47 protein-coding genes (2 of these 47 cut by a window edge) are annotated in these 57671 nt (G+C 37.6%); 29 read left to right on the forward strand and 18 right to left on the reverse strand.

Features of this window, described 5'->3' with window-relative positions:
* From EGI26_RS15740 to EGI26_RS15750, 3 genes are all read left to right on the forward strand, one after another.
* Positions 1-975: the 3' portion of an esterase-like activity of phytase family protein gene (locus EGI26_RS15740; RefSeq protein ID WP_255079904.1), read on the forward strand. Its footprint begins 117 nt before the window's first position; only the last 975 of its 1092 coding nucleotides appear in the window; the start codon falls outside the window, past its left edge; it ends in the stop codon at positions 973-975.
* A gap of 15 nt (positions 976-990) precedes the next feature.
* Positions 991-1356 (forward strand): cupin domain-containing protein, encoded by a 366-nt coding sequence (locus EGI26_RS15745; RefSeq protein ID WP_255079906.1) that lies wholly within the window; start codon positions 991-993, stop codon positions 1354-1356.
* Positions 1357-1432: 76 nt separating this feature from the next.
* Positions 1433-2245 carry a metallophosphoesterase gene (locus tag EGI26_RS15750; protein ID WP_255079908.1) on the forward strand — a complete coding sequence of 271 codons (813 nt, stop codon included), beginning with the start codon at positions 1433-1435 and terminating at the stop codon, positions 2243-2245.
* A 338-nt stretch (positions 2246-2583) separates the two neighbouring features.
* On the opposite strand, the gene EGI26_RS15755 is transcribed toward EGI26_RS15750, so the two are convergent.
* The 3 genes from EGI26_RS15755 to EGI26_RS15765 all read right to left on the reverse strand — a co-directional run bounded on the left by EGI26_RS15755 (position 2584) and on the right by EGI26_RS15765 (position 5234).
* The gene (locus EGI26_RS15755; RefSeq protein ID WP_255079909.1) at positions 2584-3378 is read right to left on the reverse strand and encodes a DUF2971 domain-containing protein; all 795 of its coding nucleotides are present in this window, start codon (positions 3376-3378) and stop codon (positions 2584-2586) included.
* Positions 3379-3415: 37 nt separating this feature from the next.
* A complete protein-coding gene (locus EGI26_RS15760) occupies positions 3416-4408 on the reverse strand; it encodes an SDR family oxidoreductase (RefSeq protein ID WP_255079910.1) in 993 nt (330 codons plus the stop codon).
* Positions 4409-4559: 151 nt separating this feature from the next.
* Positions 4560-5234 (reverse strand): DUF1080 domain-containing protein, encoded by a 675-nt coding sequence (locus EGI26_RS15765; RefSeq protein WP_255079911.1) that lies wholly within the window; start codon positions 5232-5234, stop codon positions 4560-4562.
* A gap of 152 nt (positions 5235-5386) precedes the next feature.
* Between EGI26_RS15765 and EGI26_RS15770 the strand changes: the two genes are divergently transcribed.
* Positions 5387-7411, forward strand: a complete 2025-nt coding sequence (locus EGI26_RS15770) for a tetratricopeptide repeat protein (RefSeq protein ID WP_255079914.1) — start codon at positions 5387-5389, stop codon at positions 7409-7411.
* 3 nt (positions 7412-7414) lie between these two features.
* On the opposite strand, the gene EGI26_RS15775 is transcribed toward EGI26_RS15770, so the two are convergent.
* The gene (locus tag EGI26_RS15775; RefSeq protein ID WP_255079915.1) at positions 7415-8161 is read right to left on the reverse strand and encodes a LytTR family DNA-binding domain-containing protein; all 747 of its coding nucleotides are present in this window, start codon (positions 8159-8161) and stop codon (positions 7415-7417) included.
* Positions 8162-8462: 301 nt separating this feature from the next.
* Here EGI26_RS15775 and EGI26_RS15780 point away from each other — a divergent pair, with 301 nt between their 5' ends.
* Entirely contained in the window at positions 8463-8807 is a 345-nt protein-coding gene (locus EGI26_RS15780) for a LytTR family DNA-binding domain-containing protein (protein ID WP_255079916.1), read from the forward strand.
* 65 nt (positions 8808-8872) lie between these two features.
* Here the strand turns inward: EGI26_RS15780 and EGI26_RS15785 are convergent, their stop codons facing one another.
* From EGI26_RS15785 to EGI26_RS15795, 3 genes are read right to left on the reverse strand one after another with little or no spacing between them, the layout of a single operon-like run.
* Positions 8873-9454: a YceI family protein gene (locus tag EGI26_RS15785; protein WP_255079918.1), complete on the reverse strand. Its 582-nt coding sequence runs from the start codon at positions 9452-9454 to the stop codon at positions 8873-8875.
* A 2-nt stretch (positions 9455-9456) separates the two neighbouring features.
* On the reverse strand, positions 9457-9870 hold the full coding sequence (locus tag EGI26_RS15790; protein WP_255079920.1) for a hypothetical protein: 414 nt from the start codon (positions 9868-9870) through the stop codon (positions 9457-9459).
* Between the two features lie 36 nt (positions 9871-9906).
* Positions 9907-10953 carry a two-component regulator propeller domain-containing protein gene (locus tag EGI26_RS15795; protein ID WP_255079921.1) on the reverse strand — a complete coding sequence of 349 codons (1047 nt, stop codon included), beginning with the start codon at positions 10951-10953 and terminating at the stop codon, positions 9907-9909.
* Positions 10954-11135: 182 nt separating this feature from the next.
* Between EGI26_RS15795 and EGI26_RS15800 the strand changes: the two genes are divergently transcribed.
* Positions 11136-11969, forward strand: coding sequence for a winged helix-turn-helix domain-containing protein (locus tag EGI26_RS15800; RefSeq protein ID WP_255079922.1), 834 nt, complete (start codon positions 11136-11138; stop codon positions 11967-11969).
* 65 nt (positions 11970-12034) lie between these two features.
* Here the strand turns inward: EGI26_RS15800 and EGI26_RS15805 are convergent, their stop codons facing one another.
* Both EGI26_RS15805 and EGI26_RS15810 read right to left on the reverse strand, forming a co-directional pair.
* On the reverse strand, positions 12035-12871 hold the full coding sequence (locus EGI26_RS15805) for a hypothetical protein (protein ID WP_255079923.1): 837 nt from the start codon (positions 12869-12871) through the stop codon (positions 12035-12037).
* Positions 12868-13530 carry a DUF2306 domain-containing protein gene (locus tag EGI26_RS15810; RefSeq protein ID WP_255079924.1) on the reverse strand — a complete coding sequence of 221 codons (663 nt, stop codon included), beginning with the start codon at positions 13528-13530 and terminating at the stop codon, positions 12868-12870. Before EGI26_RS15810 ends, EGI26_RS15805 begins: the two co-directional genes overlap by 4 nt.
* Positions 13531-13740: 210 nt before the next feature.
* On the opposite strand from EGI26_RS15810, the gene EGI26_RS15815 reads away from it, so the two are divergent.
* On the forward strand, positions 13741-14712 hold the full coding sequence (locus tag EGI26_RS15815; RefSeq protein WP_255079925.1) for a DUF4382 domain-containing protein: 972 nt from the start codon (positions 13741-13743) through the stop codon (positions 14710-14712).
* 73 nt (positions 14713-14785) lie between these two features.
* On the opposite strand, the gene EGI26_RS15820 is transcribed toward EGI26_RS15815, so the two are convergent.
* Entirely contained in the window at positions 14786-15535 is a 750-nt protein-coding gene (locus tag EGI26_RS15820) for an NIPSNAP family protein (RefSeq protein ID WP_255079926.1), read from the reverse strand.
* A 230-nt stretch (positions 15536-15765) separates the two neighbouring features.
* On the opposite strand from EGI26_RS15820, the gene EGI26_RS15825 reads away from it, so the two are divergent.
* The 4 genes from EGI26_RS15825 (at position 15766) to gldJ (ending at position 22441) form a co-directional block, all read left to right on the forward strand.
* Complete coding sequence (locus EGI26_RS15825; RefSeq protein ID WP_255079927.1) at positions 15766-16650, forward strand: PPK2 family polyphosphate kinase; 885 nt, start codon at positions 15766-15768, stop codon at positions 16648-16650.
* Positions 16651-16762: 112 nt separating this feature from the next.
* Complete coding sequence (locus tag EGI26_RS15830) at positions 16763-17578, forward strand: sugar phosphate isomerase/epimerase (RefSeq protein WP_255079928.1); 816 nt, start codon at positions 16763-16765, stop codon at positions 17576-17578.
* A gap of 172 nt (positions 17579-17750) precedes the next feature.
* Entirely contained in the window at positions 17751-21113 is a 3363-nt protein-coding gene (gene mfd, locus EGI26_RS15835) for a transcription-repair coupling factor (RefSeq protein ID WP_255079933.1), read from the forward strand.
* A 62-nt stretch (positions 21114-21175) separates the two neighbouring features.
* A complete protein-coding gene (gldJ, locus tag EGI26_RS15840; RefSeq protein WP_255079934.1) occupies positions 21176-22441 on the forward strand; it encodes a gliding motility lipoprotein GldJ in 1266 nt (421 codons plus the stop codon).
* A gap of 39 nt (positions 22442-22480) precedes the next feature.
* On the opposite strand, the gene EGI26_RS15845 is transcribed toward gldJ, so the two are convergent.
* The gene (locus tag EGI26_RS15845) at positions 22481-23185 is read right to left on the reverse strand and encodes a ComF family protein (RefSeq protein ID WP_255079936.1); all 705 of its coding nucleotides are present in this window, start codon (positions 23183-23185) and stop codon (positions 22481-22483) included.
* Between the two features lie 6 nt (positions 23186-23191).
* Between EGI26_RS15845 and EGI26_RS15850 the strand changes: the two genes are divergently transcribed.
* From EGI26_RS15850 to EGI26_RS15900, 11 genes are all read left to right on the forward strand, one after another.
* Positions 23192-23551: a hypothetical protein gene (locus tag EGI26_RS15850; RefSeq protein ID WP_255079938.1), complete on the forward strand. Its 360-nt coding sequence runs from the start codon at positions 23192-23194 to the stop codon at positions 23549-23551.
* Positions 23548-24312 carry an exodeoxyribonuclease III gene (locus EGI26_RS15855; protein WP_255079944.1) on the forward strand — a complete coding sequence of 255 codons (765 nt, stop codon included), beginning with the start codon at positions 23548-23550 and terminating at the stop codon, positions 24310-24312. Before EGI26_RS15850 ends, EGI26_RS15855 begins: the two co-directional genes overlap by 4 nt.
* A 35-nt stretch (positions 24313-24347) precedes the next feature.
* Positions 24348-27647 (forward strand): DUF4175 family protein, encoded by a 3300-nt coding sequence (locus EGI26_RS15860; RefSeq protein WP_255079946.1) that lies wholly within the window; start codon positions 24348-24350, stop codon positions 27645-27647.
* A 54-nt stretch (positions 27648-27701) separates the two neighbouring features.
* A complete protein-coding gene (mnmG, locus tag EGI26_RS15865; protein ID WP_255079951.1) occupies positions 27702-29564 on the forward strand; it encodes a tRNA uridine-5-carboxymethylaminomethyl(34) synthesis enzyme MnmG in 1863 nt (620 codons plus the stop codon).
* Positions 29561-31135 (forward strand): Ig-like domain-containing protein, encoded by a 1575-nt coding sequence (locus tag EGI26_RS15870; protein ID WP_255079952.1) that lies wholly within the window; start codon positions 29561-29563, stop codon positions 31133-31135. The genes mnmG and EGI26_RS15870 overlap by 4 nt, the downstream gene beginning before the upstream one ends.
* 374 nt (positions 31136-31509) lie before the next feature.
* Positions 31510-33315, forward strand: coding sequence for a tetratricopeptide repeat protein (locus tag EGI26_RS15875; protein ID WP_255079953.1), 1806 nt, complete (start codon positions 31510-31512; stop codon positions 33313-33315).
* A 135-nt stretch (positions 33316-33450) separates the two neighbouring features.
* Positions 33451-34353: a hypothetical protein gene (locus EGI26_RS15880; RefSeq protein WP_255079954.1), complete on the forward strand. Its 903-nt coding sequence runs from the start codon at positions 33451-33453 to the stop codon at positions 34351-34353.
* 2 nt (positions 34354-34355) lie between these two features.
* Positions 34356-35300, forward strand: coding sequence for a quinolinate synthase NadA (nadA, locus tag EGI26_RS15885; protein WP_255079957.1), 945 nt, complete (start codon positions 34356-34358; stop codon positions 35298-35300).
* A 13-nt stretch (positions 35301-35313) separates the two neighbouring features.
* A complete protein-coding gene (locus tag EGI26_RS15890; protein ID WP_255079959.1) occupies positions 35314-36033 on the forward strand; it encodes a 3'-5' exonuclease in 720 nt (239 codons plus the stop codon).
* A 301-nt stretch (positions 36034-36334) separates the two neighbouring features.
* Positions 36335-37189, forward strand: a complete 855-nt coding sequence (locus EGI26_RS15895; protein WP_255079960.1) for a hypothetical protein — start codon at positions 36335-36337, stop codon at positions 37187-37189.
* 343 nt (positions 37190-37532) lie between these two features.
* On the forward strand, positions 37533-38477 hold the full coding sequence (locus EGI26_RS15900; RefSeq protein ID WP_255079967.1) for a polysaccharide deacetylase family protein: 945 nt from the start codon (positions 37533-37535) through the stop codon (positions 38475-38477).
* Between the two features lie 101 nt (positions 38478-38578).
* Here the strand turns inward: EGI26_RS15900 and EGI26_RS15905 are convergent, their stop codons facing one another.
* A complete protein-coding gene (locus EGI26_RS15905) occupies positions 38579-38974 on the reverse strand; it encodes a helix-turn-helix domain-containing protein (RefSeq protein WP_255079968.1) in 396 nt (131 codons plus the stop codon).
* 117 nt (positions 38975-39091) lie between these two features.
* Here EGI26_RS15905 and EGI26_RS15910 point away from each other — a divergent pair, with 117 nt between their 5' ends.
* Complete coding sequence (locus EGI26_RS15910; protein ID WP_255079969.1) at positions 39092-39955, forward strand: SDR family oxidoreductase; 864 nt, start codon at positions 39092-39094, stop codon at positions 39953-39955.
* Between the two features lie 90 nt (positions 39956-40045).
* Here the strand turns inward: EGI26_RS15910 and EGI26_RS15915 are convergent, their stop codons facing one another.
* Entirely contained in the window at positions 40046-40645 is a 600-nt protein-coding gene (locus EGI26_RS15915; protein WP_255079971.1) for a hypothetical protein, read from the reverse strand.
* Between the two features lie 321 nt (positions 40646-40966).
* On the opposite strand from EGI26_RS15915, the gene EGI26_RS15920 reads away from it, so the two are divergent.
* Positions 40967-42589 (forward strand): S41 family peptidase, encoded by a 1623-nt coding sequence (locus EGI26_RS15920; protein WP_255079972.1) that lies wholly within the window; start codon positions 40967-40969, stop codon positions 42587-42589.
* A 13-nt stretch (positions 42590-42602) separates the two neighbouring features.
* Here EGI26_RS15920 and EGI26_RS15925 read toward each other — a convergent pair whose 3' ends face one another.
* Positions 42603-43067 carry a DUF4190 domain-containing protein gene (locus tag EGI26_RS15925; RefSeq protein WP_255079973.1) on the reverse strand — a complete coding sequence of 155 codons (465 nt, stop codon included), beginning with the start codon at positions 43065-43067 and terminating at the stop codon, positions 42603-42605.
* 93 nt (positions 43068-43160) lie between these two features.
* Positions 43161-45239 (reverse strand): molybdopterin-dependent oxidoreductase, encoded by a 2079-nt coding sequence (locus EGI26_RS15930; protein ID WP_255079974.1) that lies wholly within the window; start codon positions 45237-45239, stop codon positions 43161-43163.
* A gap of 122 nt (positions 45240-45361) precedes the next feature.
* Between EGI26_RS15930 and EGI26_RS15935 the strand changes: the two genes are divergently transcribed.
* Positions 45362-47038, forward strand: coding sequence for a GH39 family glycosyl hydrolase (locus EGI26_RS15935; protein WP_255079976.1), 1677 nt, complete (start codon positions 45362-45364; stop codon positions 47036-47038).
* Positions 47039-47040: 2 nt separating this feature from the next.
* On the opposite strand, the gene EGI26_RS15940 is transcribed toward EGI26_RS15935, so the two are convergent.
* A complete protein-coding gene (locus EGI26_RS15940) occupies positions 47041-48552 on the reverse strand; it encodes a serine hydrolase (RefSeq protein ID WP_255079978.1) in 1512 nt (503 codons plus the stop codon).
* 264 nt (positions 48553-48816) lie between these two features.
* Between EGI26_RS15940 and EGI26_RS15945 the strand changes: the two genes are divergently transcribed.
* The gene (locus EGI26_RS15945; protein WP_255079979.1) at positions 48817-50232 is read left to right on the forward strand and encodes an ATP-binding protein; all 1416 of its coding nucleotides are present in this window, start codon (positions 48817-48819) and stop codon (positions 50230-50232) included.
* Between the two features lie 20 nt (positions 50233-50252).
* Here the strand turns inward: EGI26_RS15945 and EGI26_RS15950 are convergent, their stop codons facing one another.
* The gene (locus EGI26_RS15950; RefSeq protein ID WP_255079981.1) at positions 50253-52484 is read right to left on the reverse strand and encodes a metallophosphoesterase family protein; all 2232 of its coding nucleotides are present in this window, start codon (positions 52482-52484) and stop codon (positions 50253-50255) included.
* 180 nt (positions 52485-52664) lie between these two features.
* Here EGI26_RS15950 and EGI26_RS15955 point away from each other — a divergent pair, with 180 nt between their 5' ends.
* Positions 52665-54755, forward strand: a complete 2091-nt coding sequence (locus tag EGI26_RS15955; protein WP_255079984.1) for a beta-galactosidase — start codon at positions 52665-52667, stop codon at positions 54753-54755.
* 52 nt (positions 54756-54807) lie between these two features.
* On the opposite strand, the gene EGI26_RS15960 is transcribed toward EGI26_RS15955, so the two are convergent.
* Positions 54808-55893: a Gfo/Idh/MocA family protein gene (locus EGI26_RS15960; RefSeq protein ID WP_255079986.1), complete on the reverse strand. Its 1086-nt coding sequence runs from the start codon at positions 55891-55893 to the stop codon at positions 54808-54810.
* Between the two features lie 105 nt (positions 55894-55998).
* Here EGI26_RS15960 and EGI26_RS15965 point away from each other — a divergent pair, with 105 nt between their 5' ends.
* On the forward strand, positions 55999-56550 hold the full coding sequence (locus tag EGI26_RS15965; protein ID WP_255079988.1) for a YqgE/AlgH family protein: 552 nt from the start codon (positions 55999-56001) through the stop codon (positions 56548-56550).
* Between the two features lie 61 nt (positions 56551-56611).
* Positions 56612-57671: the 5' portion of an amidohydrolase gene (locus EGI26_RS15970; protein ID WP_255079989.1), read on the forward strand. It continues 365 nt past the right edge of the window; only the first 1060 of its 1425 coding nucleotides appear in the window; the start codon lies at positions 56612-56614; its stop codon lies beyond the right edge, outside the window.

The raw sequence follows: 57671 nt of genomic DNA on the forward strand, positions 1-57671 counted from the left end.
TTATCGTTTGGGTCATTTTGGATAAATACCAATGCACAAACAACTAAAAACTTTGAATTCATAAAGGTCGATTCCTCGTTTAGTTCACTTGACGGAGTGTTTTCCGCACTCCCGCCTGATGTGAAGTTCGGTGGAATATCAGGCATCGAGTTTTACAACAATGCCTTGTACTTGGTTTCCGACAGAGCCTTTAAAACTGATACTACAGAAAACTCTTATATTTTTAAAATGGACTCGATTGGTCAAATATCAACTGCCTTCAAGTTTTTTGGCGTTAAAAATGTTGAGTCCATCCGGTTTGATAATTTATCACAAAAGATGTTTTTCGCTTTCGAAAGAGAGGATTCTACAGGTGTGGGTTTTATCAACGAAAACAACATACCTATCAATCTTGCGACGTTTTCCATGAAAACCGATTCATTAACTACGGAAAACCGTGGTATAGAAAGTTTATGTTTTGATGAAAAGCACAATCTTTGGTTTGCTTTTGAATCGAGTTTGGGGCCTTCTATTTCGTTTTTCCAATTTCCTTATGATGCCACAAAAAACAGTTACGATTACAACAAAAAGAAGGTTTTTCAATACCCATTTGATGCCAGAATTTGTATAAAACCAGACCAAAAACTGAGCGGAAATGTGGGGAATGGTATAACAGAAATTTTACCTTTTGATGACAACAAACTGTTAGTAATGGAACGCTGCTTCGATGATAGATTTATAACTATGCGGTTATTTGTAGCCAGTATTCCAAGCGAAGGAAATATTATTTCAAAGCAACAAGTGTTTGAATTTACTATTAAAAATGAACTTTTAGGGCAAAATCGCCCCCTCAGACCAGACAATTTCGAGGGGATGACCTGGGGAAAAGAAGAAAACAATCAACGAATATTGTACATAATAAGCGACGATAATTTTAATCCAAAAAGACAGAGAACATTGCTTTTGACGTTGGGGAAAATTGAGATTGAAAAATAAAAAAATAGCGAATTAATGACGCCTGAAAAAGTAACCATTGCAGAAAAACTTTCGCTTTTCCATGACCATTGGAACCCGAGAATTGTCGGAGAACTAAATGGCCAACATGTCAAATTGGTCAAGCTGCTTGGTGAATTTGTTTGGCATAAGCATGATATAGAAGACGAGATGTTTTTTGTAATAAGTGGTACACTCAGAATGGAGTTTAGAGACAAAACCGTTGAGGTACATCCCAATGAATTTATTATAGTTCCAAGGGGCGTAGAACACAGACCTGTAGCTGAAAATGAAGTGGAAATTATGCTCTTTGAACCCGCTTCTACTCTGAATACTGGCGATACAAAAGGAGAGCTAACAAGAGAAGTTTTGGAAAAAATATAGAGACTGATTTAAAAACCGCAAAGAAGTGAGCGAAGCGGAAAACTCTGCGAAAACAATCATTTGAACTAAAAATATCATGAAAAACAGAAGAGATTTTCTAAAAACATTGGGGCTTTCTGGTGCCGTATTTTTGTCTGGTGAAGCTTTTTCTACTGATACTTTTGTGGCATCAAGAAGCAAAGTAAAACTCCGCTTTATAGTCGCTTCTGACGGTCATTATGGCCAACCCAAAACAGAGTTTGATGCTATGCACGAAACCCTAGTAAACCATGTAAACACGTTTGCTGCAAAAGAAAAGGTGGATTTTTGTGTAATAAATGGCGACCTTTTTCACGACGACCCCAATCTTTTGCCACAAGTAAAACAAAAGCTCGATCAACTTAAAACACCTTACTATGTAACCCGTGGTAACCACGACAGAGTGCCAGAAAGCCGCTGGGAAGAAGTATGGAAAATGCCTGTAAACCATAGTTTTACCACAAAAAACCATGCAGTAATATTGGGTAATACTTCCAACATCAAAGGCGAATACTTGATGCCTGACCTCAATTGGATGAAAAGCGAACTCAACAAAGCCAAGGCACAAAAAAACACTTTCATTTTTTTACATGTACCACAAATCCCGTGGGTAGAACACTGTATTGATAGTCCTGATTTGATAAAGCTTTTCGCTGAATACAAAAACATAAAAGCCGTTTTTCACGGTCACATTCATTCGCTTGACGGTCTAAAAATGCACAACGGTCTACCCTACCTTTTTGATGCTCACTTTGGAGGTAACTGGGGTACCGAATACCGAGGTTTCAGGGTGGTTGAAGTTATGAAAGATAATTCCATACTTACTTACATGATGAATCCTACGGTTAGGATTTTGGAGGAGAGGATATAAGGTTTAGAGTGTTTCCTATAAGGCGGTCAGACCCATAGGTCGGACCTGAGATGGGTTTTGTTTTTAGATAAACTCTATTCATTTATCTTGAAACAGAATATTGCAATTACCGCAATTTGACTAAAGTCAAAAAATATCAAATTCAACCATCCACTGGCTAAAGCCAGTGGTAATTAAAATCTCGAAGCGTTAAATTTAGATCGATTTATTTTTGAATTCCCAACAGCTTTAGCTGGTGTTTATCAATTAAATAACCAATTAGGCTTTAGCCAAAATCTTAATGTCAATCTTTTTACACCTCCCCTCACTTATTTTTTCAAAACATTCTTGATTAAAAATCAGGCCCTTATTCTTAATAAGGATTTTTGAATCATTAAAGGTGTGTCCAAATTTTTTAGTATTGTATTTAAATTACTAATTTTCCATTCTTCCATAAATGGGTTTGAAAAAATTTCTATTTTTTCCCATGTTAAAGGATTTAGATCAATTTTGAAAAATTCAGGGGTCTCTAACTTATTTTGCCATTGATTTATTTGAGTAATTACAAATCTAAATTCTTTTTCGTGTTCGTAACTAGAATCTTTAAATAAGGCAAAGTTATTATCGTTTAAATCAATTTCTTTAAAGTTTTGATAATACCTTACTTTTTCAAAGTATGCCATTCTATTGGTATCAGAGATTTTATCAATCCCATTTAAAACATTTTCAATTAATATTTTCGCATCTATTTTAACCGCGACACCATTTTTAGAAGAGTATAGTTTCCACATTGCAAGCGATTCTTTTTCCCCCATAAACCAACACGAAGCAAACTGTGTTTTTTGTAAAAACTTAATCCCATCTTGTGTATCTCGTCTGTTTTTATTGTCTGAGGATATAAAATCTTCTCTATTTTCTTTCGAAATCCATAATGTATTCTCTTTATTAAAAGGCTCATTGTTTTCATGAATTGATTTCATCATTAGTAAAAAACCTCCTATTCCTTCATCGGCATCCTCAAATTTGTCTAATCTGGAAAAATACAACTCTCGATTAATTATAAAATCCAAGAATTTATGAATATCAAAATATCTCCACAAATATTTGCCTTCATAATCCTCAAAATTAAACGTTTCTAGTTTTGTGTAAAGCATTTTTATTGGTCTTTGATAAAATCACTCTTTTCCCTACTCACCCCCACTTCTTCACCAATCCATCCAAAAGCTTGTTAGTTACTGGATTAATAATCATTCGGGCGGGGTCAGCTTCAAACCAAGCGATGGTTTCTTTGATACCTTCGGCGTAAGGAATGGTGGCTACGTAATCTGGTACCAAACGTTTTATTTTAGTGTTATCAAATATCGCACAGTGCGATTTATCGCCCCATAGACCGCCTTCTTCAGACTCAAAACCGTTTTGGTTGGCGTATTCTATAATTTTCTTTGAGGGTACATGCACGATATCGGCCTTTGCTCCTGCTGCCTCAGCCAGTTGGGTGTAAATTTGGTTCCAAGTGAGTACTTCGTCGGAAGTGATGTGATAGGCCTCTCCTATTGCCGCTGGTCTGCCTATCATACCTAAAAATGCTTTTGCAAAATCTCGGGCGTGGGTAACTGTCCAAAGCGAAGTGCCGTCGCCTTGTACCACCACAGGCTGCCCTTTACGCATACGATCTACTGCGTTGAATTCCGTCCAGCCGCCCAATGAAAGTGGAAAAACCGAATAGTAAGTATGCGAAGGCCTGATAATGGTCATCGGAAAATTCTGCTCTCTGAAAGCTTTTACGAGCAAATCTTCACAAGCTATTTTATCTCTGGAGTATTGCCAATGCGGGTTTTTGAGCGGTGTAGACTCAGTGATGATGAAGTTGGTTGGTGGTTTTTCGTAACACGATGCCGAGCTGATAAATACATACTGACGAGTTTTATTTTTGAAAAGATTTATGTCTCGCTGCACCTGCTCGGGCGTGTAGGCTATCCAGTTTACCACTACATCCCACTCGTGGTTTTTCAATACCTTTTCGGTCTCTGCTATGTTTTCAATATCAGCAACCAAGCTCTTAACTCCCTCTATCGGCGATCTGTTGCCACGATTAAGGTGATACAAATGTATGCCACGAGATACGGCCATTTCACTAACTGGCGTACTGATGTTTCCTGTACCGCCTATAAATAATACTTTCATTTTGTGATTCTATATTTTATCAAACTTAAAAAATAATTGAGGGTTTTTCTTGAAAATTAAAGACGTGTTTCTAAAAAAGTGCTACAATCTTTCATAAAAGGCTACTTCTCGATCTCGCTCGAAGTAACGTTTATAGGCCAAAATAAAGCTCTCACAACTCCCTCAACTCCACTTTCCGGAATTCCACTTCTGAGCCTTCGGCCTGTAAAGCTATTTGACCCTTGTTCGCTGTTGCCAAACCTTCGTTTACGAGGTCACCGTTTACCCAGACGGTTATTTTATTTCCATCGCACCTCACTTTCATGGTATTCCACTCTCCTACTGGTCTTTCTGAATTATCCGTAAGGTTTTTTACTCGACGTTCTTTGCCTTCGGTTACGCCCCAATCCTCTTTTTTGCCCCTTCGAGTTTCCATGTTCGGTGTGACAACGTCTTCACCAATACACCAAAAATCACCTGCATTGGTATGCATGAGCTGGCATTCTATGGATTTCGGAAACATTTTGTAGAGAATCCGAGGTGTGGAACAAAACACCAAAACGCCACAGTTACCTGGTTTTCCAGCGAAACGATACTGCACTTCCAGCTCAAAGTTTTCATAAATTTTGTCGGTTATGATATGGCCCTGTGGTTCAGCGAGACTTACCAATTTACCTTCTCTAATAATAAATGGATTTTTGCCGTTGGGGTTTTCGTCGAGTTTGGGCACATCTATGTGCCAGCCAGTGAAATCTTTGCCATTAAAAAGACTAACGGCGGGTTTTTGAGCGGTTACGGAGAATCCTACGCACCACAAAATAAGCAAGAATGCTTTGTTTAAACTCATAATTTTATTTTGGTCGAATTTTGATTTTAAAAGTACTAAATCTCTAGCAAGTATTGTGTTATAATTTGAGTGTTTTGACAAAATCAAGACCAGATTTCTATAAATTTGCTATGTCAAAGTCAGAATGGCTTACCGTACCTTTTACAGGATAAATGTTTAAACTTGTTTTTACTTTTTTGGCCTTAAATATTTCGTTCTTGGCCTTAGCCCAAAAACCAAACCTCAATAGCCTTTTAGCCATTTCAGAAAAAAATTTCACTGATGACTCCGCAAAAACGAAGCATTTTATCAAAGTTTTTGTGGCTTACAACAAAATTCCCAACTTTAATAAAGTAGCGGAATATGGACAAAAAGCATTAGACGCCTCCAAAAATCTTAAAAACTCAAATATTTACCTCAACGTTTACGAAAGGCTCGGTATGTGTTATCACGGACATTCGAGGTTTTTGGAAGCTGAAAAATTATACCTGAAAGGTATAGAACAAGCCTTAGAAAGAAAAAACAAATCTAAGGAAGCAAATTTTTACCTAAACCTAAGTGCCTTATATTCAACCATGTCTGACTATCCCAAAGCTTTGGGATCTGCAGAAAAAGCCATGAATTTGTACAAACAAGAGAACCTCATGGACGACATGTACTCCTGCTACATGAATATCGGTAATATCTATCTCTACCTCAACCAACCGCTAAAAGCCATTGAATACATCAAAAAAGCAAATCAGGCCTTTGTACTTTCAGAAAACGGTATAAACTATGGTGTATATTCTGCCAACTTAAACTTGGCCGAAGCCTACTTGAAGTGCCAACCAAATGAACTAAAACAACTAAAGATAGGTCATAATCAACAGCAACAACTGGCCATTAAGCACCTCAACACAGCTCTAAAAGTAGCCAACGCCATGAAAGACGATGGGCTCATTGGTACAGTATATATGCAAAAAGCCGAGCTGTTTGACCAAATGAATGACAACAAAAACGCTCTGATTCATTATAATTTAGCTCTTGAAATTGCCCTTAAAAAGAATATAGACGAGAATCTGAGTGACCTCTACCTGTCTTTAGGCCTTCACCACTTAAAAAACAAAAACTATAGCGAGAGCAAAGAGTTTCTGACCAAAAGCCTCGGTATTTCCGAAAAGATTACCCTTCTTGAGAACCAAAAACAAGCCCTCGAAAAACTAAGTTTGGTGGCTGAGCAACAAGGCGATTACAAAACGGCATTGGCCAGACATCTACAATTTGTAAAGGTAAAAGACCAAATTATAGACCAAGAAAAGGAAAAGGAAATAACCCGTAAACAGCTAAAACTTGACTTTGAGATAAAGGAGGAAGAGTATAAGAGTAAGCAGGAATTTGATAAAAAGATCCAGTGGATACTCGGAATTTCTGCTTCTATTTTACTGGTACTTGCTGTTTTTGTTTATCGTAACCAACAGAAAACCAAGAAATTAAACGATATAATATCTAAACAAAAAGTAGAACTAGAGCAACTCGGAATGGTGAAAGACAAGATGTTTAGCCTGGTGAGCCACGATATGCGTACGCCCGTGAATGCCCTCATTTCGTTTATCACTTTGCTCGAAAACCGGCAAATATCTCAAGAAAAACTTGGCCTTTACGCAGGCGAACTGAAAAATCAGCTAACCTCCACCACCAACTTGATGGAAAATATGCTTAGTTGGGCCGCCAGCCAAATGCAAGGTTACAAGCCCATTCTTCAACCACAGAACGTCTCTCAGTTAATACATTCGGTGATTGAAAATATGAGAAATCAAGCCAATTTGAAAGGAATTGTGATAAATAACCGAATTTCGGAAACTACCACAGCCTTGATTGATACCGATATGCTGAGCCTAATTGTCAGGAATCTGCTCGCAAATGCCATAAAATTTAACCCTAAAAATGGAAAGATAGAAGTTTCGGCTTTCGAAGAAAATAATGTTATGAAAATCGCCATAAAAGACAACGGAAAGGGAATACCGCTAGAAAAACTTCAACAAATAAACGACCCAAAAAACACCCTGATAGAAAGCAGCGTAGGAACTCAAAACGAAAAAGGCACTGGAATGGGACTGATGCTGTCCAAGACTTTTGCCAAACTAATAAATGGCCGTCTAACCGCACAAAGCACTGAAAATGAAGGAAGTGAATTTGTGATTGAACTCCAGAAAGCTTAACGATTAATTGAATCTTTTCAAGGTTTTTGTGTCTACTTGGCTTTCCATAAATTCCGCCTTGTAACTGGCACTAAAGGGCACCGACTGATTGCCGCTAAGGTTTATTTCGGTAGGAAGAATGGCCACAATATGCCCTAGGTTTACAATGAACTGCTTATGAACTCTTCTAAAGTTCTCCTCTGGAAGTTGACCGATAATATTTTTAAGGCTCACCAAAACCACATACATTTTGTGGTTTTGTGTATAAATTTTCGAAAAATCGCCCATGCTTTCTATATGCGTAACCTCATCATAAGACACTTTTATGTGGGCATGATTGTCTTTTACATAAAAATACGTTGCCGTTGCAGATTTGATGTCCTCCATTTTTGGAGCTTCAATTTGCTTTTTTTTGAGCTCTATGTATTCCATGGCCTTGTTGGCGGCTTTGAAGACACGTTCGAAACTTGCAGGCTTAACTATAAAGTCTATCACATCAAGATTATAGCTCTCTACGGCATAGTCGGCATAGCTGGTTACAAACACAAAAACCGGAGCTTTCTTCAATGCTTTCACCAAACCAATACCCGATAAATCAGGCATGTCAATATCCGAAAACACGATGTCAATGTCCTGATTTTGAATCACATCCATCGCCTCCAATCCATCTGCACATTCGGCTACGATATTTAGACTTTTGATTTTTGAAACATGCAGAGCCATCAAATCTCGTTCTATCAGACTATCATCTACAATTAAGCAATTGTACATTTCTATTGGTTTATTCCTGTCCGTAAAATTAGGTAATAACTCCAAATAGCCTTCTTAATATTTTGTTAATCTACAAACGGCGGTATGAAATCTACTTTTGGGCAGCATTCCTCAAATTTATTTTATCGGAGCATGTAATCCCACCAAATTGTGTGGTTGTAAGTTCTTACTATGTCTTTATGACCTCCGAAAGGTAGTAATAGAAGCCATTATGAAAACAATTATTGCCATGAATTTTGAAAGTAGAGTGGCATAAAAGCCCTCTACTTTATTTTAAAAACAAGTATCTAGTACAAAACCTATGAACCTAAAATACATTTTTGTTGGATGCCAAAAGAATGTTCGATCAACCGAAATTGTTTACGTGCAAGCCAAGGCAAACTATTCGATTGTAAAAATGAAAGATGGGAGAGAGTTTTTGGTCGCCACAACCCTCAAAAGAATGGCAGAAAAGCTCGAAGGCTGTGGCTTCATACGACCTCACAAGTCTTTCTTGATTAATACCGAATACATCTTAAAATATGAATCCGGGATTCTGACCCTCACAAATGGCCTTTCTTGCGGATGTTCTCGAAGAAAAAGACAAGAAATGGACCTGATATTGAGTCCTTCTAAAAGATTTGTAGAGAAAAAGGCATTAAAGTAAACTTGGCCTGGGAGATACCAATCAACAACATAGGATGTCGCATATACTTCTCAACAAAATCAAGCTTATTTCCCAAACACCAAGTTTAGCTTTATCGGCACCTCTTCGGCTATCAAGTCATTTTTAAGCGATGACAAAAAATCCGGGGCTTTATAACTAACACCCCACCAAGACCTAAAAAGCGTTAACTCGCCTGTGACCTTTGTGGAAGTTGGGTTAGGTTGTATTTTAACCATGAAGACAATCTGCTTTTGAACGCCCTTGATGGTGAGGTTGCCTTGGACCGAATAATTGCCCGGCACGGTGGTTTTATCAATCTTAGTTCCTGCAAAATATGCCTTCGGAAATTTTTTCACAGCAAAAAAATCTTCCGACTTCAGATGCTCCGCCAGCCCATCTTTGTCGGGCCTTGCGTCTTTGGTCTTGATCGTGTTCATATCTATTTCAAAATTTGCAGCAGTGATTTTCCCAGATTTATCCATTGTCAAACTGCCTGAGTTAAATCGAATGGTGCCCTCGTGACTGTCGTTAGACATCCACATTTTCCCTTTCCAATGAACATCACTATCAGTGGTATTCAAAATCAGTTTTTGTTGCGTAAAGGCTGGTAAACAGGCAATAAGAAAAAGTAAGACTGTGTTTTTCATTCTCAATAAACTAATATTTCGTTGTGCGGCAAGGCATAAGTATTGTCGGTGGTCATGATGATGATTGTATCTCCTTTCTTACATTTCTCCAAAACCTTTTCTGCTTCAATTTTTTTGAACTCTTTTGATGAAAAAAGAACTATTGTACCCGTATTGGCATCTTTTATGGCTACGCCAAATTCAATTTTTTGGGTAATTTCTGCCTTCTTTTCGCCCTTGGCCACGTCTCCCAAAGTCACGGCTCCTGCCGAAATCCAGCCTTGAGCATCTTTAGAAATTTTTGCCTTGGCATTAGCCGAATATTCTTCCACAATCATTTGATCGTTAAGAAATACGGCCGAGCAGTTTGAAAAAATTTCTTGCCCGTAAGAATTTGACGTTATGGCAAGAGTAAATAGCAAAATCATTTTTTTCATTTCTTATAACTTTTTATGTTTTTTTAATAGAAAACATCAACATCCTACTAGCTTTCCCGCAGGTATATTCTCCACTAAATCACCCGAAACTCTGTATAAGCCTCCCGAAAAACCGAGCCAAAGGTTGCCCCTTTTGTCCTGCCAAATGCTCTGCACATGATTTCTAGTTACACCCTTGGTTTCCTTATATGTTTTAAAGTTTTTTCCATCATATCGACTTGCTCCGCCCCCACCTGTTCCAAACCATAACTGATGCTGTTTGTCCTCATAAATCGTCCAGACATCGTTGCTACTCAAGCCATTTTTGGTGCTAAAATTCGTGAATTTTTTGCCGTCAAATCTACTAACGCCTGAGCCTTGTGTGCCTAACCAAACCGACCCCTTGTCGTCTTCAAAAATGCTTCTGATATTGTTGGAACCAAGGCCGTCTTTCTGTGTATAGGTATAAAATGCTTTACCGTCAAACTTCTTGAGCCCTCCCCCATCTGTACCAAACCAAATGTTACCTTTTCGGTCTTCAATTATACTCCAAGCCACAGACTGGTTGAACCTCGGAGTTCCCGGTTTCTCGAGTTTCGGCAGGTCTATTTTATGAAATTTTCTTCCGTCAAACTTATTTACACCAGCCAATGTTCCTATCCAAATATTTCCTTTCCTGTCCGACAAAATACTCCACAACTGATTATCAGACAGACCATTTTTTGTGGTGTAATTGATGAACTTTTTACCGTCATATCGGCTCAACCCCTCATCTGTTGCCAGCCAGATATTTCCCTTTTTGTCTCCGGTTATTCCATTGATTTGGTTTCCCGCCAGACCCTCTTTTTTAGTAAAATACTGCATTTTCAAGCCATCGTACCTACAAATGCCGTCACCATTGGTGCCAAACCACAGCACACCATTTTTATCTTCGTATATCTCTCTGATGTATTCACTCACTTGCTTCTTTTGAGGATTGTCAAAACAAGAATTTTTGAGTGTATTTAATGTAAAAAAGCCCGGAGTTTGGCTGTTTTTGAATCTATCATTTGACTGTTGTCCAAATGCAACAAAACCTACTAATATCAACACAATGATTTTCATATCCATGTTTATTTCGTTTTTTATAAAATACTTGCCGAAGGATGTTTGACTCTTACTACTTTCGAAGAACTACCCAAAACTATTCCGAAAAGGCTCAAAAAATGTAAATAGAATGTAAATAATTGCAAAACCAAAGCAAAAGATAAGTAAGATGAGCGTTTTTTGAAATATCTTGCAACACAATGCAAAGCAAAACAATCCTATTTCTTTTTTTGTTTTTGGGTCTTTCGTGTAACCAAACACAGGATGATGAAAAACACCGAATAGTACTATTTCGTACTATTGGGCATCAGCTATTGCTGGCTTCGGGCGATTCCACGTCTCGCATCATGCCTATTCAGAAAACCGCAAATGGTATTTATCAGATCCGGTTCGAAAATAGTTTTGAGATAATGCCAGATAGTTTGGCCAATATCACCATAAAAACCCTTCGAAATAGCAACCCTCAGAACCAGTATCGTGTAAGTGTGTTTACGTGCAAAAAAACCCAGATGGTATATGGTTTTGAGTGGAGCCCTAAAAGCACAGAGGACGTGACCTGCTTAGGCCGAGGATTACCTGAGAACTGTTATATTGTAGAAATAGAAGTATTCAAGTCGGGAATAAACCCCAACATCCTTTGGAGCGTAGTGGTAGCTCTCCTTCTTTTATTACTTTTTTATGTGGTTTACTTTAGAAAAAACAAAAAAGATGAAGCCATTTCTACCGAAAATGCGGGTGATTTTCAGAAAATTGGAGCGTTTAATTATTTCCAACAAACGGGCGTTTTGGTTTTAGAATTTCAAAAAATTGAACTCTCAGAAAAAGAAAACAAACTGCTGAATCTTCTTCTCGAAAAACCCAACGAAACCGTCGCCAGAGAACATCTACTTAAAGAAATTTGGGAGAACGAGGGTGTGTTTGTCATCAGCCGAAACTTGGATGTGCTGGTATCAAAACTTCGTAAAAAGCTCATAGCTGACCCCGCCGTAAAAATCACCAATAGTCATGGAAAAGGGTATAAGCTGGAGGTTTGAATAATAATAAACCAAACATTTACAAAGCTAAATGTTTGGTTTATTGACACTTAATTAAATTTCTTTCATATTTTGGTCTTGGTTTCCACCCACCACTCGTCTTGTTCCCAGTAGTTGTCCCAACCTAGGTGAACATATTTTTCGTTGATTTGAATATCTCTTTCACCGTAGCTAAAGTCGGCCAGGATGTTGTTGGCAAACATAAATATATCTCTACCAAATATAAACGGCTTGGCTATTGCTTTACCATATTGTTGCCAAGTACCGGCCGAAGCAAATCCTGCCCCTTTAGAACCAATAGAAGGTGAATAAAACCATAGAAACTTATCGCTTTTAGCCATATTGGCAAACTCCATCCTGAAATCTCCGCTAAAAACCCCTGCGTGACCAAGCTTTTTGTCTTCTTCCAAAATCAAACGCCCAACCAAACTGTAAATTCCTTTTAGCGAATCGCCATTGTCATATTTCCATTCAGCCAAGTTTATCTTTGGGTCAGTAAAGCTTTTTGCATTTTCAAACACTATTTTTCCGTTAAAAGGAGCTATATTTTCTTTGAATTTACTTTTCCCTTCAATATGATATACCAAGTGATTGATGCTATCTCTTTTCACACTAGAAAAATAGAACTGAATACGATAATGATCCTCACCAAAAAACCCATCGAAACGATTATCATAAGCACCCAAAGAATCATAATTACAAAACATACGAGACAAATCGCTCGTGTCTAGTAATTTGTGAATATCTATGTCAGCAAACTTTACAAGTGTATCATTCGAGCCAGTACTGAGCGTATCCACGGCTTCTTTGTGGGTCTGTAGCACCATTTTCTTCTTGTCGGCACACGAAAGCTGAGTTAAAAAAACAGCGATTACAGCAATCAATAACAGTTTAGTTTTCATTTCAAGGGTTTTATAAATTTTACGAAATATCTATCTATTTTGGTTAATAATAAAATTTCGGCAAGAAAAAGATTGCCAACCCAGCTTAGCCAAACCACTGTGAGATAGGTTTCTATAGGTTTTGTGCCCAAAAACTGGTACATCACATAACTCTCTGTCCGTAAGCTAAATGCGGCGTAAGTTACCGCCAAGCTTCGGATCATATAACGAACATGTTCTGCGATATTTCCTTCTTTTATAAACAAAAACGCCTTAAAAGTCAAAAACCACCAAACCAAACACTGTAGCGTAAAGCCGACTTGTGCTGAAAGTCCACCATTGGCAAAGGCGGCTAAAATTAGTCCCGATGGTGCCGCCAAAAACAGAATTCCGAAAACATAAATCTTACCCAAATTTCGGTGCCATTTTGGGTATTTTAGAACCAGCAAAGGCCAAAACTGCGGAATACCTGCCAACCAAACCACCAAAGCAGAACAGATGTGGGTATAAAAACCAGTCTTAAAAATCAATTTGGAGGTAACTGCAAACGTTTTTGTGCCAAGAAAATCTTTTCGAGGAGCAAAATCAAAATAAGGACTGGTGTTTTCTGCCATGATAATGGCAAATATTATCCCAGTAATACTGAGCAAAACCAAAGGTAAACTGAAATAATTACGCAACAACCGACTATTTTTTAAGCTTTCTAAACGTAAAGCTATCGCCTTATCTCCAATTTCTCTATTTTTTCCTTAAATATTCGGACTCTTCACAAACATTAAAAAAAATTTAATCTTGATTTAATTTCCATTTAAGTTGAGCTTCTCTCCTTTGTGTCAGGTTCATCTCAGAACTGTTTAATCGAATTTCTTTTCAACAAAACTTTTTTATTTATGAAAAATCTAAAAAATCAAATTGTCGCATTACTAACTTTTTCGGTCTTCGCTATTTCTTGCGAGTCTGGTTTATTTGGACCAAAAAATGACATTAATGACACCTCATCGCCGCAAGGCAGCCTTAGCGTGGGTGTTACAGATGCTCCAATAGACCAAGCAGACATTTCAGGTGTTTTTGTTACTGTAGCCGAAATAAAAGTTGACGGAAAGACTTTTTCAGGTTTTAAAGGCCCAAAAACCGTAAACCTATTAGCTCTTCAAAACGGCAATACACTAGAACTTGGTAAAAGTGATGCCGCTGTAGGTTCGTACTCTACGCTTACGCTGGTATTGGATATTGATAAAGACGAAGCACTGGCGGCTCCTGGTTGTTATATAACCAAAACAGACGGCACCAAACAAGCATTGGAGATTTCGGGAAATGGCAAAACTGAAATAGATTTAAAACCAAAAAACTTTATAGTTAACGAAAATGGAAACACTGAAATCATAATGGATTTTGACTTGAGAAAGTCTATTAAATCCAAAAACAATGACTTCGCTTTTGTGACCTATGGTGAGTTAAAGTCCGCAGTAAGGGCTGAAAACAAAGCAAATACGGGAACGATAAAGGGTAAAATTGAAAACTATTCCAGTGTAAAATCAGATGTAGTGGTGTATGTTTACAAAAAAGGCACATTTAATAACAACCAAGAAATCAATGGCCAAGGCTCCAGCGATGTGAAGTTTGCAAATGCCATAAGCAGTGCTAAAGCTGATGCAAATGGCAACTTTACACTTTCATATTTGCCAGAAGGAAACTATGAGATTCATTGCGAAAAACCTGATAAAAGTGGATCATTGGGCTTAGGAGTAAATACGCTTTTAGACATTACCAGCAGCATAGACCTCAAAACCGTAGGTGTAAATGCGGGTGCTCAAACCAACTTTTCGCTAAAAGTAACTTTGGGCGGGATTCTAAACCTCTAATATATTTTCACAAAGCCACACCAATTTTCAGATTAAGCAATACAAAAAGAGAGGGTAAATTTACCCTCTCTTTCTATTTTATCTTCGAAAAACTTGTTGGCTTCATGTAAATGGGCTCTACTTTTTCTACTATTTTACCCGAAACTTCTGAAGCGTCACGTACTTTTATCCAATCAGGATCAGCTCTAAACCCATCCCAAGATTTCTTGGCAGCATCGGCATCCTTGTGAGCCAAAAAGTAAAGTAGGGTAGGCTGTCCACCATCTTTTTCTATAGTTTCAAAATACATAACATTCTCCATTCCATGCTTATCAAATAGCTTTCTAGTGTGATCCCTGAATCGAGCCACAATGTTTGGATACCTTCCTGGCAAACAGTAATAGGTCCTCATTTCAAACAAACGCTCTGGACTAGCTTGTTTAAGTTTGATTTTCTTGGTCAAATCGGGGTGTAAAGTCATAAATTTCGACTCCACTTTGGCCACAATTTTTCCACTTTCTTCCGATTTTTTGGCCACTTCTTTCCATTCTGGATCGGCACCAAATGCTTTCCAAGATGCATCCCTAGCTTCTTTACTTGGATATCCCAACACATAATACAATACATTGTTATCCTCTGTTGTTGGTGTCCAGTAACCAATGTTTTCCATCCCGTGTTTCTCAAAAATCTTGGTGGTATGGTCTGTAAATCTTGTTATTAAATTGGGCAATTTGCCCGGGTGGCAATAATAAACACGGAGTTCGTAATATTTCGAGGGTTTTTTCTTAGCGAAACTAAAAACCGAGATAGCCATGGCCATTAACAGTAATATGTTTTTTTTCATTATGGTTGAATTGTTTTTTTATCAAATGTAAATCAAAGTTTGTATTTCGCCAAACACTGCCTGTGTTTGTGTCACCACAAACAATACCTTAAACGTTTACCAAACAAATTTTTCAAGAAAATTAAATATCTTGCATTAAATACATAATTTTTCGGCCAAAAATCTTAGAGAAACTCTGTGCATTCTTTGTGTCACGTTGTGTAATACCTCAATTCAATATCATCCAAAAAATGAAAAAATTCAACATAAAAGATTACCAAATAACAGGCTCTGAAAAATTTAAGCCTAAAAACCACTCAACAAAAATCAATGATTTTTACGAGGACAAAACTGATTATGAAGCAATTCTGAAAAGCCTACAGACAGAAATGGACGAGCTACAAAGCGTCATGTACGCCCATTCAAAATACGGGGTTTTAGCAGTTTTTCAAGCCATGGATGCGGCAGGAAAAGATGGCACCATGAAGGCCGTTTTTCAGGGGGTTCACCCATTGGGATTGAGTTTCTATTCTTTTAAAAGACCCTCGGAGACCGAACTCAATCATGATTATATGTGGCGTTGTTACAAAGAATTACCCGAAAGAGGTAAAATGCAGGTATTCAATCGTTCCTATTACGAAGAGGTCTTGGTAGTTAAAGTGCATCCCGAAATACTAGAAAATTACCAGAAAATTCCGGACGAATTAAAAGGCAAAGACGTTTGGAAAAAACGATACCAAGACATCAAAAACTTTGAGGACTACCTGGCCAACAATGGCATAGTAGTGCTAAAGTTTTTCTTAAATGTATCCAAAGAAGAACAGGGCAATCGGCTGATAGAAAGGATAGAAGACATCACGAAAAATTGGAAATTTGAAGAGGGCGATATAAAAGAGCGAGGATTATGGGACGATTACCAAAAAGCCTATGAAGAAATGATAAACGCCACCGCCACGAAACAAAACCCATGGTATGTAGTGCCTGCCGACGATAAAAAAAATATGCGTTTGATAGTTGCCAAAATAATTGTTGAGAAACTTAAAGAACTAAAAATGAGCTACCCAGAGCCAGATGAGGCTAGAAAACAAACGCTTTTGGGTTTAATAGACACCATCAAACAGCAGAATCAAGAGTAGAACAATTTTCCTAAATTGTTATAACCATAAGGTCAGGAGCAAAAGGTCGAAGCAAAAATGTATATACTCATTCTTTAAAATGGCTAAACATTAGAAATTAATTCAACTAAAAATGAAAAGAAAACTATTCTTAAAAACAATCGGATTAAGCACATTGGCCTTGTCATCAAAGGCTCATTTTGAGCCTTTACCTGCATTTCAAGGCTTAAAAATTGGTTTAGCCTCCTACACGCTACGCAAATATAGTTTAGACCAAGTCATAGAAATAATGAAACGCTTGGCCATAAAAGATGTCTGCCTCAAAAGTTTTCATTTGCCTTTTGATGCCTCTCCAAAAGACTTAAAAGCCATTTCTGATAAAATGAAATCCAACGGACTTAATCTTTACGCGGCTGGAGTTATCTACATGAAAACCAACGACGAAGTAGAAAAATACTTTAAATATGCCCAAAATGCAGGTATAAAAATGATAGTCGGAGCTCCAGAACATCATTTGTTTCCAAAGGTAGAAGAAATGGTGAAAGCAACAGACATCAAAATCGCCATCCACAACCATGGTCCAGAAGACAAAATTTTCCCTTCTCCAGCTAGTATTTATGAGAAAATCAAAACGCTTGACCCCAGAATCGGTCTCTGCATAGATACTGGGCATACTTTTAGGCTAAATCAAGACCCTGCGGCTGAATTTAGAAAATACAGAGATCGACTTTTCGACATTCACTTAAAAGACCTCAATTCTCAAAAAGCCGAAGCAGAAAATGTGGAAATTGGACGAGGCGTAATGAACATTTCGTTATACATACAAGTGCTTAAAGAACTCAAATACGACGGCATTATTGGTGTGGAATATGAAAAGGATGCAGAAAATGCAGCATACGGTCTTACCGAATCGATTGGTTATCTCCGTGGTATCCTCCGGATGTCTTGATATTTTAAAACGAATTTTCCCTCAAAATCATCTTTCTTAGTATCTTTGCTTCAGTTTACGATTTGAGCAGCCCAAGTTTCTGCTTTAAAGAGTGCTTTTCAATAAAAATTTTAATTCTGGTGACTGTCTTTTGCTTGACCAAAAGGTATTTACCACTTGAAACTGGCCGCTTTTGAACTCAGAGGATTTCCTAAAAATATACTCCGAAGATAGTTTTGTGCAGAACATCGTTTTGTCACAAAAATCGCATCCCAAAATTCATCTAGAAGGTACTTCTGGAAGTTTGGATGCTATATTGGCTGCGGCTATTTATCAGAGTAATCCTCAATCGACCTTAATTGTACTGCCCGACAAAGAAGACGCCCTATATTTTTTCAATGACCTTCAAAACCTTTTTGGGTTCGAAAGTCCTAAAATAGCTTATTTCCCTGCATCTTTTAAAAGGCCTTATGAGTTTGAGGAAATAGAAAACGCCAACATTATCCAGCGAGCCGAACTGCTTAATCGCCTCAACAACTCTGCTGACCCTTTGCTCATTGTCAGCTACCCAGAAGCTCTTGCAGAAAAAGTAGTGAGCAAAAAAACACTGGTAGCCAACACTTTACGCATAAAAATAGGGGATACACTGGACTTAAACTTCGTTACCGAACTTCTGGTTTCTTACGATTTCGAGAAGACAGATTTCGTTTACGAGCCTGGTCAATTTGCTATTCGTGGCGGTATTTTTGATGTTTATTCTTATGCGGCAGACACTCCTTTCAGGGTGGAATTGTTTGGTGACGAAATAGAAAGCATCCGAATATTCGATACCGAAACGCAGCTTTCAAACAAAGTAATGGATGCGATAAGCATCGTACCCAACATCCATGAAAAACTACGTTTTGAAGAGACCGTACCGATTTTTAGTTTTCTTCCTGAAAAAACAATTCTTTGGATAAAAGATTACGTTTTTACACTCGATAGGGTAGAAGACAACCTTCGTCGCATAACCGAAATTTATGATTCCAAAATGGCCAATGGGGGAGACATAAACCTTTTGTTTAAACCCGACCATTCGTTTCTGGCAAAAAAAGAGTTTACTGATTTTCTAAAAAACTACAACACAATAGAGTTTGGCAGAAAGAGTTTTCTGAAAGAAACACATAAAATAAGCTACGATTCTAAATCACAACCCTCTTTTAATAAAGACTTTACGATATTAATAAACGACATCGCTGAAAACCAAGCCAACGGTTTTTCGTGTTATATAAGTTCTGATTCGCTCAAACAGCTCAATCGGCTCGAAACCATTTTCACCGAAATCAACCCGACCATCCGGTTTCTTTCGGTTTATGCCAATTTCAGAGAAGGGTTCATAGACTTGCAGAATAAAATACTGGTTTACACCGACCATCAGATATTTGAAAGGCTAAACAGATACAAAGTAAAAGACCGCTTTTCAAAGTCTAAAGCCCTGACCATAAAGGAACTAAAAACCTTACAAACAGGCGATTACGTGACGCACGTAGACTATGGCATTGGGCGTTTTGCAGGCATGGAAACCATAGATGTCGGTGGCAAAAAACAAGAGGCCATCAGATTGGTGTACAAAGACAACGACCTGCTGTATATCAATATCCACAGTTTGCACAAAATAGCCAAATACTCAGGCAAAGAGGGCGACGCACCCAACATGAGTAAGCTGGGGTCTGGCGATTGGGAAAACAAAAAATCGAAAGCAAAACGACAGGTAAAAGATATAGCCAAAGAGCTGATAGCACTTTATGCAAAACGGAGAGAAGTCCACGGTTTCGCTTTTTCGCCAGACAATTACATGCAGATTGAACTGGAGTCGTCTTTTATGTACGAAGATACTCCCGACCAAGCCTCTGCCACAGCCAAAGTAAAAGAAGATATGGAAAAACCATATCCTATGGACCGGCTCGTTTGCGGCGATGTGGGTTTTGGAAAAACCGAAGTAGCTATTCGTGCGGCTTTCAAAGCCGTAAACGACTCCAAGCAAGTGGCTATATTGGTTCCCACCACCATTTTGGCCATGCAACACCACCGCACTTTTTCTGAAAGACTTGCCAAAATGCCCGTAAATGTCGATTATTTGAATAGGTTCAAATCTGCGGCGGACAATACTAAAACACTCAAGGCCCTAAAGGAGGGCAAAGTTGATATAGTAATAGGCACGCACAAGCTGCTCAATAAAAACATAGAGTTCAAAAATCTCGGGCTTTTGGTGATAGATGAAGAGCAGAAATTTGGCGTGAAGTCAAAAGACAGAATAAAAGAATTAAAACTGAACGTAGATGTTTTGACGCTTACGGCTACGCCAATTCCTCGAACACTACATTTCTCACTTATGGGTGCACGTGATTTGTCAGTAATAGCCACTCCGCCGGCCAACCGCCAACCTGTAACCACCCAAGTTGAGGTTTTCAAAGAAGAAATCATCCGTGATGCCATTAGTTATGAGCTAAATAGGGGAGGGCAAGTGTTTTTTGTTCACAATAGAGTGGCCGACATTGAGTCTATAGCCAACATAATTTATCGCTTGGTTCCTGAGGCCAAAATAGGCGTTGCACATGGTCAAATGGAAGGCGATAAGCTCGAAAAAGTGATGATGCGGTTTATTGAAAACGAGATAAATATCCTCATTTCTACCAATATCATAGAGTCTGGCCTAGATATTCCAAACGCCAATACGATTATCATCAACCAAGCTCACATGTTTGGGCTTTCGGATCTGCACCAAATGCGGGGTAGGGTAGGGCGTTCGAACAAAAAAGCCTATTGTTTTCTTTTGGGCCCACCGAGCTCTGGGCTTACTAAAGATGCCCGAAAACGCCTTCAAACCTTAGAAGAATTCACCGACTTGGGCGATGGTTTTAAAGTTGCCATGCGAGATTTAGATATTCGGGGAGCGGGCAATCTACTTGGTGCCGAGCAAAGCGGATTTGTGAATGACTTGGGTTATGATATGTACCACAAAATATTGGATGAAGCCGTTGCTGAGTTAAAAGAAAATGAATTCAAAAGTCTTTTTGAAGGAGAACTTTCTCAAAAAACCTTTAAAGTAGAAGACTGTCAGATAGAAACTGACCTTCAGATATTAATCCCTGACCATTATATCGTTAACATGTCTGAGCGGCTTTCGGTCTATAATGCCATCGATGATCTTAAAACCGAAGACGAACTCAATAAATTCACCGTTTCTCTAATTGATAGATTTGGAAAATTGCCGCAAGAAGTGGAAGAATTATTTAGAATAGTAAAAGTGCGTTGGAAGGCCGAATACATAGGTTTTGAAAAAATAACACTTAAAAATAATATCCTCAAAGGGTATTTCGTTTCACAAAAGCACCAAGAATATTATCAAACGGACAAGTTTGGCAAAATTCTTGATTATATAAAATTGCATCCAAAAGAGTGCAGTTTAAAACAAATCAAAGACAAATTGATATTTTCAGCTGAAAACACCGTTAATATCAATAAAATCAATGATTTATTCGAAAAAATTGTGGCTTTCATTGATGCCAAACAATGACTTAGTAATATATTTTAAACTATTTTTGTGTTTTAATTCGCAGAAAACAAAATAAAAAAAGAATGAAGAGACTTATTTTCAGTGTAACAATACTTACACTTTCTCTTTTTGTAGCTACTTCTTGTAGCAAAGGTAAAAAAGCAAGTAGTCTGAATCCTGGTAAAAAAAGTAGAACCACTGGCTCTGCTTATGCCAAAAAAGGTAAAGAGGGTTTCCAAGTGGCTTCTTTTGCTGGTCAACCAGCAGGTCCAAACATGGTTTTTATTGAAGGTGGACGTTTTACTATGGGTACACTTGAAGAAGATGTTACCTACACTAGAGACAACATTGAACGTACCGTGACTGTCGCTTCCTTTTATATGGATGAAACCGAAATCGCAAACATTGACTATCTAGAATACATTTATTCTATCAGCCAAGATTCTACGCGTGAGTTTGTGCAAGCTGCGTTGCCAGATACAACTGTATGGGCTAACGAAATGTCATTCAACGATCAATATGTAGATCAATATCTTCGTTACCCAGGATTTAGAAATTTCCCTGTTGTGGGGGTTTCTTGGATACAAGCAAACGATTATTGTAAGTGGAGATCTGCAATCGTAAACGCGGGGTTGTCTGCTAAATATGGTGATGGTAGCAAGAAAAAAATGGGATTGCCGTTTGGCAAGAAGAAAAAAGGTGCTGCAGAAGCCGCAGCTGCACCTAAAGTAACAGGTAGGGTGCCTATAGAAACGGGTATTAATATTCCAGATTTTAGACTTCCTACAGAAGCAGAGTGGGAATACGCCGCTAAAAGTATGATTGGAACGCAATATATAGATGAGAATCAGTCAAATCAGAGAATTTACCCATGGGATGGCTCAGCTATGCGTAAGGCGAAAGGCAAAAATAAAGGTAATATGATGGCTAACTTCAAAAGGGGCAGAGGTGACTATGCGGGTATAGCTGGAAAACAAAACGATAAGGCTATAATAACGGAAGAGGTTTATTCTTTTGCTCCAAATGATTTCGGTCTTTATAACATGGCCGGTAACGTTAACGAATGGGTGTATGACCTTTACAGACAAGGCTCTTACCAGGACTTTAATGACCTGAATCCAATCCGTAGAAGTGATTTCCAAGATGAAGCCAAACTTTATGACAAGGAAAATTTCAACTCACTAATAGACAACAAACTAAGAGTTTATAAAGGTGGTTCTTGGAACGACATCGCGTACTGGTTGTCTCCTGGCACAAGAAGATCTCTAGATCAGGATTCTTCAACAGCCGCCATTGGTTTCAGGTGTGCTATGATTTCTGTTGGCCCAAAGGGTAAGAAGTCCTTGTAAGAAATTACGTTTTTATAAAATATTTAATCGCCTCGGTTTTTAATAAGCTGAGGCGATTGTTATTATATACAGTTCTGAACATCCTGCAGCAAGTAATATATTTCCAGCTTCTTCCAAAGTTGAGCCAGTAGTAAGCACATCATCCACCAGTGCGATTCGTCTCCCTTCAATATTTTCTGGATTTTTCACTTCAAAAACACCTTCAATGTTTTTAAACCTTTTAAAACGACTTCCCGTTTTAGTTTGAGAAATAGTAAACGTTTGACGAACCAAAGACTCGTCGTCATAAGGCGTTTTTAAGACCTCTGAGAGCCCTTTTGCAAACGCATCAGCCTGGTTATAACCCCTGAGCTTTTGCTTGTCTTTGTGGAGCGGAATTCCGATTATTAAGTCTATCTTTTCTTCAAATTGTATGGACATTAAATCATTTGCATACATTTTTCCAATATATTCTGCTAATTCTGGCTTATTTTTGTACTTGAGTGTGTGAAGAATGTTTTGGACTTTACCTTTTTTTGAAAATTTCAGAAAAGAATATACCTGTTTCACGTTTAATTTTCCCCAAAACTTTCGATCTAAGAGTTCTATTGGGTGTAGGTGCGAATTGGTTTTGGGTATTGTAAGAAGACACTCAATACATAAATGGTTTTCTGGACCAAGTATGTTTTTTTCACAACTCACACATACCCTTGGGTATATAAAGTCCAAAAGTAGATTAATGTATCTTTTAAACGTGGTTTTCATTATTGTATGTCATTAGAAATCAAAGATAATAAAGAAATATGGGACAATTTAATTCGTTTTTTAAAACAAACAACGGGTAAAAAGCCTTCCGACCTAAATGCTGTCTTGTTTTTAATTGGAATTCAGGAATTAGGAAAAGGGAATTTGCGTTTTTCTAAAGAAGAAAAACAAGATTTAATGCACATTGCAATTTGCAAAGTGCTGAGCTTGGGTGATTTTTATGAACTAGAAGGAACAGACAACGATGGTTGGCCGCACTGGAAACTCATAAAGCCTTTACCACAGTTTGATTTATTGAGTCAGGAACAATTGCTGAAACACTATGTCATAGAATATTTTAGAAATGATATTGGTTTACATATATGAAACTTACAACATTTAACGTAAATGGCATAAGATCAGCACTTAACAAAGGTTTAGAAGATTGGTTAAAGAGCCATGATCCCGATGTCTTGTGTTTGCAAGAAATAAAATTGTATGAAACCGAATTGGTTGAGCCCATTTTTGAAAAATTAGGATACCATTGTCATTGGTTTCCTGCTCAAAAAAGAGGTTATTCAGGAGTGGCTATTCTTAGTAAACAAAAACCAGAAAGAGTGACTTATGGTTGTGGAATAGAGCAATATGACTTGGAAGGACGAATAATTGTTGCAACTTTTGAAAAGTTTCACGTTTTATGTGCCTATTTTCCTTCAGGAACGATGGGCGACATCAGACAAGAAGTAAAAATGGCTTTTCTGGACGACATGTTTGAGTTTATTCATCGATTTGACAGAGCAGAAAAGCCCATATTTGTTTGCGGAGACGTCAATATTTGTCATAATGAAATAGATATTCATAATCCAAAATCTAACGCTAAGAGTTCAGGTTTCCTTCCTGAGGAGCGAGCTTGGGTTGGCAAGTTTATTGATAGTGGATTTAAAGATTGTTTTAGGCTAAAAAACACTGATGCCCAGCAATATACGTGGTGGTCTTATAGGGCAGGAGCGAGGGCAAAAAATTTAGGGTGGCGTATTGACTACATTTTTGTAAATCATGAAGCTCAGGCCAATGTATTAGATGCACAAATACACGCTGATGTAGTTATGTCGGATCATTGTCCTGTTTCTGTAGAATTGGTATTTTAAAGTTTTTCAGTTATATTATTGATATTCAATATTTTATGAAAAAAAATGTGGAGTTTTCAGGCTTATTAGAGAAGATATCTGAGTTTAAAAGCAAGTATTATAAAAACTTACTTTTAAAAGGTGCATTAATTGGCCTATCGCTCATTTTATTCTCCTATATAGTAATCAATTTTCTAGAATACTTTGGAAGGTTCAGTTCAACTTTCAGAGCATTTCTCCTTGTCGGATTCATTGCCGTGTCCGCATACACGCTTTTTTTCTATATACTGAAACCTTTGTTTTATTTACTAAATATCAATAAGCCTATTTCAGACGAAACCGCTGCTGAACAAATTGGCACGTTCTTTCCAAACATAAAAGATAAGTTACTCAATACCCTACAGCTGGCAAACGGATTGTCTGATTCTGACAATGCCCTCTTGGAAGCGAGCATTGCTCAAAAAACAAAAGAATTAAAATTGGTGAAATTTGCTGATGCTATCAATTTAAAAGAGAACCGAAAATATCTAAAATACGCACTTCCTCCTTTGCTGGCCATTTTATTGATTTCAGCCATCGCTCCTTCATTCTTCAAGAGTACTGAGCGTATTGTTTATTTTAAAAGAAACTTTGCTGAGCCTGCTCCTTTCCAGTTCGAAATACTTAATAAGACCCTTCAAGCTGTAAAAAACGAAGACTATCAACTCAATCTTAGATTATTGGGTAACTCACTCCCTGAAGATGTTTTTCTAGTTTACAATGATCGTAAATACAAGATGAATCTAAAAGATTCTAGAAATTTTGACTTTGTGTTTTCTAAAGTACAAGAGGAAGCAGAGTTTCATTTCCTGGCAGGCGGATTCACTTCTAATACCTTTAAATTAGGAATGATAGCCAGACCGAGTTTACTCTCTTTCAATGTAGAACTTAAATATCCAGCATACCTTAACAAAACCTCTGAGGACTTTGATAATGTTGGCAACCTGATTGTGCCAGAAGGTACCGTTGTCGAATGGAAATTTAAAACCGATGAGACGGACTCATTAAAAGTAGTTTTTGAAGGCACCAAGCCATTAAATGTTTCAAAAGGCCTAATTACAGATTTTAATTTTCAAAAACGATTCGCAAAATCATCAAACTATGAGGTGATTTTGAAAAATGAAAACGCTACAACCAACGCAGAAAAAATATCTTATTACATCAATGTTATCCCTGACAGATTTCCACAAATTAGTTTTGAACAAATAAAGGACAGCAGTTTATACAATTATATCGGCATAGGAGGGAGCATTTCTGACGATTATGGCTTGTCCGATTTTAAGTTTATGTATAGAACCAAGGCGGGCAATACGCCTTTCAAGGCCGTAGACATTCCTTTTACTAAAAGCTCGCTTTCTCAAACATTCTTCTATCAGGTTAATATCAACAATCTGGGCTTAGAAAAAAGCGATAGGCTTGAATATTACCTACAAGTTACAGACAATGACGGCGTAAATGGTCGTAAATCAACAATGTCAGGAACCATGACTTTTGGAATGCCAACTTCGCAGCAATTTGACCAAGAGGTAGAAAAGCAAATTGAGAAAACAGAAGACAAATTTGAGGATCTTTTACAAAAATCAAAAGAATTTAAGAAAGCCCTAGAAAACTTAGAGTCTGATTTGAAAAAGAAAAAGGAGATGGATTTTCAAGACAAAAAAGAGTTTGAAGAACTCCTGAAGAAAAAAGACGAAATGATAAAGGAACTCAAAGACCTTCAAAAGCAGCTCCAAGACCTAAAAGAAAAACAAAATAGATTTGAAAAACAAAGTCCTGAGATGCAGCAGAAAATGGATATGCTCCAAAAAATGCTTGACGAGCTGATGAAAAATGAGGATTCAAAAGCACTTGAAGACTTAAAAAAAATGATGGAGGAGCAACTCAATGACAAATCTTTGGATAAAATGAATGATTTTAAAAAAGATCAAAGAAATATTGACAAAGAAATAGATCGCACAATGAAACTATTTAAAGATCTTCAACTAAAACAAAAAGTGGAAGAAACGGTAAAAGAATTAGAAAAACTTGCTGAAAAGCAAGAAGAACTTGCCGACAAAACTGAAAAAGAAAATAAAGATTCTCAAAAAAATGAAGAGCTGAAAAAAGAACAAGAGAAGCTAAACAAAGAATTTGAAGAGAAAAAAGAAAAATTAAATGATATAGAAAAATTAAGTAAAGAACTCAAAAAAGAGGTCGATACTCAAAAAGAAGAGCAGAAGGAAGTCTCCGAAGAGCAGAAAAAAGCTCAAAAAGATATGGAAAATAAAGACAACAAAGCAGCCAGCAAAGCTCAAAAGAAAGCCTCAAAATCCATGAGAAAAATGGCAGCAGAGATGTCAGAAAATATGCAAGGTGCCGAAATGAAACAACTAGATATTGACATAGATGCACTTAGAGATATTTTAGAAAACTTGCTAAAAATATCCCATGATCAAGAACGCGTTATGAAGAACTTTAGGTCTATTTCGGTATCAGACCCTCGTTTTGTGAATCTTTCCCAAGAGCAATTAAAAATATCAGATGATGCCAAAGTTGTGGAAGACTCTCTATACTCACTTGCCAAACGTGTGATGCAGATAGAATCCTTCATAACTAAAGAAGTCACAGATATGAAAAACAGCATTGATGAATCTGTCAAGTTTATTAAAGAACGTAAGACTCCACAAGCCGCATCAAAACAACAGTTTTCAATGACTTCGATGAACAACTTGGCTTTGATGTTGGGTGATACCTTCAAACAAATGCAACAAATGATGGCGATGGCCATGCCAGGTTCAGGAAAAGGAGGAAAACAAGGGAACACACCAAGTGAAGGAATGGGTGAAAAACAACAAGAGTTAAACAAAAAAATCCAAGGAATGGGGCAATCGGGAATGGGTGGCAAACAAATGTCCGAAGAGTTAGCAAAAATCGCCAATGAACAATCTAAGATAAGAAAACAACTCAAAGACTTACAAGAGCAAATGAATGGCACAGAGCAAGGCAAAAAACTCGGAAACAACCTAGATGAACTTCAAAAGAAAATGGACGAAAGCGAGAATGACTTAGTTAACAAACGCATAACTCCAGCACTATTAAAACGCCAAAAAGAAATAGAAATACGCTTACTCGAAGCTGAAAAAGCCATAAAAGAACAAGAGTTAGACTCCAAAAGAAAATCAAATACGGGTGTAACTTTTAACCGAGTGAGCCCACCAGACCTAGAGAAATTCAAAAAAGAGAAAGAAAAACAGGTGGAACTCTTACGCTCAACACCACCAAACTTTACACCTTTCTATAAAAAACAAACAGATAGTTACTTTAAAAGAATCAACTAACCAATGTTTCACGTGAAACAAACGCAATTTGTTTCACGTGAAACATCAATATATATGTTCGAAAAATACGATGTAATAGTAGTAGGAGCTGGCCATGCTGGGTGTGAAGCTGCACATGCCGCAGCTACAATGGGGTCAAAGGTTTTATTAGTAACAATGAATCTACAAACCATTGCTCAAATGTCTTGTAACCCAGCAATGGGAGGAGTAGCAAAGGGTCAAATTGTAAGAGAAATAGATGCACTAGGAGGGATGTCTGGAATTGTATCTGACGAAACCATGATACAATTTAGAATGCTGAATAGGTCAAAAGGGCCTGCCATGTGGTCACCTCGTTGCCAATCAGACAGAATGGAATTCGCTTTAAACTGGCGAGATAAACTCGAAAAAAACCTTAATGTGTCTTTCTGGCAAGAAATGGTAACGGGACTAATAATAGAAAATAATCGTGTTACTGGCATTAAAACCTCTCTAGGATTAGAAATAAAAGCCACTTCTGTCGTACTTACCAACGGAACATTTCTGAATGGTAAAATTCACATTGGCGAAAAAAACTTTGGCGGTGGACGAACAGGCGAGTCAGCAGCTTATGGCATAACAGAACAATTGGTAACTTTGGGTTTTGAATCTGGCCGAATGAAAACAGGAACTCCACCGAGAGTAGATAGTAGGACAGTCAACTATGCTGCCATGGAAGAGCAACTTGGCGACGAAAATCCAGAGAAGTTTTCTTATACCAATACACCTACTTTAGGAAAGCAAAACAGTTGTTGGATTAGCTATACAAATCTTGGTGTTCACGATGAATTAAGAAAGGGTTTCGATAAATCACCTATGTTCAATGGCCGTATACAAGGTCTTGGACCGAGATACTGCCCTTCTGTTGAAGACAAAATAAATAGATTTGCTGACAAAGACAGCCATCAGATATTTCTAGAACCAGAAGGAAGAACGACTATAGAAATGTATGTAAATGGTTTTTCTACCTCACTTCCAGAAGATGTCCAATATGCCGCTTTGAAAAAAATACCTGGATTTGAAAATATAAAAATGCTTCGAACTGGCTATGCCATCGAATATGACTTCTTTCCACCTACACAATTAAAACTAACTTTAGAAACCCACCTAATTGAAAACCTCTTTTTTGCAGGACAAATAAACGGTACTACGGGTTATGAAGAAGCAGGTGCACAAGGTTTAATGGCTGGTATAAATGCACACAGAAAATCAAAAGAACTGGATGGCTTTATCTTAAAAAGGGATGAAGCATATATCGGTGTTTTGATAGATGATCTTGTGAACAAAGGCACAGACGAACCCTATAGAATGTTTACCTCAAGAGCTGAATTCAGAACTATATTAAGACAAGACAATGCTGACGTCAGATTAACTAAAAAAGGGAATGACATAGGCTTGGCTTCTGACTTAAGATTGGAAAACGTAAATAAGAAAATCGAGAATTCTGAAAAACTGTATAAAGTACTGAGCGAAACAAAAGTTACTCCCGAAGAAATCAATGGTTTCTTAGAAAGTAACAAGTCTGCAAATATCAGAGAAAAAGCAACTTTTTATAGTTTGCTTAAAAGACCTGAACTCAATATAGAAATACTCAAATCTGCAAATGATACTTACAATAAAATAGTTTCTGAATATTCTAAAGACGAATTGGAACAAACTGAGATTAAGATAAAATATGAAAAGTACATAGAAAAAGAACTTCTTCTGGCAGAAAAACTGACGAAGTTTGATGATCTTAAAATCAATCCTGACTTTGATTATGAGAATCTTAAATCTATATCCATCGAAGCCAGACAAAAATTAAAAAAAATAAAACCAATAACTTTGGGACAAGCCTCAAGAATAAGCGGTGTTTCACCTGCAGATATTTCTGTTATTATGTTACATTTAGGAAGATGAGATATTTTTTATACTGCACGTGTATTCTTTTAATCTTTGGCTGTGCTCAATTTGTACCGCCAACTGGTGGACCAACAGACAAAGCCGCCCCAAAACTATTGAACTCAAGTCCATCAAACAAAACCAAAAACTTCCATGGCAACACAATAAGCATGGACTTTGATGAATACATAGATATAACGGCTTTGAAACAAGAATTGATTATTGTTCCAGATCCCAACATACTCTATATCATAAAACAAAAAGATAAGAATGTTAAATTGGTGTTTGAAAAGCAGTTTTCAGACAGTACCACGTTCACTTTAAATTTTAGAAATGGAATAAAAGATCTAAGTGAACGAAACCCATCAAAAAATCTCAAAATTGTGTTCAGTACAGGCCCAGAAATAGACTCTCTGACACTCAATGGCACCATAATGGACTTGCATAAGAAGCTGCCTGTTTTAGACGCTGTAGTGGGGCTTTATAAAAAAGATACACTGCCTTTAAACAAGAAAAAGCCTGATTATTTCATAAAAACTGATACCTCTGGCAAATTCTTATTCGAAAATATTAAGGCCGACAAGTATTTTGTGATGTCGTTTACTGACAAAAATCAAAACTTAATATTTGACCAGAGAAATGAACATATCGGATTTTTTAAAGATACTATAATCGTAAACAAAAATACAGTCATCGACACTTTAGAAATCTACCCAGCTAATTATACAAAAAACAAAATCAAAAAAAATATTAGTAGAGAAAATGAATTTATAATTCAGCTAGACAAGCCTACAAAATCTGCGACTATTTCATTAGAGGATAGCTCAATAGTTACTAACTACGATAAACTAAATTTAAACTTTTTTAAAATAAAACAACCAGCAAACGATACACTTCTAGCTAAAATTATCTTGGTAGACTCATTAAACATATCTGATACAATTTCGCAGAAAATATATTTTGCAAACCCCTCTAAAACAAAAAGAAAAATTCAAAGCTTTCCGATAAACAGCACAATAAAAAACAATCAAGAACTTACACGTGCTACCACCTATACTTTTACTTTTCAATATCCCATTTCAAGGTTTGATTCCTCCAAAGCAATATTTAAAACGGATACTGTTATAATAGAGAAACCGAAATATACCTGGCTAAATAAAAACACACTCAACGTTGAAGTAAACACCAAAGCCAGAGAAAATACACAACTAACTTTCCCATCAAATATTTTTGAAAACTATAAAGGAGATACCAACTCATTATTCAGTATCAAAAATCCAATACTCAATAACGACGACCTTGGAAGCATAGAAGGATCAACGATAACAAACACTGGAACAAAAATTGCACAATTGATAAATGAAGACTCAGGCGTAATTACAAATACGCAAACGTTCAGCTCAAAATTTAGTTTTAAAAACATCATTCCAGGATCTTATAATGTTAAAATAATATTTGATGAAAATAATAATGGCATTTGGGATGCAGGTAATATTAACACAAAGAGACTACCTGAAAAAATATTGATAACCAAAGAATCCATAAGAGTAAGAGCCAATTTTGAACTCAAAGACATTGAAATCAAATAATGTGTGGATAACCAAGTGGATAACACAATAAATATGTGGAAAGACTCGTGAATAATAAAAGTTAAAAACACACTTACAAGAATATTATCACTTAAAATGCTAAATTCGTCAGAAAGTCATCGAACAAGCATATTTATAAACAGAAAGTACACAATAAAAATAGGTGTTATTCTTGTTAATTAAATATTGAAAGTAATTAACATAACTAATTAAAATTCTTAAATTCAACAGATTAAATGTGGAAAAGACCAATACTTTTCCACAATAAATTGCAAGAATAAACAATTATAAATACCAAAAAAATTACTCCACATATTCACAGACATAATAAATAATAACAATAAATTTATATTAATAATCTTCTTTTATATTATATGAATTCTATAATAAGAAAAACGATTTTCATTTGGCTCGCAACTTGTCTTGCTGTGTTTTCGCAAGAGCTGGATTTGGCCAATACATATTTCAAACAAGGGGAATATGATAAAGCTGCTGAGATATACAAAAAGTTGAGTACGAATAAAGATCAAGCGAGGCTTATACATAATGAGTATTTAGCTACTTTAATAAAGCTAAAAGACTTTTCAAATGCCGATAAATTTCTAAGAGCACAAATTAAGAACAATAGCAATCAAATATCTTATAAGGCTGATTTAGCTCAACTTTTTGAAATATCTGGCAAGAGTGAAGTAGCCAATCAAGAGTATGAAAAACTGATTGAAGAAGCTGCTAAAGTAGACGCTTATGTTTACGAACTGCAGAATTTTTTCTATAAAGCCAATAAAATTGATTTGGCTGTAAAATTACTATTGAGTTCAAGATCTAAGAGCAAAGACCCTTTTAAGTTTGATACACAGCTTGCACGTGCCTATCTATATCTCGACCAGAAGGATAAGATGCTCGAAGAGGTGCTTGGCTTTGGCCAGAGGAGCAAGAACTACTCTTATGTACAAGCTACCATTCAAGACAACATTAAAAGCGATAAGGAGATAGATATGCTCGAAAAAATGCTTTACGCTAAAATTCAGGCAGATCCTAACGAGAGCTTCAATACGGAGATATTGATTTGGCATTTTACACAAAAAGCAGATTATGGCAGAGCCTTTATACAAGCCAGAGCATTGGACAGAAGATTAAAACTTGCGGGCTTTAAGATGTTCGAACTTGCTGGTCAGAGTTTTAATGCCAAAGATTTCAAGAATTCTTCAAAAATGTACCAGTACATTATGGAGGAATACCCTGACGGTGAATTGTATCCTTATGCCCGTAGATGGTTAATACAAAGCAAAGAGGAACTAGTAAAAACTACTTTTCCTATTGATAACCAGGAGATTAAGGAATTGATAAACCAGTATCAGCAACTTATAGCAGATGTTGGTATAACTCAAAAAACAGTAGATGCTTTGCGTAATATGGCCTTGCTAAACGCTTTTTATTTACAACAACACGATAGAGCCATAGAAATACTACAATCGGCCATTACAGGGGCTGGAAACAATCAAAAATTCAAAGATCAATGCAAACTCGACTTGGGAGATATATATATTCTCAAAGATGAGCCTTGGGAGTCAACATTGCTCTATATGCAAGTGGAAAAATCGCAAAGAGAGGATAATTTGGGAGAAATAGCAAAACTTAAAAATGCGAAACTTCAGTATTACACAGGTCAATTTGAACTATCAAAAGAAATATTGGATGTATTGAAAAAGGCCACAACCAGAGAAATATCGAACGATGCCATGCAGTTGAGTCTCTTAATTCAGGACAATACCGGACTGGATACTTCAGAGGTGGCCATGGCAGATTTTTCAAAAATAGACCTTCTTATTTTCCAAAATAGATACGAAGAAAGTATTCTAAAACTGAATTCCTTGTTTAATCAATACAAGAGTCATAGTTTAGCCGATGAGATATTGTGGTTAAAAGCCAATACATTGCTGAAAATCAACAGAATAGATGAAGCGGTGGCCGATTTGAAAAATATCCTGGAAAACTATAAATATGATATCTTGGCCGACGACGCTCTATTTACATTGGCAAAAATTACCGAAGAAAACCTCAAGGATAACACAAAAGCAATGGAATATTATAGACAATTGCTCAAAGATTACCCAGGAAGTATTTATGGAGCACAGTCGAGAATTCGGTTCCGAGAATTGCGTGGAGATGTTGTTAATTAGTTTATAATTAGTATTTTGTATGTTGATAATTAGTAAATTTATGTTTTTTTGAGATACTTTATATCTACACAGAGACAGATCATTTCCAATTCATTATAGAAATTTTGTATATATTTGACACAAAATAGAATCAGAATGAACAATTCTATCAAATTAATATTATTCTTTTTTATTCTACCAGTCTTATCCTTTGCACAAGAGAATGGTTGCCTAATGACTGAAATGTTGGTCACAAAACTTGACAGACCCATAAGCAAGGTTATTTATGAATTTGACAAATTAGACAATCCAATTTATAGAGAAACCATTCAATATTTTGACGAAGTAGAAGTAAGTTCTAAGGTTTTGTATGAATATAATGCGAAGAATAAGCCTGTAAAAACCCAATACTTTTTCAAGAATCAGCTTACCCGAACAGTTAATAGTCAGTACGACAATGCGGGAAACTTATTGTCAGAATCAGAGTCCAAAGAAAACAAGGTCAGCAATAGATCTGTAAAAGTTGATAATAAACTAGAGCAAGTTTTTCTTAATGAAGATGGTTCGGTTGCTGCCAAACATGTCTCGGAGAAAAACCCTAATATGCTGGTTTTTACGAAATATGATGCCCAAAACAACATAACCTCTACCGAAAAAAAGATACTGTCCACATCTGGAAAAGTTGTGGAAAACCAATTTGAGGATGTATTGGGACATGTAAAGAAAACAGAGAAATTTACGTATGGAGGCAATGATAAAATGACTCGTTCAGAAAATTATATAGATGGTATTCTTGATAATTATTCGGTTTATGAATATACCGACAACCATTTGAGCAAGATTACGGCATTTACCAAAAACAACCTTGAGGATTACAGGCTTGAATTCAAATACTCAGGATCCAATCAGACGGAGACTTATAATTATTACAGAAACGAGCTCGCCAACAGGAGTATCAAAGAATATGACACACGAGGCAATTGTGTAAAAGAGACCAGTTTCAGGGCAGATGGCCAGATCATTAACGTAACAACATATAAATTTACTTGTAAAAAATAAAAATGGATTTTGTAGCAGAGATAAACAGACTTAAAAAGGAGAAAAACGCCGTAATATTAGCACATTACTACCAAACAGCCGACATTCAGGATGTGGCCGATTACATTGGTGATAGCTTGGGCCTTTCACAAGAAGCCGCTAAAACTGAGGCTGATTTGATTGTGTTTGCTGGTGTAAAATTTATGGCCGAAACTGCCAAAATACTTTCTCCAAACAAAAAAGTCGTGTTGCCAGATATCAATGCGGGCTGTTCTTTAGAGGAATCAGCTCCAGCAGATAAATTCAAAGCATTCAAAGCGAATTATCCAGATGCCGTAGTGATTTCTTATGTCAACTGTTCAGCAGAACTCAAAACTCTTACAGACATAGTTTGTACCAGTACCAACGCCATCAAAATAGTAGAAAGTGTACCAGCTGACAAACAAATCATATTTGCACCAGACAAAAACCTGGGTGGATATATCAACCGAGTGACAGGCCGAAACATGATACTTTGGGATGGAGCATGTATGGTTCACGAGGCATTTTCAGCAAGAATGTTGAAGGATATGAAAGAAAAGTATCCTGAAGCCTGTGTTATAGCCCACCCAGAATCTGAGAAACCTGTTTTGGATCTGGCCGAATACATTGGTTCTACCACAGGATTGTTGAAATATACCATCAATAGTCCGAAAAAAGAATTTATTGTAGCCACTGAATCGGGCATTTTGCACCAAATGCAGAAAGCTTCTCCCGATAAAGTGTTCCACGTGGCACCAACATCTAAAGATGGTCGAGCGTGTCAGGCTTGTCAAGACTGCCCGCACATGAAGTTGAAGACCATGGAGAAACTCTACAATTGCTTGAAAGACGAAACTCCAGAGATTATATTACCTGAACAAACCATAAAAGACGCTAGAGCAGCCATAGATCGCATGTTAGATATATCAGCTAGATTCGGCTTATAAAACACAAAAACTCATGTCACAGAGCCCATTACAACTAAAAAACATACTCTTTCTCGACATCGAGACGGTGTCGCTTACAGAAAATTTTTCGGAGCTGCCAGAAAGGCTTAAAGATCATTGGAGACGAAAGGCAAGCAAACTCAAAAACGAGGGTGAGCTGGAGCCAGAAGATTTGTATTTCGAAAGAGCGGCCATCTACGCCGAGTTTGGCAAAGTAATATGCATTGGGGTAGGAGGGTTCTACGAACAAGACACCAAGTTTAGGGCCAAAACATTGGTCAACACCGATGAAAAACTATTGTTGCTTGAATTCAAAAATCTGTTAGAAGAACACACTGCCAAAGGAAATCTGATACTATGTGCCCACAATGGCCGAGAGTTTGACTTCCCATATTTGTGCCGAAGGATGCTCATTAATGGTATAAAATTGCCTGCAGTTTTAGACATTACCGGCAAAAAACCATGGGAAGTAATGCATATAGACACCCTAGAATTCTGGAAGTTTGGCGACTATAAAAACTACACCTCACTCGACCTGCTCGCCTCTGTTTTCGACATCCCAGGCTCCAAAAGCCTCATGGATGGCTCGGAAGTAAACACCAACTATTACCACCAAAACAACCTCCAAAAAATAGCCGAATATTGCCGAGAAGACGTAGTAGTTCTGGCCCAATTATACCTTAAAATGAATGGAAGGGATATTTTGGAGGAAGGGAATATACATCGGGTTTAAGATTAAAACTTAAACACACAAGGTCAGTACCGCAGGTCGGACCTGAGAACAAATTGCAAAACGGACTAAGCAACATTAGGATAGTAATTATGACTCGAAATATAAATCGTATTTTGTTTCACTTCGGTCAAAGACCGAAATACACACGTACGAAGGTCGGAGCCTTCGCACAGCAAGGATGTTTAATTTTGGTCAAAGACCGAAAACCATAAATACGAAGTTCGATGGATTTAAACTGCTGGAGATATAGAGGACTACGAAATTTCATTAAAAACCATGACGTTAAAAAAAAATGAGTAAAATGATTACAGAAATTTTATCAAAAGAAGAATTGTATGATACTTTAAAAAATAAATTTTGGTCAACCTACAATCTTGAAAATTTGGACTTTCATCTTCTGGATAATTGCAATGAGCTGAGAATAAATTTAAGTTTTTATGATGGCTACGGTGAGTATTTACAAGATGAGCACGAAGTACATAATATTGTATTATCACTATTAAAAGTGAACGACTTTGAAGTTAATTTTGTGGATAAACCGAGCATTACAGAGCTGGTATCTTATTTACATAAAAATAGAGAGCAATACACTCACATTGGATTTGATCCATCTAATACAGAATTTAAGTTAGCATTTGTTTTTGGAACAGAAGAAGATATTCGGTTTTTAAGAACAGAATTTGAATGCGAAAAAATCCTATTCGAAAATCTTGAAGTTACATCGAAACCAGTAAAAAAGTTTTTAAGTAATGATGTGATAACTATCGAACTAAAAAAAGAATTTATACCTTCTGCCGCCCAGATAAAATCTTTTTTCTTGAAAAACGATTTTAATGTCTTTTTTACCGAATATTGGGGAGACGAGCTTTCTGTTGGAGAAATCAAGCAGAACTTAAATGGCGTATTTCTAAAAGACTCCCTAGATAAAAGAAATGCTGGAATTCAAATGGGTATTGAAAACGCCGCAGAAATAGTCAAATGGAAACTTTATAATATTTCAGATTATGTATCTATCTGGGATTTATTGATAAATCACTTTTTGCCAAAAATAAATTACCAAAGAATTATATCTGGCAATGTAATATTTAGCAGAGAGAAATGGGAAGACAAGAGTTATAAATCAAGTTTTGATTCATCGTCTACTTATGAGACTTAATCAAAAATTCACAGGTCTGTTAAGCTCACTACCTTCGTAGGAGTTCAAAGTGAGTAACACCTGCAGAACGAGGCGATGTAATATTAAAGATATACCAAAATTCTCTAAGTTTCGAAGTAAATCTACGATAAATGAAACCAATAATAACCCTACTATTTCTCCTCATTCTCTCCACAACCCCACTATTTGCCCAACAAAAGCAAGCCAGCTCTGCGAAGGCTATTGCCTTCGTAGGTGTGAACAGCGGGTTTCACCCGCAGAAAACGTGCGTGAAATAAAAAAGACAAACCAAAAATTCTCTAAATTTCCGAAGGAATAACAAACCCAGAGAAATCAAACACCAATGAGAACAATAATAACCCTACTAATTCTCCTTTTTCTCTCCACCTCCCCACTATTTGCCCAACAAAAGCAAGTCTGTTTTAGCATTGATGACCTCCCGGTGGTGAATTACGGAATTAATATGCCTGAATTTCATAATCAAATCACAGACAAATTATTAACAGGCTTAAAAAAGCATGAAATACAAGCAATAGGCTTTGTAAATGAGGGTAAAATGTATGATGCCAAAGGAAAAGTCATTGCTTTCCAAAAGGAGAACCTCGAGAAATGGCTGAAATATGGAATGGATTTGGGCAATCATACGCTTCGCCACAAAGATTTCAACAATGTGGATTTTGGTGATTATACGGCAGAAATATTGAAAGGAGAGAAAATCACCAAAGCATTACTTCGCAAATACAACAAGGAAATGAAGTATTTTCGGCATCCATTTTTGCATGTTGGAGCAACAAAAGATCGGGCAGATTCTTTAGAGAACTTTCTCAAAAAGCACCATTATATCACCGCCCCAGTTACGATTGACAACGAAGATTACCTCTTTGCCAATGCCTACCAAAAAGCTTTGATAAAGAAAGATACGGTTTTAGCTCAAATGATTGGAAAAGACTATATCAGCTACATGGAGCAAAAGATTTTTTACTACGAAAAGATGTCTCAGGCACTTTTTGGCAGACAAATTCCACAAATATTGCTCATTCACGCCAGCCTTTTGAATGCCGATTATGTCCAACAATTAGCCGAAATCTATACCAAAAACGGCTATAAATTTATTTCAATGGATGAAACGATGATGGACGAAGCCTATAAAACACCCATATCAAAATTTGGTAAATACGGCATTTCGTGGCTTGATCGCTGGGCCATTTCACAAGGCAAAGCAGGAGATTTCTTCAAAGGAGACCCCGAAACACCCAAATATGTGGCAGACTTAAGCAATCAGAAGTAATTAGAGAGTAAGGTCAGCACCGCAGGTCGGACCTGAAATAGTAAAGAACGTATAAATACACACAGGTCTGACCTTCGGTACCGACCTAATATTTAAATTTCTTACGCACTCTGTCTACCCATATTCAATGCTGGCAAGCTTTCCATAATATTGGTTTGGCGATGTTGCAGCCCCCAGTGTATCATGGCCTCCATTACCAGGTGTAGCTCTTGGCCAGATGGTGTCAATTCGTATTCTACCGTTACAGGTGTGGTATTGTACACCGTACGGGTCACTATGCCGTTTACTTCTAAGTCTTTTAATTCTTGAGAAAGCATTCTGGGTGTAATTTTTTTTACTTCACGTTCTATTTCCTTAAATCGTTTTTTGCCAAAAAGCAATGTACCAATGATAGGCATTTTCCATTTTCCATGGAAAGCATTGAGCGTATCCTGTACTGCCAATACGTATGATACTGGACACTTTTTGACGGTTTCTAGTTTTTCAAAGAATTTCATCTTGTTGATAATCAAATAACTATACTTTACAATACCACTATACAAAAGTATACTGATATATTTTATATAGCAAATGTAATATACTTTTGAGCATTAATAATCAAAACGAACAAAAAAATGATACTAGTAACAGGAGCGACGGGACAATTGGGGCAGATTGTAATAGAAAAATTATCGGAGAAAATACCAACCAGCCAAATAGCCGCTTTGGTAAGAGATGCAGCCAAAGCAGAGCATTTAACTGCAAAGGGCATAGATGTAAGAGTAGGAGACTATCATAATAGCAATAGTTTATTGGCAGCATTTCAAGGGGTAGAAAAATTACTTTTGATTTCGTCAAACGATTTCAACGACCGCCTTGGGCAGCACAAAAACGTTATAGACGCAGCTGTAAAAGCAGGGGTGAAGCACATACTTTACACCGGCGTAACGATGAATGACATTCAAACATCGCCCTTAAAGCCATTTTTGGAGGATCATTATCTTACAGAAGAATACATAAAAGTAAGCGGCTTGAGCTACACATTTCTTCAAAACAGTCTTTATGCAGAGGTAATACCAATGTTTTTGGGAGAAAATGTGGTAGAAACGGGTGTTTTCTTTCCTGCGGGGCAGGGCAAAGTTGCCTTTGCTTTAAGAGAAGATCTTGGCGAAGCTACAGCGAATATTTTGATGAGCGAAGGACACGAAAACCAAACATATCATTTGACAGGTTCGGAGACGATTTCATTTGCAGAAGTGGCAGCTATACTGTCGGAGCTTTCAGGAAAAGACGTAAGCTACATAAACCCAGAAAATGAGGTATTTGTAGGAGCATTAAAGCAGTTTGGTTTGCCAGAACCTATCATTCAGATGTCTGTTCTATTTGCCGCAGGTATCAAAAACAACGACTTTAACAAAATCTATGGAAGTCTTGAGAAGTTTTTAGAACGTACACCAACTAATATAAAAACATATTTGAAAGCCGCATATACGCTTTGATTTTACATTAGTTTCGAAATGAGTTCAGGTATTTCTAATTGGGATTACCTGAGCTTTGTTTTTAATAACCAAAATATTGAAGGAATAAACTCAAATAGAAAATCCCAAACTCATACCAAAAATGTTGGTAGACCCAGTGATCGGATTCCAAGAGAAACTGCCTTTATAATATTTTGGGGTGTATTGTAGTTTTAAGAATATAACTTTTGGTTTTGGCGGAATATCAAAAACCACTTGTTGCCGCAGACCAATTATACCCGAGAAGTTATGCCGAGGCTCTGAAATCCCATAAAACACAGGCGTGTAGGCAGCACCAACTTCAGCAAACCATTCTATTGATATTTTTGAAGGGGTTGATTTGCATTTTAACGAAACCCGCTGTTTAATTCTTCGTTTTAGATTATTCACCAAAATATTCTGGGTAACAGACATAGGCAGTGATACCCCATTGTCACTCCAACCAAATTTATTTAGATTTTTAGAGCCGGGGACAAAGCCAATACCATATCTGATATCCGTGAAGGATTTCATGCGGCGATTTACAGCATGATCCATGTTCAAAGAAAAGATAGGACTAACAGCGAAAGTTTCGAGAAAAATAGCCTTTTGGTATCTAGTGCGATACGAGATTTGTCCAATTCCTTCCAAAGAAAAAATCAGGATTAAAAGTGTAATTATGGTTTTTTTCACAAAAAATTTATGGGTAACAAAGCACTGTTTCTTATTCAAAACCAGTCTTTTTTTACTGCAAATAGTATCTTTACAGAATATAAACTGACTATTTTTCGATATTAAACGTTGTATGCCGAAACTTATTTTAGCGTCCTGCGTTTCTATACCATCTACAAAATGTATTCTAAAGGTAAAAGTTTCATTTGAAAATATAGATGTTTGCTTTAAAAAAAAACAGAATCTTGATTAAATGGCATATAAACCCATCTATAAAATACCAGTTTAGATAAAAAATTGGGTAATTTGCGTTCTTAAATGTATCAATTGTCATATCAATAAATGAATTATCAAAACGATAAAAAGTCAATAATCTTACCCATTGCGGTTGCCATTTCGTTGGTTATAGGAATAGTATTGGGAGCCAATTTTTTTGGAAAAAAAACATTCATTTCAAATGCCGGAGGTACCAATTCTGTGTTTAAAGAGGTGCTGATGCACATCAATAAAAGCTATGTTGACGATGTTAACATTGATTCGCTTTCGCAATATGGCATAGAAAAAATGCTCGAAAAACTGGACCCACATACAGCATTTTTACCTCCGCAAGATGCTGAGCTGGCCAGTGCAGACTTGCACAATGGTTTTGATGGAATAGGGGTGGAGTTCAACATTTTTAACGACTCTCTTTTTGTGGTTTCACCGCTTGTGGGCGGCCCTTCAGAAGCCATTGGTATAAAAACAGGCGATATTATTCTCAAAGCGGACACTATAAATCTTACAGGTAAAAACCTAAACTCCAATGTGGTTTTTAAAAGTCTTCGAGGCCCAAGAAACTCAATAGTGAAGTTGATCATAAAAAGAAAAGGAACGCCGAAACTTTTATCTTTCAACGTAAAAAGAGACAAAATACCGACTTACTCCATAGATGCCGCCTACATGATGCCCGACAAAAAAACGGGTTACATCAAAGTTAATCGCTTTGCCGAAACCACCTATGATGAGTTTAAAGCACATTTGGGGGCATTAAAAACCAAGGGAATGACTCAATTGATGATTGACCTAAGAGGAAATCCAGGTGGATATATGGACAGAGCTACTGACATGGTGGATGAATTGGTAGGCGGAAATGATGTCATTGTATATACCAAAGGTAAAGACCGTTCAAACAATTATGAAGTAAAAGCCTCAAAATCAGGCATTTTTGAAAAAGGCAAAATAGTAGTTTTGGTGGACGAAGGTAGTGCCTCGGCGTCGGAGATTGTAAGTGGCTCGCTCCAAGATTTTGACCGTGCGACCATTGTCGGAAGAAGAACATTTGGAAAAGGATTAGTACAAGCACCCATACAGCTTTCAGATGGTTCAGAGCTAAGATTGACGATTTCGAGGTATTATATACCGAGTGGAAGAAGTATCCAGAAACCGTATGAGTTGGGCAAAACGGAAGATTATATGGAAGATATGCACAACAGATATGCCAGCAAAGAGCTTTTTGTGAAAGACAGTATAAAATCAAATCAAAAACTGAAATTCAAAACCAAAGGTGGTCGGACAGTTTACGGTGGAGGCGGCATCACGCCAGATGTTTTTGTGCCACAAGATACCAGCTATTACACCGCCTATTTGGTGGACATGTTCGCCAAAAATATTTTCAGAGAATATAGCTTAAACTATACAGTTCAAAATTCATCAAAATTACAAGCTATGGGTTTTGAAAACTACCTGAAAAGCTTTCAAGTCGATGATAAAATGCTCTTTGATATAAAAGCCATGGGAACGAAAAACCAAGTAAGGTTTTCAGAAAAGGAATATCAGAAATCTAAAGCATTTATAAAAACACACATGAAAGCTCTAATTGCCAGAAATGTTTGGAAAAATAACGAAAAAACGGGCCTGACTAACGAGTTTTATCAGATTATAAATCAAGATGATAATATGATAAAAGTTGGTTTGAGTAAGTTTTGATTTTAGAAAAAATTTAGTTGTGGCCACTAAAAGCAATCATTAAAAGAACTATAAAGCCTACAAGACCAAGTGCGTGAAGAATCGTTAGAATAATGCCCGCCCTAGCAAGCTTTTTGCCTTTTCTTTTGTTTTTCTTGATTCTGACAATTGCTATGATGCTAAAAACGAGGCCAACTATTCCTAACAATACCGGATTAAACAGTACTTGAAGTTTAGCTAGAGCACGGAAAAAATAAAGAGCATAGGATAGAATGGCCGTCAGAGAAGCAGAAAAGCCAACAATTGAAGATAATTCATATTCAGATTTCTTGACATTGGTGCTGTCTCGAGCAAAGCCTTCTGCGGTGTGTATTTTGATAAGCGAATCTAGCTTTATACTGTTTTGAACTGGAGTTTCCGTTGTGCCAAAAGACAAATTAGATAGACCAATTAGGCTGAAAAGAGTAATTAGGATAATGTATTTTATTTTGCAAGACATGGGATTATTTTTTACTAAAATAATGCATTTTAGAGAGAATAAGAGCAAACAATCAAAAAACTTATTATAAGGTAATTAATTACTAATGACGTTTTATCTCTTCAAATCAAGCAATGAAAATACGCTAACCCTCACAGCACTAAAAGCCGAATTTCCGGTTAATTGGTCAATTACTTTTTCATCTGAAAGATCGTTAATACTCACACCAGCATATTGCTCGGCAATGTCTAGCTTTATGCCTTTTCTATGGTGTCCATAGCCATGAGGTATACTCACTACGCCGGGCATAATGTCCGCACTGATTTCAACCGGAATTTCAACTTTTCCAACTCTTGATGTAACAACAGCCGTTTCGTGTTCTTTTAAACCCAAAAATTCTGAATCTGCAGGATTAATCAAAAGCGTACAACGGTTTTTGCCTTTCATGAGTTTTGCAGAATTGTGCATCCAAGAGTTATTGTCACGGAGATGTCGTCGGCCAATCAACCAAAACTGTTTAGAATCCGTAGCAAATAATTCATGTTTAGAATCCAGCAATCTGGAGAGGTCATTGGCTAATAAGTCAGGACAAAGATTTATCTTTTGCTGAATTCGATTTTCCGCATGAGGTTTCAATGCTCCAAGGTCAATACCATGCGGATTTTGTTTTAAAACCTCCATCGAGAGTTGGTATGGACCGTATTTTAGACCCAAATCTAACTTAACTTCTGGCTGAACAATGGCTTGGTTTTCTTCTAAAAACAAGTTTCGTAATTCTTGAAAAATCTCCCAATCATACTTGGCTCCTTCGGCCTTATTAAAAAGGGGAGGGCTGTATTTCGCCGTATTTCTGATGGCCAATACATGAAAAGTCAAGTCGTAATGTGGGTTTTCTAGTCCAGTAGCTGGTGGCAGTATCAAATCGGCATGGCAGGTGGTTTCGTTAAGATAAATATCAAAAGAAACCATAAAATCGAGCGTTTCCAGGGCTTTTTCTACTTGAACACCATTTGATGTGGACAAAACAGGGTTTCCACAATTCGTAAACAACATTTTTATTTGCCCGTCGCCGTCGGTCAGTATTTCTTCAGCCAGAGCAGCTACGGGCAATTCTCCAATAAACTCAGGATATCCACTCACGCGACTTTTCCATCTCGAAAACCTATCTTTGGGTTTCGCATTTCCTATAAAATCTATGGCGGGCAGCGTAAACATTGCTCCACCTTTTTTGTCGAAATTGCCAGAAACGATGTTGATAACATTGATTAACCATAGACAAATACCACCAAAAGCTTGTGTCGAAACGCCAACTCGGCCATAACAAACAGCTGTGGGTGAATCGCAGAAATCATTCGCAATTGTTCTTATTGTTTCTTTCGAAATACCAGTTATTTGTTCGATGTCACCAAGGTCAAATTTGTTTATTTCCTGTTTCAGTTGGTCTAATCCAGTAAACCTCAATTCATCCAATTCGAGATTCTTTATGGCCAAAATTTCTTTCGCCAAGGCAATCAAAAAGAAGGCATCGGTATTGGGTTTTATGAAAAAATGCTCAGAGGCGTGTTTGGCTGTTTCTGTCTTTCTTGGGTCAATCACCACATATTTTCCACCACGACTTTTAATTGCCTCAAGGCGGTGTGCAACGTCGGGCACACTCATCATACTACCGTTTGAGGCAAGCGGATTGCCTCCAATGATGAGCATATAATCGGTATGATCAATATCTGGCACAGTCAAGAGCATCGGGTGGCCGTACATTAGCCACGAAGCAAAATGGTGCGGGAGTTGGTCTGTGGAGGTAGCAGAAAACATATTTTTGGTTTTCAGCAATCTAAAAAAATCGGGAGCAAACATCGTGGTGCCGAGGTTGTGAATCGTTGGATTGCCTTGGTAAACTCCAATGGCATCCCTTCCGTATTTTCCTTGAATTTCCTTGGTTTTACTTATCATCAATCCGTAGGCTTCATCCCAAGAAATTTGTTGCCAGCCATTTTCGGTCTTTTTTATCGGGAATTTCAGCCTGTCCTTGTCTAAAAAAATATCTTTCAGACCATTGGCTTTCGGGCAAATATGCCCCCGGCTAAATGTATCTTCAAAGTCACCTTCAATTTTCAGGATTTCTGAGTTCTCATACGTAATCTTCAAGCCACACATGGCCTCACAAAGGTTGCAAGTTCTGAAATGCGTTTCCATTGATTTTAAGGTTGATTTTAAGCAAATTAGTGATTTTTCGGGATTTATGCTTTTAAAAGAAAAATTCAGGAAAATAAGTACTTATTTTTCCCTAATTTCATGCTTAAAATTCAACCTGATAAATGAAAAAAATTGCGTTTTTAATTATTGCAGTGCTTACTGCAAACCTCAGTTTTTCGCAAGAAAAGAAAACCATAAATGTCGATTTTAATAAACCCATAGGCAAAATGTATCCCTTTTGGGCGTTTTTTGGTGCAGACGAACCGAACTATGCTTATATGAAAGATGGCAAAAAGTTGCTTTCTGAGTTGTCGGCATTGAGTCCTGTTCCTGTATATTTTCGAGCACACAGTATGCTCAATTCAGGCCATGATACCCTTACACTAAAGTGGGGCTCTACCAATGTTTATACAGAAGATGCCAAAGGAAATCCAGTTTATGATTGGACAATAGTTGATAAAATAGTTGATACCTATTTGCAAAGAGGCATAAAGCCCTTGGCTCAGTTTAGCTTTATGCCCGAGGCTCTTTCTACCAAACCACAACCTTATGAGCACGGTTGGAAGCCCGGTATGCCTTACAACGATATCTACAAAGGCTGGACATTCCCGCCAAAAGACTATAAAAAATGGGCCGATTTGGTGTATGCTTGGGTAAAGCATTCGGTAGAACGCTATGGAAAAGCGGAGGTAGAAAGTTGGTATTGGGAGCTGTGGAATGAGCCAAACATTGGTTATTGGAGCGGAACAGTGCAAGAATATTGTAAACTTTATGATTACACAGCAGATGCTGCCAAAAGGGCATTACCCACCATCAGAATGGGTGGGCCAGAAACGACAGGGCCAAGTTGGACCAAGGCGGCAGATTTTCTAAAATATTTTTTGACTCATTGTAGTACCGAAAAAAATTATGCTACTGGCAAAATTGGCTCTCCACTTGATTTCATAAGTTTTCATGCCAAAGGGTCACCCAAAATTGTAGACAATCATGTACAAATGAACATGGGTACTCAGCTCAGGGATATTTCGGAAGGATTCAAGATTGTTACCTCTTTTGAGAAATACAAAAAACTACCAATAATTATTGGAGAATCGGACCCAGAAGGTTGTGCAGCTTGCGGAATGAAAACTAATCCACAGAATGCATACAGAAATGGTACGATGTATTCGAGTTACACTGCAGCATCTTTTGCCAGAAAATACGCTTTGGCAGACCATTTCAAAGCCAATCTTTTGGGAGCGGTGAGTTGGTCTTTTGAGTTTGAAAATCAACCCTATTTCTATGGGTTCAGAGATTTGGCAACCAACGGCATAGACAAACCAGTTTTGAATGTCTTCAGAATGTTTGGGCTAATGTCGGGACAAAGAGTGAACGTAAAAGGTAACCAAAGCTATACTTTCGAGATGGTGAGAGACTCGAGCGTTAGAGGAAAAAATGCTGATATTGATGCTTTAGCCAGCAAAGATGTAAATTCGGCAGCCGTGATGCTCTGGAATTATCACGACGACGACGTAAAAGCCGAGGATGCGACTATAGAACTGAATTTGTCAGGATTACCAAACAAAACCATCAATTTGCAGCATTACAGAATTGATGATGAAAACAGCAATTCTTATGAGGTTTGGAAGAAAATGGGTTCTCCCCAAAGCCCGTCCAAAGAGCAAATAAGCATTTTGGAGAAAGCAGGTCAGTTGACACTTTTGACCTCGCCTGTTTATCTAAAACCCAAAAATGGCATTTTAAAAATGAACGTTATTTTGCCAAGGCAAGGGGTTTCTTTGTTGAAAATGGATTGGTAGAACTATTTTTTGACCTCAGAAATATGATATTCTTGAATCAAAGCTGGTTTTTCGGGAGAAAGCGTGAAACTAATTTTTACGTTTGCGTTTTCTCCTTCTAGTATAAACGACCCACGAAGTGCATTTTCTGGCATCATTTCACCTACTCGCACAATTCTACCAGATTTTTGATAGATGGCTTCCGCTTCTTTTTTTAGGCTATTTGTGAAGTAATCCAAAAAGAAGTTTTCTGCAAAAATTCCTGAGGCTTCGGCTTTTTCCCAAGATGGAAGCAGAGAAACTAGTTGCTTTTGTCGTTCTTTTAATACTTCAGAAACAGCCCAAGAAATAGGTTTTAAATCTGCCAAGGCGATTAATGTGTCCATAATTTGGGTATTCAAAGCATTTGCCGGAGCATAGGTGCGATTGGCAAATGACACAAACCCGATTCCATATTGGGGCAAAATTTTCCAGTTGCTCCCAAAGCCTGGCAACCCACCACTGTGGCCGATGTTGATATTGTGTTCGCAGTCTTGTACCCAACGTAGGCCATAGCCATAAGCCTGTACAAATGGGCACGGGTTTCCTTGAGCATTTTTGTTTTCTACATTCAGCAGAGCAAAATTCCAAGGTTGCTGCATTTCTCGTAGTGAGCTTCTTTTCAATACTTTAGATTCTGGTTTATCGGAGGTCGCAGCAGAAAGATGAAAGGTCATATATTTTCCAAAATCCTCTATGGTGGTCAGCATACCGCCCATGGCACCATAAGCACCGTCGCCCAGCATGGGTTGTTCCACCCATTGGTCATCAAGCCAGCGGTACCCGATAGCCAGTTGACTTTTCGGCACTTTGGTATAATCCCAGTAGGTATTGTTCATACCCAGTGGCTTCAGAATGTACTTTATGGTATAGTTTTGGTAGGTTTCACCAGTTACTTTTTTGATGATATAGCCCAGCATAGCAAAGCCCATGTTGCTGTATTCGTAGCTCACTCCAGCCGTATTTGAGAAAGAAATGCCCTTTTTGAACATTTTAAGCATCGTTTCGTCTGAAATGGCCAGTTGCCTGTCGCCCCAAGGATTATCTTCTGGAAAACCAGCTGCGTGTGTTAATAAATGTCTAATTGTGATTTCAGGTGAATCTGCCGAGTATTTTTGTCCTTTTATTTCAGGAATATATTTATGTACGGGATCGTCTAATTGTAGTTTTCCGGCATCTCTAAGTTGTAAGATAGCCATAGCTGTAATGCTCTTTGACATAGATGCAATACGGTAGACCGATTGTTGACTGGCAGGTGTTTTTTCGGATAAGTTTGCAACACCCAGAGCATTGAAATGTACAATTTGTCCATCTACTACCAACCCATATACCAAGCTAGGCAGGTGATTTTTCTCTGCATTTTCTTTACAAATTTGATCAATAATGGGTAGGGCGGCTTTTATCTTAGCCATTTGCTCGGCAGACGATTGAGCGGAAACTTTTTGCAACACACAAAAGGAAATAATTCCTAACAGATAGTAGCTTAGTTTTGTCATAGTTTGGAAGAGGCGATTTTTCAAAACTTAAATATATAAAAAAGAAACGGATTCAACTGTTTGTCGTGACACAGAAATTCTGAATAGAGGGTTAAAAAAAGCATATCAATCGCCATTAATTTTTCCAAAACGCAATATTTTTTATAGTTTTGGAAAATAATCAACTACAATATTTTCCAAAACACAACATTTTTTATAGTTTTGGAAAATAAAAATCAATTAAATCGTGTTTATTTATAACACTATGAAGTAATAGATACAGAAATGAAAATAATTGGGAGACAGCCAGAGCAAGATAGAATTAGAGAAATCATGAATAATGATAAACCTGCTTTTGTGGCACTTTATGGTAGAAGAAGAGTGGGAAAGACGTTTTTAATCAAAGAATATTTTAATCAAAAGTTTACTTTTTATGCCACTGGATTGGCAAATAGCAATACCCAAAAGCAGTTATTAAACTTTACATTATTTATAAATAATCAATTTTCTGCATCATACGAACCACCCAAAAGTTGGTTAGAATGTTTTTCTTTTCTACAAAAAGAGCTTTCTAAAATAGAAGGAGATAAGATATTGTTTTTGGATGAATTGCCGTGGTTTGACACGAAAAAATCAGATTTTATGACTGGACTAGATTTTTTTTGGAACTCGTGGGCAAGTTCCCAAAGTGGGCTAAAGCTATTTGTGTGCGGTTCGGCAGCTTCTTGGATGATAAACAAGCTTATCAGAAACAAAGGGGGTTTATATAATAGAATTACGCATCGTTTTAAGATAGAGCCATTTACTTTGGCCGAGACCGAAACGTTGTTTAAATCTCAAGGAATAAACTTGGACAGATATCAAATTATCAATATTTACATGACCATTGGGGGTATTCCATTTTATTTAGAGCAGGTTCAAAAAGGATTGAGTGCTGCTCAAAATATCGAGAAAATATGTTTTAGTCCAAGCGGACAACTAAGAAATGAGTTTCAATTTGTGTTTTCGTCGCTATTTAACAACTCTGAAAAGCACGAAAAACTACTAAGGGCGGTATTTCTGCTTGGAAACAGGGCTACGCGTGACCAGATAATCAAACATTTAGGGTGGGAGTCGAGTGGAGATTTTAGTTTAAAACTTAACGAATTAGAAGAGAGTGGTTTCTTAAAATCATACGTGCCGACAGGAACAAATAAGAATAAGAAGATATACGTAATAGCGGATTATTACACCTTATTTTATTTTAAGTTTATCGAACACTCATCAAAATATGCTGAAGGCGTATGGACAAGTATGATTGACTCAGGGAATACGTATGCATGGGCGGGCTTGGCGTTTGAACAAGTATGTTGGGATCACACAGTAAATATCAAGCGAAAGTTGGGAATTGAGGGAGTTTACAGCGAAACAAGCACTTGGTCAAAATCGGCTGATGCGGAGATAGGAGGTACTCAAATAGACCTGGTAATAGACCGAAAAGATCGGATAATTAACCTGTTCGAGATAAAATATTCTACCAGCCCCTTTACCATTACAAAGGAGTATGATTTAAAACTCAGAACAAAGCAAAGTATATTTAAAGAAGCAACCAAAACACGAAAAAGCGTTTTTTTGGCCATGATTACAACTTATGGCATTACTCCAAACGAATATGCTAAGTCCATCATTCAAAACGAATTGACTATGGACGATTTGTTTTAAGAAAGGGAACCCTTCAAAGTTTAATTTTCGCAAGACTTAATTTCGGCTTTAAAAACAGCACCCGAGTTGGCTTGAAATCCATTCGAAAGTAATATCGAATTACCTGCATTATAAGTAACTCCCGTACCATTTTGAAGTTTATTTGAAGCAGAAATGGTTTGGCTTGCTTCGAACTTTATCAAGGAGTTTCCACCAATTTCATTGGTCATTTGATAGTTGTTGACACAATTGGGATTTACTTTAATAGTGAAAGTATCTCTCAAACACTGCCGACTGTCCTCTACAAAATAGCTCTGTCCAATAACGGGATTAATTGTCAATGTTTTGGCTGTATTGGAATAACCATTCCAGGCATAATCACCCAGCCAAGATGCTTGAAGGCTTAGGCTTGGAGTGTTTGGCGTAATAACAACCTCAGTGTTTTTATTCACATCCTTCATAATCGTAAACTGGTCGGCTACGGTTCCATTTTCTGAAATCCACTTAGAATCTAGTCTGTTGCCTTCTATTTCGAGATAAATAGAGCCGCCCGTTGCAGAATTGGAATATACTGTTGCATCATGCGGATAACTTCCCTGAATACCGCTCACCCACCCGGCAGAGCCGGATACTACGTAAACGATGCCCTTGTTGGGTAAAGCGGAGGATTTTACATATGGACAAGAATCTGCAGTGCCATCGTATCTTCCAGAAGAGCTGCTTTGGTTGTGGGTATTGGCACTGAAAGTAGTTTCCAATCCGTAATGCCCTTTTATTAAGCGTGTTCTTTCGTAGTTATGACTATGGCCACAAAGAACCAAATCTACGTTGTTTCTTTCAAGAATGGGGAGCACTTTTTCTCTAATATACCGAAGCTCTAGCTCTGTGTCTGAATTGTGGCTGCCCATGGTGTAAGGAGGGTGATGCCAATAAACGATCGTCCATTTTTGAGTATTTGCAGCCAAATCGGCTTTTAACCATGCTATTTGTGGACTATTAAGCGTATCAGATAAGCGATATAAACTTGCAGTTTCTGTTCCGTAAGAATCTAGACTTATAAAGTGAATATTGGCGTAATTATAAGAATAATACCCTTCATTGTAAGAAGGCGGTCCACCGATTTCGCCATTGGTTGGTAGTGTAAAATTCTGAAAATAAGCCCCGCTTCTGCTGGCTTGGGATGAACTATAATAGTCATGATTGCCGGGTGCAGGAAAAATCGGGGTTTGCTTCATCGTTCGGCTGTTTTGATAGGGTTCAAAAAACAAAGACTGATACTCGTAATCGTGTCCAGAACTGTAAGCATTATCTCCCAGAAGAAGCCAAAGGTCTATATAACTGTTTCCTACGTAGTTTAGAAAAGCATTTTTTACATTTGCTTGAGTACTTGTGCCTGTTCCACAATCACCAGTTACCCAAACTTTGGTTTTCTTTTCGGTGCCCACAGTTGGGGCTGTGTAAAAATAGTGCTGAGCCGAACTCTGTATTACTTCAGTAGAATTGGCAACGTTGTAGTAGTATTTGGTGTTCGGAATAAGATTAATTAAGTCAACTACGTGTTCCGTTTTATCTATGTTGTCCGAAACCTGACTGTTGAGATTACTAGGATCGGTTCCATAATTTATTTTTGAACTTGTAGCTACATTTGTTCTGTATCTAACCTGCATACTGTTTGTGGTACCCATCTGCAAATACGGCCCTCTCGAAATATAAGTGCTGTTTTGGCCAATTAATTCAAAGTCGAATGTAATATCCGAACTGTTTATGGCCGTTTGATGAATTTCCACCGCAATGGTGTTTTGCCCAACCTGTAGAATATTGCCCGGCAAAGTAGCATTTAGCCAAACCTGCCCATCGTCAGCGGCGTTTGTAGCAAGTGTATTATAAAGTATTGGCTCGTTAAGACCATCTTTGAATATTTGTACGCCATTGAAATAAATAGCAACACCATCGTCTCTTTTTCCTCTTAAAATAAAGCTGTTGTAAGTACTCGAAAGCGTAACGACTTTCCTAAAATAGGTAGTGATGTGTTTTGTGTCTGGATTGCCTCCATAGCTCACTACTGTTGTCTCGTCGCCTTCTCCATAACCTAACTCGGAGTTTCCAGATGCCCACAATGCATCGTTAAATCCTACATTTCGCCAGGCTGTTCCTTGGTCAGAGCCATTGTCGAGATATTTCCATGTATCTCCTGATGTAACCAAAATAGACTGGGCAGAAGCACAACAACAAGTCAAAAGAATAAAGAGGAAAGTCTTCAATAGTAATTGCATTATATTCAAAATTAATAAAAAGAAATTGTGAGATAGAGATTTTAAAGGGATTTTGACTTCTGTCACAATAATTTAAACAATAAACCAATGATTTAGAAAAAAATCGCAAAATTTACGTTGCCAATATATTTATATTTTGGTGGATTTTTTTTGAAGACGAAAACCTAACCTTGAAATTAAATGAAAACTCGCTTGATTTTATCCTTATTCCTTATCATTTGTCAGGCTGTTAATGCACAAAATGGCCAGAAAGAAAAACTACTTTTTGGTGTAGCATATTACGACGAATATATGCCATATGAACGCCTTGAAAAAGACGTAGCAATGATGAAAGATGCAGGCATAAACGTGGTCAGAATTGCGGAATCAACTTGGAGTACAGTGGAGCCACAAGACAATGTTTGGGATTTTAAAAGCATAGACCGAGTTTTGGCAGCCATGCACAAAGGCGGCATTAAGGTCATTATTGGTACCCCAACTTATGCTTTTCCAACATGGTTGGCAAAAAAATATCCTGAAATCTTGGCCACAACCGCGAGAGGAAAAAACCAATATGGAGCCAGGCAAAACATGGACATTACGAATGAGCATTTTAGGTTTCATGCCGAGCGAGTGATTCGTAAAATCATGGAACACGTGAAAGACCATCCGGCCATAATAGGCTATCAAGTAGATAACGAAACAAAACATTATGGTACAGCAGGGCCAAATGTACAAAAGGCATTTGTACAATACATGAAAGACAAATTTAAGACCTTAGATGCTGTAAATAAGGAATTTGGGTTAGATTATTGGAGTAATAGAATCAACAATTGGGATGATTTTCCTACTGTAAACGGGACACAGAGTGCATCAATCAATGCCAGTTTGAACTCAGAATTTTCGAAATTTCAACGCCAAATCGTAACGGATTATTTGACTTGGCAAACCAAAATAGTGAAAGAATATGCAAAACCAAGTCAGTTTGTAACACAGAATTTTGACCTCGAATGGAGAGGGTATTCTTATGGAATTCAGCCAGATGTGGATCATTTTGCAGCCGCCAAAGCTCTTGACGTGGCTGGAATCGACATTTATCACCCAACACAAGACAATCTTACAGGTATAGAAATTTCGTTAGGTGGCGATTTAACTCGGTCAATGAAAGGGGGCAAAAACTTTTTTGTTATTGAAACCGAAGCACAAGGTTTTGCACAATGGGTGCCATATCCCAATCAGTTGCGTTTACAGGCCTTTAGTCATCTGGCATCAGGGGCAAATATGCTCGAATACTGGCACTGGCATTCTATCCACAACTCTGCCGAGACGTATTGGAAAGGATTGCTAAGCCACGATTTTGAGCCAAATCCAACCTACAACGAAGCCAAAACTATTGGAAAAGATTTTGATAGATTGAGTGAGAAACTCATCGATTTGAAGAAAAGCAACGAGGTGGCCATATTGTTCAGCAACGAAGCCCTTACGGCATTCAATGCTTTCAGTTTTGGTTGGGGAGCAAGAGAAAACTACAACGATATTCTTCGCCCATATTACGATGCTTTGTACAAAATGAATGTAGGAACTGATTTTATTGATGGAACTAAGAATCCGGAGTTGAGCAAATACAAACTAATCGTTGTTCCAGCATTATATGCCGCTTCCGACGATTTATTGAAAAAACTCAATCAGTTCGTAAAAGATGGCGGGCATGTACTTTATACTTTCAAAAGTGGGTTTTCAGACGAAAACGTGAAAGTAAGAACCAGTATTCAGCCCGGTATCATCAACGAAGCTTGCGGAATTTCGTACAGCCAGTTCACGATTCCTCAAAATATTTCTCTAAAAGGCGACCCTTTTGGTGCAGGAAAAGAAAACACGGTAAATTCCTGGATGGAGTTGATAACGCCCACAACAGCCAAAGTTTTGGCCTATTACGACCATCCGTCTTGGGGAACTTATGCGGCAGTAACACAAAACCAATTTGGTAAGGGCACCGCCACTTATGTAGGTTGTATGACTACCCAAACCTTGACCGAAAAAATAGTAAAAAGTACGCTCGAAAAAACCAACCTTTGGAAAACAGAACAACAATTTGCCTTCCCAATTATCCTAAAATCAGGAGTAAACCAGCAAGGTAAAAACATTCGTTATTTCTTTAATTATTCGGCTGTACCACAGAAAATACAATATTCTTTTAAAAAGGGGAAAGAATTGCTTTCGAACAAAGTAGTTTCTGCTAACAGCCCCTTAGATTTAGAAGCTTGGGGAGTTTTGATTGTGGAGGAGGATTGATACATAGAATTATTCTGAGACTCAATTTTTGAGTCTCAGAATAAATACAGAATTATATCTTCACCACCCCACCACTCTTCACCGATTTATAAATAGCTTCTACCACTCTAATATCCCTCAAACCCTCCTCACCTGGAACTAGCATAGGCTTTTTCTCAATGATAGACAGTGCGTCTTCGTCCAGTTGTTTGGGTTGTTGGCTTGGCAATGGAAAGTTTATTATTGTTCCGTCAGACATGCTGCCTTTGTTGTTGCCGTAGCCGCTTTGTGGTTCCATTTTTAACCAACCTTTTTCGTAGTTTACTTGCAGGTGGTTCATGTTTATTCCAAAACTCGACTGGCAAGCCGCTTTCGCTCCCGAAGGAAACTCCAACTGGAACATCATCGTTTCCTCAACTTCTTTGTATATTTCGGGGCGAGTTGTGGAGGCTTGTGCTATTACACTTATAGGCTCTTCGCCCGCAGCCATACGTGCTCCTTGCAGTGCATATACACCCATATCGCCCATTACACCGCCGCCCAAGGCTTTGTTTTGTTTCCAGTGCGTGGTGCGGCCATCAAAATATCCAGCGGCAGAATTTATCATTTTTGGCTTTCCAAATGGTCGTTCTTTGGCCACTTTTATTACTTGCTGAAGATTTGGGTCGTGTTGACAACGGTAGCCAATAGAAAGCTTTACGTTGTTTTTGTTACAGGCGTCTATCATGGCTTGGCAGTCGGCCACAGAGGGAGCCATGGGTTTTTCACAAAAAATATGTTTGCCTGTAGCCGCTCCTCGTACCACAAACTCGCGGTGCATTGATGGCGGTAAAATGACATAAATAATGTCAATGTCGGGGTTGTTGGCTATTTGGTCGAAGTTGTTGTAGTCGTAAATATTTTTATCGGCTAGTCCATATTTGTTTTTCCAAATTTCTACTTTTGAAGGTGTACCTGTCACGATGCCTTTTAATTCGCAATGTTCGGTTTTGAGTAATGCTGGAGCAATCAAATCGGTGCTATAGTAGCCCAAGCCTACCAATGCTATGCCCAATTTGGTCTTTTGTGGCTGGGTGGCTTTGAGCAATACATGTGGCGAAAAAACGGCCGAAGCAGCAATCAAACCAGTACTTTTTAAGAAATCCCTTCTGTTTTTCATTTTGAGGTTATTTTGGTTGAAATAAAATTCTGATTCTATAAATTTCGAAAAATCGTTTTTTATTTGTTTGAAATTTCTAATTTGCCAAAAATACAAAATTTCCTCATGAATGAAACACCAAATGCGGGCAAAGTGCTCATAGCTGAGCCATTTCTGGGAGACCCAAACTTTGAACGAAGCGTGGTACTCATTTGTGAACACAACGACGAAGGTTCGTTTGGATTGGTGTTAAACAATGTCTCAAAAAACACCATTGCAGACGTAGTCGATGATATTTATGTGGAATTTCCGCTTTTTATTGGAGGACCAGTGGAGCAAAATACCCTGCATTTTGTACATCGCCTAGGTCATTTGATTGAAGATTCTATCGATTTAGGCAATGGAATTTTTTGGTCGGGCGATTTTGAATCTGTTAAAAGTCTTTTGAGCATTGGTACCATAAAAACAGAAGATATTCGGTTTTTTATTGGTTATTCGGGTTGGGGTGCTGGTCAGTTAGGAAGCGAATTGGCACAGAACACTTGGATTCTTTCAGACATAAACTCTGAGGTGTTGTTTGAAGAATACACCAATCAATTTTGGCGAACAGTATTAAAACGGATGGGTGGAGACTACAAGGTTTTGGCCAATTACCCAGTTGATCCTAGGTTAAACTGATTTTGAGTGTTGAGTTGTGATGAATGAGTTGTGAGAATTGAGTTTTTAATAAATATGCATTATGAAAAAAGTTGTCTTTCTTTTTTGTTTGATTTTTGCGGGAAACCTGTTTGCTCAAAATGAGATTGTGTCGCATCTCGACCAAAACTTCACCAAATATACCCAAATGTCTGATCAGATTTGGCAATGGGCTGAGCCTGGTTATTTGGAGGAAAAAACGTCTGCTTTGCTGATTAAAGAATTGGAGGCCAATGGGTTTTCTGTAAAAAAAGGTGTGGGAGAAATGACAACGGCTTTTGTGGCAACTTATGGGTCTGGTTATCCCACAATAGGTATTTTGGCCGAAATGGATGCCTTGCCGGGTCTTTCACAAGAAGCCATTCCTACCAGAAAAGCCAAAGCACTCAACGGCTACGGCCATGGATGCGGACATAATCTTTTCGGGGTAGGATCAGTGGCTGCAGCTATTTCTACAAAAGCATGGATGGAAAAAAACAAAATAAAAGGCACCATAAAACTCATTGGAACCCCTGCCGAAGAAGGTGCAGGTGGAGGAAAAACATATTTGGTGCAGGCAGGTGTTTTTAAAGATATAGATGCCGTAATCAATTGGCATCCAGGAGATAATAACAACGCAAGTCCAAACTCTTCATTGGCTTACCGAGTTACAAACTTTACATTTGAAGGCCTAGCTGCACACGCATCAGCAGCACCAGAAAAGGGTCGTTCGGCTTTAGATGCCGTAGAGGCCATGAATTACATGGTCAACTTAATGAGAGAGCATATTTCACCCGAAACAAGGATTCATTATGTGATAAAGAACGGGGGCTTAACTTCCAACATTGTTCCAGACTATGCCATGGTGGAATATACCGTCAGGCACCCATCAGCTAAGGGCTTGGAAGAAGTTTGGAATAGAGTACAAAAGGCCGCCCAAGCAGCAGCTTTGGGTACAGAAACAAAGATGAGTTTTGAGATTATGGCGGGTTTGTACAATTTGCTACCTAACGAAACTTTAGCTAAAGCCATGCAAAAAAACCTTGAAATTGTAGGAGGAGTGAAATTCACCACAGAAGAGAAAAAGTTTGCTGAGGATATCAGAAAGACCGTTTTCTCAAGTT

Origin of the sequence: Lacihabitans sp. CCS-44 (assembly GCF_024343735.1) — a bacterium.
GTDB lineage: Bacteria > Bacteroidota > Bacteroidia > Cytophagales > Spirosomataceae > Leadbetterella.

Coding starts and splice junctions, on each gene's coding strand:
- EGI26_RS15745 (WP_255079906.1), top strand. CDS start 991: ATGACGCCTGAAAAAGTAACCATTGCAGAAAAACTTTCGCTTTTCCAT.
- EGI26_RS15750 (WP_255079908.1), top strand. CDS start 1,433: ATGAAAAACAGAAGAGATTTTCTAAAAACATTGGGGCTTTCTGGTGCC.
- EGI26_RS15755 (WP_255079909.1), bottom strand. CDS start 3,378: ATGCTTTACACAAAACTAGAAACGTTTAATTTTGAGGATTATGAAGGC.
- EGI26_RS15760 (WP_255079910.1), bottom strand. CDS start 4,408: ATGAAAGTATTATTTATAGGCGGTACAGGAAACATCAGTACGCCAGTT.
- EGI26_RS15765 (WP_255079911.1), bottom strand. CDS start 5,234: ATGAGTTTAAACAAAGCATTCTTGCTTATTTTGTGGTGCGTAGGATTC.
- EGI26_RS15770 (WP_255079914.1), top strand. CDS start 5,387: ATGTTTAAACTTGTTTTTACTTTTTTGGCCTTAAATATTTCGTTCTTG.
- EGI26_RS15775 (WP_255079915.1), bottom strand. CDS start 8,161: ATGTACAATTGCTTAATTGTAGATGATAGTCTGATAGAACGAGATTTG.
- EGI26_RS15780 (WP_255079916.1), top strand. CDS start 8,463: ATGAACCTAAAATACATTTTTGTTGGATGCCAAAAGAATGTTCGATCA.
- EGI26_RS15785 (WP_255079918.1), bottom strand. CDS start 9,454: ATGAAAAACACAGTCTTACTTTTTCTTATTGCCTGTTTACCAGCCTTT.
- EGI26_RS15790 (WP_255079920.1), bottom strand. CDS start 9,870: ATGAAAAAAATGATTTTGCTATTTACTCTTGCCATAACGTCAAATTCT.
- EGI26_RS15795 (WP_255079921.1), bottom strand. CDS start 10,953: ATGAAAATCATTGTGTTGATATTAGTAGGTTTTGTTGCATTTGGACAA.
- EGI26_RS15800 (WP_255079922.1), top strand. CDS start 11,136: ATGCAAAGCAAAACAATCCTATTTCTTTTTTTGTTTTTGGGTCTTTCG.
- EGI26_RS15805 (WP_255079923.1), bottom strand. CDS start 12,871: ATGAAAACTAAACTGTTATTGATTGCTGTAATCGCTGTTTTTTTAACT.
- EGI26_RS15815 (WP_255079925.1), top strand. CDS start 13,741: ATGAAAAATCTAAAAAATCAAATTGTCGCATTACTAACTTTTTCGGTC.
- EGI26_RS15820 (WP_255079926.1), bottom strand. CDS start 15,535: ATGAAAAAAAACATATTACTGTTAATGGCCATGGCTATCTCGGTTTTT.
- EGI26_RS15825 (WP_255079927.1), top strand. CDS start 15,766: ATGAAAAAATTCAACATAAAAGATTACCAAATAACAGGCTCTGAAAAA.
- EGI26_RS15830 (WP_255079928.1), top strand. CDS start 16,763: ATGAAAAGAAAACTATTCTTAAAAACAATCGGATTAAGCACATTGGCC.
- gldJ (WP_255079934.1), top strand. CDS start 21,176: ATGAAGAGACTTATTTTCAGTGTAACAATACTTACACTTTCTCTTTTT.
- EGI26_RS15845 (WP_255079936.1), bottom strand. CDS start 23,185: ATGAAAACCACGTTTAAAAGATACATTAATCTACTTTTGGACTTTATA.
- EGI26_RS15850 (WP_255079938.1), top strand. CDS start 23,192: ATGTCATTAGAAATCAAAGATAATAAAGAAATATGGGACAATTTAATT.
- EGI26_RS15855 (WP_255079944.1), top strand. CDS start 23,548: ATGAAACTTACAACATTTAACGTAAATGGCATAAGATCAGCACTTAAC.
- EGI26_RS15860 (WP_255079946.1), top strand. CDS start 24,348: ATGAAAAAAAATGTGGAGTTTTCAGGCTTATTAGAGAAGATATCTGAG.
- mnmG (WP_255079951.1), top strand. CDS start 27,702: ATGTTCGAAAAATACGATGTAATAGTAGTAGGAGCTGGCCATGCTGGG.
- EGI26_RS15870 (WP_255079952.1), top strand. CDS start 29,561: ATGAGATATTTTTTATACTGCACGTGTATTCTTTTAATCTTTGGCTGT.
- EGI26_RS15875 (WP_255079953.1), top strand. CDS start 31,510: ATGAATTCTATAATAAGAAAAACGATTTTCATTTGGCTCGCAACTTGT.
- EGI26_RS15880 (WP_255079954.1), top strand. CDS start 33,451: ATGAACAATTCTATCAAATTAATATTATTCTTTTTTATTCTACCAGTC.
- nadA (WP_255079957.1), top strand. CDS start 34,356: ATGGATTTTGTAGCAGAGATAAACAGACTTAAAAAGGAGAAAAACGCC.
- EGI26_RS15890 (WP_255079959.1), top strand. CDS start 35,314: ATGTCACAGAGCCCATTACAACTAAAAAACATACTCTTTCTCGACATC.
- EGI26_RS15895 (WP_255079960.1), top strand. CDS start 36,335: ATGATTACAGAAATTTTATCAAAAGAAGAATTGTATGATACTTTAAAA.
- EGI26_RS15900 (WP_255079967.1), top strand. CDS start 37,533: ATGAGAACAATAATAACCCTACTAATTCTCCTTTTTCTCTCCACCTCC.
- EGI26_RS15905 (WP_255079968.1), bottom strand. CDS start 38,974: ATGAAATTCTTTGAAAAACTAGAAACCGTCAAAAAGTGTCCAGTATCA.
- EGI26_RS15910 (WP_255079969.1), top strand. CDS start 39,092: ATGATACTAGTAACAGGAGCGACGGGACAATTGGGGCAGATTGTAATA.
- EGI26_RS15920 (WP_255079972.1), top strand. CDS start 40,967: ATGAATTATCAAAACGATAAAAAGTCAATAATCTTACCCATTGCGGTT.
- EGI26_RS15925 (WP_255079973.1), bottom strand. CDS start 43,067: ATGTCTTGCAAAATAAAATACATTATCCTAATTACTCTTTTCAGCCTA.
- EGI26_RS15930 (WP_255079974.1), bottom strand. CDS start 45,239: ATGGAAACGCATTTCAGAACTTGCAACCTTTGTGAGGCCATGTGTGGC.
- EGI26_RS15935 (WP_255079976.1), top strand. CDS start 45,362: ATGAAAAAAATTGCGTTTTTAATTATTGCAGTGCTTACTGCAAACCTC.
- EGI26_RS15940 (WP_255079978.1), bottom strand. CDS start 48,552: ATGACAAAACTAAGCTACTATCTGTTAGGAATTATTTCCTTTTGTGTG.
- EGI26_RS15945 (WP_255079979.1), top strand. CDS start 48,817: ATGAAAATAATTGGGAGACAGCCAGAGCAAGATAGAATTAGAGAAATC.
- EGI26_RS15950 (WP_255079981.1), bottom strand. CDS start 52,484: ATGCAATTACTATTGAAGACTTTCCTCTTTATTCTTTTGACTTGTTGT.
- EGI26_RS15955 (WP_255079984.1), top strand. CDS start 52,665: ATGAAAACTCGCTTGATTTTATCCTTATTCCTTATCATTTGTCAGGCT.
- EGI26_RS15960 (WP_255079986.1), bottom strand. CDS start 55,893: ATGAAAAACAGAAGGGATTTCTTAAAAAGTACTGGTTTGATTGCTGCT.
- EGI26_RS15965 (WP_255079988.1), top strand. CDS start 55,999: ATGAATGAAACACCAAATGCGGGCAAAGTGCTCATAGCTGAGCCATTT.